This is a genomic window from Streptomyces sp. NPDC006208 (genome assembly GCF_040613775.1).
Classification (GTDB): Bacteria; Actinomycetota; Actinomycetes; order Streptomycetales; family Streptomycetaceae; genus Streptomyces.
Genome location: NZ_JBEXSW010000044.1, coordinates 1 through 53987 on the forward strand (window position 1 = coordinate 1; position 53987 = coordinate 53987).

A 53987-nucleotide genomic window follows, 5' to 3' on the forward strand; every position below is an offset into this window, starting at 1 on the left:
CAGTAGCCGGCAGGGGGCACCTCGGCGCGGTCGGCTCGGGCCCTGAAGCGTTCGGCCGTGTCGGGCGCCTACTCGCTCGCCGAAGGGAACGCATCGGCACGAACGTGGGGCATCGCACGGCTGGCGACGCGGTACCGGCCGTTGGGCAGATGCGCCGCCGTCACGCGTACCGTCAGCGGGCCGGCCCATACGTAGCCGCGATGCTCGCCGTGCCGCGCAAGCCTGTCCATGAGCGCCTGCCCCACCTGCCGTGTATGCCGGGCCAGTTCCATGTCTCTGCATCTCGTCCCTGGTGCGCAGGCCGCTGTGAACGAGGGGACGGGGACGGAGGCGGCGGCATCCGCCTGGTGGTCCGATGCCGTCGGCGAGGACCCGACACCGGAGTACCGGCCTGGCTGCTGGTTGCCTCGCCGCACAGCCAGACGACGTGGTCCGTCCTGGCCAACACCGGCGTGGCCCTGGCCGTGCTGGCCCTCTGCTTCATCGCCATGGACCGCTCGCCACGCCTACGGCGACTGGCCGCTCTCGTCACTGCGGTCGGCTCGATAGCCCTCACCGCGTACGTCGGCCACATCCTCGCCATCAAGGCGCTCGGCACCGACGACCTCCCCGGCTCCGCCGCCCTGCCGGTCTACGTGGGCTTCGCGCTCGCTGCCATGCTGCTGGCGCTCATCTGGACGAGATTCTTCCGGCGCGGGCCGCTGGAGTACCTGATGCACGTGGCAACGAGGCCGGCCCTTCTGATCAAGTGATCACCCACGGGTGCCGTAGGTCGTCATTGCACGCCGAACACGTCCGCCGAGCGCGGCAACCAGGCCAAGGGCGGCAGCAATGGGCCAACGTTGCGCGGCGGCGCGGCCATGATCATGGCAGGAGCTGGCGCACGAGTGCATCCGCGGCCCACTGTTGCCAGCACGTCGGTGACCAGCACCGGCCGGTGACGAGCAGGGTGTACGTCTCGGGACCGAGCACGGTCATCGTGATGTCGGCAGTTGAGGGGCCCGTCGTGGCCGTCGCGCAGCCCGGCCTCGCTCTTTACCACCAGCGCCCGGGCGAAGCGCAGCTGCACGGCGTGACGCTGGCACGACGCCGCACAACGAAAGGTGCCTCTGTTCACGGCGCATGAACGCTGCTTCCACACCTGTGGCTGTTCGAGCGGTTCAACTGCCACCTTCTCTGAGGGCGTTTCAGGCCTCAGAGGCGCCGGAGGGAGGCGCCGTGGGGCGCCAGCGCCTCAGGGAGCGAGGCCAGGGCGGGGAGCTGCTCGATGTGGTGGACGCCGGCGGGCGGGGTGCCGGTGAGCAACTCCCGGGTGACGTGCGCCGCGACGAGCCCGGTGACACGGCTTTGCTCACCTCCGGTGAGCGCAAACGCCGCGTGGTGATCGCCGCGCCAGGCGTCGGCTCGGACGGCGAATCCGTCGCCACCCATGTGGACCCGGCTGCAGATGCTGGTCAGAGCCCGTTGCACAGCCGGTCGACGGGCGGCCCGCAGCAGCCCGGCACGCCGCAGCCCGAAGAGCGCTGAGCTCAACACCCGCGAGTCCAGGCACAGACGGGTGGTCACCTGTCCCACTCCGAGTGTTCGGGGCAGCGTGTGCTGGTCGGAGAACGGGAACGCGTGGGCCGTACGCAGCCCGTATCCGGGCAGCATGGTCCGCTCCGGGCGGTCGACCGGCGGTTCGGCCAGGCCCTCGACCGTCCAGCGAACAGCGTCCAGACCGTGCCGCTCGCCACTGCCCAGCAGCACCGTGAGGTCGATCCGCTCCGCGCCCTGGACGGCTTCGTGCGCCCGGCGGGCGAGGAGGTTGGTCAGTCCCGGGGCGACACCGACACTGAGCACCGCTGTCGCTCGGGCACGGACCGCGAGGTCGTGCAGGGCGGCCACGCCCTCCAGCAGCCCCCGGGTGGCGCCGATGTCGACCAGATGGATGCCGCGTTCCAGGCAGGTACGCGCCACGCCACTGTCGGGTGGCTCGACGCACAGCACCACCACGGCCACGTCGCCCAGCCCTTCCAGCGTCTGCCGGAATCCGGTCGGATCGGTGACATCGATGCGTACGCCACCCTGCCGGGCCCTGGCCTCGCTGCGTCCCCCGACAACCACCCGGCCGGGAAACCACTCGCCGAGCACGGTCGTCACCGTCGCACCGACGGCTCCGTATCCGCCGACCACCAGGATCCGTTCGCTGTTGAGGCGCCCCGATTTCACTGGAGCCACCGCATTGAGTCGGTTCTCGCTCATGCCCGGCGGTCCCCAGGGCGGCTGGCGGTGACCAGCCACGCGACACTGCGCAGCCATACGGCGTCGTCCGCTTCGTGGGCACGCAATACGTCGGTCAGGGTGCGGGAAGCGAGCTCCTGCAGCTCCGTTCCCGCCTGGGCGAGCATGTGGCGTCCCGGACCCGAGTTCAGCATGAACGCTGCCGCGTCCTCTGCGTCCCGCCCCCAGTTCCCAGACACCTCCACGCGCACGGCTTCAGCACTCTCGAAGCCGGCGGCAGCCAGGATGCTGAGCGCGCGATCGCGGTCCGCGAGTGAGAACATTCCCGGCGCTCCCGGCTTGCCAAAGTCCCCGACCGGCAAGATGCCACGCAGCGCGTCAAACGCCTGGATCCACTCGTTTCCCTCAGGTTCCGACGCGCAGATGAACGCCGCGCGGCCACCGGGACGCAGTGCCCGTCCGATGTTGGTGAAAGCAGCGACGGGGTCGGCGAAGAACATGACGCCGTAGCGGCTGAGAGCCACGTCGAACTCGGCAGGTGTGAACGGGTAGACCTGAGCGTCCCCTTGACTGAAGGACACGTTGGCCAGCCCCTCGTGCCGCGCGCTCGCGCGAGCTTGTTCCAGCATGGGCTCCGACAGGTCCACGCCCAGGGCCCGGCCGTTGCGGGCGCGGTCGGCGGCCAGCCGGGTGGTCTGGCCGGCTCCGCAGCCGATGTCCACAACATGGTCCCGGTCACCGACCTCAGCCGCCTTGAGGAGCGGCTGGTTGAAGCCGTCGTTGATGACATCCCACCGGGTCTGGTTGCGCGCCCACTGGCTGCCTTCGTAGCCGTTCCATGCCTGCGCCTGACTCGTATTGACGACGTGATCCATGCGATGCCTCCAAGCCTGCCGCCGGACGAAACCGAGACGGCATTAGAATGGGCGTATGCCCAAATGGTATGGGCGAGCGCCCATACTTGCAATGAGTTCCCTGGAAGGAGTCCTGATGTCACCGCGTGGAGTGGCGATTCCCGATCTGCGGGACCGGCTGTTCGCGGCCGCGGAACGGGTGGTGGCGCGCGAAGGCGCCGCGGCCCTGACAAGCCGGGCGGTCACGGCCGAGGCGGGCTGCGCCAAGGGAGTCCTGCACACTCACTTCGCGGGCCTGGACGAGTTCATCTCAGAGCTCGTCCTGGACCGCTTCGCGCGCAGCGCCCGGCACGCCGAAGAGCTGAGCGGGCGAGTGGGCCACGGTCGCGTGGCGGACAATCTCGCCGAGGTCGCGCTCGCGCTGCTGGACTCCCTGGACCCGGCGGTCGTCGGCCTGGCCATGACCCGCCCCGGCGCTTCGCTCCACACCCGCCAAGCACTGGAGTCGGGTGCGCCGGGTTTCGCGGCCATGCAGCAGTCGATCACCGGCTACCTGGAGGCGGAGCGGCAACTCGGCCGTGTGGCGCAGGACATCGACGCCGTCACCACCGCGCTCGCGCTCGTGGGCGCGGTCCACCACCTGTTGATGACCCGCAGCCCCGACGCTCCACTGGACGCCCGGGATACGACCGAACGCCTTGTCGCCCTGCTGCTGGGGGACGGCTCGCAGCGCGTCCACACGTCGTAATGCCCCGACACGGATGTACCGGCTGACGGTGGTGTCTCGTACGTCAGGGAACTGGGTGCAGGCCGTGCAGAATGACGCGGACGAGCCGGTCGACTGCCGATCCGGTGGCCATCGCAGAGGCCGCATTGACGGCGTGCAGGCAGTAGGACGCGAGTTCGTCGGGCGGTACGTCGTCGCGCAGGTCGCCGGCCTCGGCGCCTTCAGTGATGAGAGCGGCAATGATGCGGGTCAGATGCTGCGCGGCGTGGCTGACGTGGTCGCCCTGGTGCAGCGTCGCCGCCAGCTCTCCTCCATGGCGCTGCCGGGCGACTCCCGCGTATGCGGTCAGCACTCCGGCAAGGCGCTGGACGGCCGGCCCCGGATGGTCGGCGGCTTGCATGAGTAGGTGCAGGTGGACGGCGATCTGCCGTTCGTGCCACGCCGTCAGGACGGCCTCGGCGTCCGGGAAGTATTTGTAGAGCGTGGCACGCCCGATGCCGGCTCGTTCGGCCAGCTGTGACATGGTCACCGCGCGCAGGCCGCCGCCCTCGATCAACTGGTCTGCTGCATCCAGGATGGCTTCCCGTACGGCGTGGCGGTGCGCGTCGATCGTCTCGGTCCACAGTTTCGGCACCCCTAAAGGATACGGACGCCCCGGACTGGATACACTCCGTCGCGTGCGAGACAATGTGTCTCGCAAATTCTGCGCCGCACCGCACACGGAGGACGCCATGTCCGACTCCCACACTGATCCACAGGTGCCTGACGACGAGCGCGCGCCTCGATGGGTGAAGATCTCGGCGGCTGTGGCCGTCGTCCTCGTCACGGCGTTCGTGATCCTGCATCTGGCTGGCGGCGGCATGGTGGGGCATACGCCGTGAGGCCGTTTCCCACGCGTTTGCGCAAGGCGGTGCTGACCGCTCACGTGACGTTCTCGCTCGGCTGGCTCGGCGCGGTGGCCGCCTTTCTTGCCCTGGCTATCGCCGGTCTGGCCAGCAGTAGCCCCGCGACGGTCCGGGGTGCCTATGTGTCCATGGAGTTGGTGGGCTGGACGGTGATCGTCCCGCTGGCTGTCGCCTCGCTGCTGACCGGTTTGGTGCAGTCGGTGGGGACTGTGTGGGGGCTGCTGCGTCACCACTGGGTGATCGCGAAGCTGTTGATCACGGCGTTGGCCACGTTGCTGCTGCTCGTGCACATGCAGCCGGTCGGGCACCTGGCGGATGCTGCCCGGGCTGCTCTGTCCGGCGGCGAGATGGAGGGCATACGGGTCCAGTTGGTCGCGGACGCTGTCGCGGCCACCGTGGCTTTGCTCACGGCCGCCGGGCTGTCGGTGTTCAAGCCGCGCGGGATGACCCGGTACGGCCGCCGTCGTCAGCGTGCGCAGAGCGTCCGCGAGCGCCAGGCCGCGTGAGCAGCTGGTGGGTGGCCCACAGACGCGTCGGCTCCCGGTCCAGCGGACCGGGAGCCGTAGGTTCTCGGCTTCTTATTTGAAGGAGCGCAGCCGGAGGCTGTTGGTGACCACGAAGACGGACGAGAACGCCATGGCGGCGCCGGCGATCATCGGGTTCAACATGCCGGCGGCGGCGAGCGGCAGGGCGGCCACGTTGTAGCCGAATGCCCAGAACAGGTTTCCCTTGATCGTGGTCAGGGTCCTGCGGGACAGGCGGATCGCGTCGGCGGCCACGCGGAGGTCACCGCGCACCAGGGTCAGGTCGCCGGCCTCGATGGCCGCGTCCGTGCCCGTGCCCATCGCCAGTCCGAGGTCGGCGGTGGCCAGCGCGGCGGCGTCATTGACGCCGTCGCCGACCATCGCGACGGTGCGCCCCTCGCCCTGCAGCCGCTTGACGACCTTGACCTTGTCCTCCGGGAGGACCTCAGCGATCACCACGTCGATACCGACCGCGCGGGCGACGGACTCGGCGACGGTCTGGTTGTCGCCCGTCAGGAGAACCGGGTTCAGCCCGAGGCGGCGCAGCTGCGCCACCGCTTCGGCACTGGTCTCCTTGACCGCGTCGGCCACCGTCAGCACACCACGCGCCTCGCCGTCCCAGGCCACGGCTACGGCGGTGCGTCCCTTGGCCTCCGCGGCGGCCTTCGCCTTGGCAAGCTCGCGGGGGAGCTCGATGGCCCATTCCTTCAGGAGCTTTTCCCGCCCGACGAGTACGGCATGGCCGTCGACGACGCCCTGGACGCCGAGGCCGGGGACGTTTTCGAAGCTCTCGGGAACCGGCAGCCGCCCGACCCGGGCGACGGCCCCCGCGGAGATCGCCCGGGCGACCGGGTGCTCGGAAGCGTGTTCCAGCGAGCCTGCCAGCGTGAGCAGTTCGGCCTCGTCCACTTCGGGCGCTGCGACGACGTCGTGCAGCTCCATGCGGCCGGTGGTGACGGTGCCGGTCTTGTCCAGGACGACGGTGTCGACGCGGCGGGTGGATTCGAGGACCTCCGGGCCCTTGATCAGGATGCCGAGCTGGGCGCCGCGTCCGGTTCCCACCATGAGGGCGGTCGGCGTCGCGAGGCCGAGCGCACAGGGGCAGGCGATGATCAGCACGGCGACGGCCGCCGTGAACGCGGCGGTGGCGTCACCTGTGACGAGGAGCCAGGTCAGCAGCGTGCCCAACGCGATGACGATCACCGCAGGGACGAACACTGCTGAGATACGGTCCGCGAGCCGCTGCACTTCGGCCTTGCCGTTCTGGGCGTCCTCGACGAGCTTGGCCATGCGGGCCAGCTGGGTGTCCGCACCGACCCTGGTCGCCTCGACGACCAGTCGCCCACCGGCGTTGACGGTTGCTCCGGTGACGGGGTCGCCCACAGTGACGTCCACGGGCACGGACTCACCCGTGAGCATGGACGCATCGACGGCCGAGGCTCCTACGACGACCGTTCCGTCAGTGGCGACCTTCTCGCCGGGGCGGACGACGAAGCGGTCACCGACGGCGAGCTCCGCGACCGGTATGCGCACTTCCTTGCCGCCGCGAAGCACCGAGACGTCCTTGGCGCCCAGCTCCATCAGCGCGCGCAGTGCCGCGCCCGCCTTGCGCTTGGACTTCGCCTCGAGATAGCGCCCGGCGAGGATGAAGGCGGTCACGCCGGCCGCGGCCTCCAGATAGATGGAGGACGAGCCGTCGGTGCGGGAGACGGTGAGATCGAATCCGTGGCGCATCCCCGTCATGCCGGCGTGGCCGAAGAACAGGGCCCAGACCGACCAGCCCAGGGCGGCCAGCGTCCCGATGGACACCAGAGTGTCCATGGTGGCCGCACCATGTCGGGCGTTCGTCCAGGCAGCCTTGTGGAACGGGTACGCGCCCCAGACGACGACGGGCGCGGCGAGCGTCAGCGACAGCCACTGCCAGTTGTCGAACTGCAGCGCCGGGATCATGGCCATCAGGACGACCGGCACGGACAGGGCCACGGAAACGAGCAGACGGTGCCGCAGCGCGTGCAACTCGGCGTCGGTCGCCGGAGGCGCGGCCGCCGCACCGGCAGCCTCCTCCTCACGCGCGGGCGGCGCAGGTTCCTCGGCCGTGTAACCGGTCGCTTCCACGGTGGCGATCAGGTCGTCGACCCGGACGCCGTCGCCGTAGGAGACCTTCGCCTTCTCCGTCGCGAAGTTCACCGTCGCCGTGACGCCGTCCATGCGGTTGAGCTTCTTCTCGATGCGCGCTGCGCACGAGGCGCAGGTCATGCCGCCTATGGAGAGCTCCACCTCGGTCGCGGACGTCGCCGCTTGTTCAGGGGCCGTGTTGGTCATGTGCGTCTCTCCTGGGGAAGTCCGGGCGTACGGCGTCCGTATCAGCGGAGCGGTACGTCCGGGGTGGACCGGGCGAAGTGCCCGTGAGAGGTGGTTCAGGCCCGGCCGACGAGCTCGTAGCCCGCCTCGTCTATGGCCGCCCGGACGGCATCGTCGTCGAGAGGAGTGGCGGAGTTGACCGTCACCTCCCCAGTGGCAGCGACGACCTTGACCGAGGTCACTCCGTCGAGGGCGGAGATCTCCTGGGAGACGGCGCCTTCGCAGTGACCGCAGGTCATACCGGACACCTTGTAGACGGTAACGAAGCCCGCGGTCTGGATGTCCACGGTGCCGCCCGAGCCGCGAGAGCTGGTGCCGCAGCAGGAAGCGGTGCGCGTCTGGGATGTCATGGCATCTTCCTCACTCATCGATCTGTGCGCTCAAGAGGCGACGGTCACGCCCGTCTCCTCGCATACCCATAACTTAATACCCCCCAGGGGTATTCCGGGCCCCTCTCCGTTTTCCATCGGCCCGGACCTCACCTGCCTCGTATCCAAAGAACCCTGCGACGTGGCACCAAGCCCGGGAGGAGCACTGCGGCGCCGTGAAACGTTCTGGGCCCAGACCGGCGCGCATCCAGTACGCAGGACGGGCGCCGCAGGGCGCCCGCCCTCGTTGCCCGGTCAGCCCTGGCCGAGCAGCTTCTTCATCTGAGTGATCTCCGCGGTCTGGGAGGCGATGATGTCGCGGGCCATCTCCTTGGCTGGCGCGTAGGCGCCATCAGCCTGCTCGGTCTTGGCCATGGCCACCGCACCTTCGTGGTGCTTGATCATCATCTGCATGAAGGCCGTGTCGAAGGCGGAGCCCGAGGCTTGGCGCAGCTTCTGCATCTCGTCGGCGCTCATCATCCCTTCCATGCCGTGCATGGAGTGGTCCATGGCGCCCTCGGCGGGCACTTCCTCGCCCCACGACGTCAGCCACCCGGACAGCGTCTCGATCTCCGGGTCCTGTGCTTTCTTGATGTCCGCGGCGAGCTTCTTCACCTCGGCCGACTGAGCACGGGAGGCGGCAAGGTCCGCCATCTCCACTGCCTGCCGGTGGTGCGGGATCATCCCCTTGGCGAACGCGACGTCGGCAGCGGCGTGCTGCCCCTGCGCCGCGGAGGTCGCGCCGGACGGAGAGGCGGTGGTGTGGCCTTCGTGACCGGCCGAGCTGTCGCTGTTGCCGCCACAGGCGGCCAGTACGAGCACGGCCGCACCGGCGGCGATCGTGGCGGCGCTACGGCGGATGAGGGAACGCTTCTTGTTCACGGTGGTGCAACTCCTTGCCGCGCAGCCCACGACAGGGCGCACGGATTTCACGGAAATGAGGGCATGTACAGGCACGGCGCCGCTCCCAGGAAGGTCTGGGGCAAGGGGTGCCGTGCGGGCCGCTCTAGATCCGCAGAAGTTGCAGTTCGGCCAGGTCAGGCGGCGCCCGGCTGGTCACGCCCGTCCTGTCGGTGCCGTTCAGCGCAGTGGCGGGCTGCACGACTTCGACCGCGACGGGCAACGCGGGCGGCGCGTAGGGAGAACCGATACCGGCCGCCGCGCAGGTCGAGTCCGTGTGGTCAAGGTGATTCGTCCCGCCGTCGGTGTGCGAGCATCCCGGGCTCGCTTCAGGTACCGCCGGTGAGTGATGGGTCACCATGTCGTGACCGGAGGCAGCCTGCGCCCCGGGCGCACCGCCGGGAACCAGCGCGTGCATGCCCAGCACACCAGCAAGCACCGCCATCACCAAGAGCGCGAATACGCGCCCGGCACGGCGGCTCGTCGGCTGCGCGGCAAAGGACACGAGGCCCATGGTACGGGGCCCATCATCGGGGCCCTTTGCCGTAGGCGGGTCGGCGAAGGAGAGCGACGAACTCGACACCTCAACGGGTAGATGCCTCGAACCGAGGACGACCGGACGACCGCTTGTTCCTGGAGGTCCAGTCGCCGCCCATCGCTGCAGCCGTCGCGGACTACCCGTGACGGCGATGGGGCAGTCCAGCCGGTCGGCGGGGCGGTTCCCGACACGCGCGGCCAGCTGCGGACGGCCGTCGAGGGCGGTAGCTGGGCCGACGCGGTCATCGCCCATGATCCGCTGGCCTGGATCACCGGCTCGGACGGGCTCGTCGAACCTGCGTCACCGGCGAGTACCCGCTCGTGACGTGGCTGCCCTTCATCATCGTCGCCCGGCGGTGGCCAAGCTCGACCTCACCCGACTTGGAGTCCTCACCAAGCGCAGCCTCTGCGCGGCCGCTCTGGCGATGGTCGGCTACGGAGTTCGTGGCTGACCACGCACCTAGGCAACGGAGATCGTCGAAGGTCGTACTCGGCCCGGCGGCTTTCAGCGGGTGAGGTCAGCCAGGCTGTTGAGTGCGGTGTCGATCTCGGCTGGAGTGTTGATGACGGCGGTGCCGATGCGGGTTTAGGTCGAGGTGGACAGCCGCACGCGGTGGGCGGCAGCGTGGTCGACGACCTGCTGATGGGTGTGGCCTGCCACGCTGAAGCAAGTGATGCCCGCTGACAGTTCCGGGTCGGCAGGAGTATGCACGGTGGCCCCACGCATGCCGCTCAGGCCTTGTTTCACCCGGGTCGACAGCTGTCCCGCACCCGGCTGTGCCACCGCCTGCGCACCCGCCCCGCGGGCAAGGGCAAGCGCCGCAGCAGGGGCGAGCGCGACTCCATCGCGCTGATCGACGGCACCCACCGGGCTCGTCGAGGCCGCGCGCTCGATGCTCGTCGCCCTTGCCGTGCGAAGTCCCTGAGAGGCCAACGCCGGGGGCGGGAGCACGCATGCATCCCGCCCCGGCGTGTGATCAGCCGACGTTCATGGTGATGGCTGCGGTGTGGAGCGTGCCGGCGGTCTGGAACTGCAGGAAGAGCCGCCAGTCACCAGCCTTGGGCAGTTCGGCGTGGAAGGTCAGGCTGGGCCCGCCCCGTCCGCCCGAGACTTGGGTCTCGGGGTGAAGGTGCGCCAGGGCCTGGTCGCCGGCGTGGAAGGCCGTCAGGTGGGCGTAGGTGTCGAGGTAGGGCTCCAGGTCGGTGACCGGCTTTCCGTCCTTGGTCACTGTGACGGTGAGCGGATGCGCCATGCTCTCCATGGGCCTACCTGTGACGGTGACGGTGTAGCCGTCGACGGTGGTGGAGGCGGACGCCTTGGGAAGGGCGGTGCTGGGTGCGGTGCCGGGGACGGTCGTGGTGGTGCTCAGGACGAAGTCCTCGCCCTTGTCCGGCCCGCTGTCCGGGGTGAAGGACGCGTACATGCGCCAGATCCCGGGCTGCAGCGCCGTCAGCGGTGCGGTCCAGGTGCCGTCGGAAGCCATGGTGGGGTGGATGTGCTGGAAGCCGGTGAGATCGCTGCGGATGGCGTAGAAGTGCAGCCGCTTCGTCTGCTCGACGCTGAACGCGGTCACCGGCTTGCCGTCAGGACCGGTGATCGTGAAGCGGTAGGCGGCCGCCTTGCCGACGGGGAGGACGGGTGAGGCGGTGCTGAACCGGTAGCCGTTCTTCTCGGCGGCCAGGCCGTCGTCGGACGCCGTGTGCTTCATGCCGGCCATGTCGTGGCCCTTCGCGCCCGTTGCCAACGGAGCGTGAGAGGCGTGGGCCTTGGCGCCGTGGTCCATGCCGGGCATGGCGTCGTCACCCGAGCCGCCGCAGGCAGCGAGGGTCAGGGCGAGCACGGCAGTCGTGGCAGCCGCCGCGAGGGCACGACGGCGCGAGGAAATGGGACGAGGGTGTGCAGACATAAGGATTCGGTCTCTTTCGGGAAACCGCGGCCGCGCAGCGGCGCGCGGAGCGAGCAGGACGGCGTGGCCCGGTCCCCCGATCGGGGGCGGGCACGGCTTGCTCACGTCCGCGCGATGCACACCTGAAGCAGCAGAGGACGGCCACCCGGCGGCGCCCGCCGACGAGCAGCCGACAGACCCGTCGTTCGACCGGTCAGCACCCACATCGCGGCCGTCCCGACCAGGGCGAGGACCGCGAGGGCGGGCATCAGGACCGGGCCGTGTGCGGGGGTGGACACACACACCGCGTGATAGGCCGGCGAGGGCATATCGGCGTGAACCGCCGGACCGGTGGAGCCTCCGGCAACCGGGAGTGCCGAGGTGCTCATGGCGTGATGGGGCGCCACCGCCATACTTGCCGGGGACGCGGCACCCGCAGCATCGCCGTGGCAGCCTTCAGCGGCTGCCGGGCTGCCGTGCATGAGGAACAGACCGGCGAGCAGCGCACACACCGCCAGCAGCCGGGCTGCCGCCGAGCTGCCGTTGCCGGTGCTGTTTGCTGCCATCGGCCCCTTCGTTCATGACGTCTGTTCCGCCTGCTGGGTCGCAGCTTCCCTCGAGAATACGGCGGGCGGCACGGACGCGACTTTCGCCTACGCCGTGTGCCGTTCAGCACTACGTGGTGATCAGTGGCCGTCTCCTGCCTCGACCGCGAACCGCTTGGTGAAGGTCCTGCTGCTGTCCCGCGACTCGTAGACGCCGGTCTGGGTGGCGGCCAGGATGTGCTGGTCGTCGACCGCAGTGAGTGCCTGTGTCTGGCCGCCCGGCACCGAGCCTGCCTTAGCCCATGTGGAGCCGCCATCGGTGCTGCGGCTGAGCCCGCCCGTGTCGTCGATTCCGTACAGCGCCGCGGGCGTTGCCCATGAGAGGAAGGCAATCATGGGCTGCTTTCCTGGCGCGAAGGTTCGTCCGCCGTCGCTGCTCTTGGCGATGCCGTCGGCGCTGGTGGCGAGCACGGTGTCCGGGTCGTCGGGGCTGACGGCGATGTTCAGGACCTGAAGGCTGGCAGGGCGTTCAGGAGGCGCCGGTACTCGTCCTCGTTGATGTCCCCGCGGGCGAGCCGGTCACCGAGAATCTGCTCAGGTGTGGCGCGGCAGGGGTGTGAGCATGCTCGTGGGGTCTGTTCAGGGATCGGAAGCAGGAAGCCCGCGGTGATGATCAGGGCCCAGAACAGGATCATGCCGAGCGACATCGCGAGCCAGCCCCATCCACTGAGGTCATGGCGGTACCAGAACATCATCGCCACTCACCTGCTTCATCGAGTGCGGTCTCGAGGCGGCTCCCGACGCCGGGTAGGAGTCTGTCTTTCCTTTCACTGTCTTGCTGCGGAGGGCAGTGGGTCGGGGCCGGACGGTTCCCGGCTGGTGGGCCGATCAGCCCCCACCTGGTGGGCGGCCGGACGCCTCCCGCGGGAGCCGGAGGCGTTTGAGGGCGAGTGCGTTGACGGCCACGATGATGCTGGAGCCGGACATGGTCAGGGCCGCGATCTCCGGGCGAAGCACGAGCCCTGTGGTGGGCTCGAAGACGCCGGCGGCGATGGGCAGGGCGATGGCGTTGTAGCCGATGGCCCAGCCGAGGTTCTGCCGCATCTTGCGCAGGGTGCCCCGGCCGATGCGCAGGGCAGTGGGCACGTCGAGGGGATCGGACCGCATGAGCACGACGTCGGCCGTCTCGATGGCGACGTCCGTCCCGGCACCGATGGCGATGCCGAGGTCGGCCTGGGCGAGAGCCGGCGCGTCGTTGACGCCGTCCCCGACCATGGCCACCTTCCTTCCTCCTTGCTGCAGTTCGGCGACCTTGGCTGCCTTGTCGCCGGGAAGTACCTCGGCGATGACGGTGTCGATGCCGAGTTGACCGGCGATCCGTTCGGCCGTGGCCTTGTTGTCGCCGGTGAGCATGACAATCTGAACGCCGAGGGCGTGCAGTTCGGACACGGCGGCGGCCGACGTCTCTCGGGGTGCGTCAGCGATGGCGATCAGCGCCGCCGCTCGTCCGTCGACACCAGCGATGATCGCGGTGCGACCCGTTGCAGCCAGTTCGTCACGCCGGGCGGTGAGAGGACCGAGATCAACGCGCTCGCGCGTTGCCAGACGGCGGTTGCCGACCGCGATGCGGTGTCCCCCGACGACGGCGGTGGCACCGTGACCGGGCACGTTCTCGAAGTGGCGCGCGTCGGCGGCAGCAACCCCTTGTGCCTGCGCGTACCGGACGACGGCTTCGGCCAAAGGGTGTTCGGACTCGCGCTCCACGGCCGCCACCATGCGCAGCACTGCGCGCTCGTCTGTTCCCGGCGCGGTGACCACCTCCGTCACCTCGGGCTCCCCCATGGTGAGCGTGCCGGTCTTGTCCATGACGACGGTGTGGATGCCGGCGGATGCCTCCAGGGCGGCCGCGTTCTTGAACAGGATGCCGCGGCGGGCACCCAGACCCGTACCCACCATGATCGCGGTAGGGGTGGCAAGGCCCAACGCGTCCGGGCAGGTGATGACGACGACGGTGATGGCGAACAGCATCGCGGCGCTGAACGGCCGGTCGGTGGCGAGCAGCCACACGGCCAGGGTCAGGACACCGCCGACGAGGGCGACGAGCACCAGCCAGAATGCGGCCCGGTCGGCCAGTCGCTGGCCCGGCGCCTTGGAGTTCTGGGCCTCCTGGACCAACTTGACGATCTGGGCGAGCGCGGTGTCGGAGCCGACCCGGGCGGCGCGGACCCGAAGTGTTCCGTTGGCGTTCAAGGTGGCGCCGACGACCGGTGATCCGGGGGACTTGTGCACTGGCAGGCTCTCCCCGGTCACCGTCGACTCGTCGACCTCGCTCTCGCCGTCCTCCACGACCCCGTCCGCGGCGATCTTCGTTCCGGGACGGACCAGCAGCAGATCGCCGACAGCGACGTCCGAGGTCGGCACCTCGACGGGCTCACCGCCACGCATGACCACCGCCCGCGGCGGAGCAAGATCGAGCAGGGTGCGGATCGCGTCGTTGGCACCGCCCCGGGCCCGCATCTCGAACCAGTGACCGAGCAGCACGAACGACGCCAGCACCGTGGCCGCCTCGTAGAAGACGTCGCCGCCGCCGCTCAACGTGATGACCAGGGAGTACAGCCATCCGGCGCCGACGGCGACCGCGACGAGCACCATCATGTCGAGCGTCCGAGCGCGCAGGGCCCGCACCGCTCCTTCGAAGAAGATCGTGCACGAATAGAAGATCACCGGGAGGCTCAGCAGCAGCGCCCACACGTCCTGCCGCAGACCGAAGGGCACCGGCGCCTCCAGCCCGAACACCTCCTCGCCGATCGGCGACCAGATCACGATCGGGATGGAGAAGATCGCGGCCACCAGGAAGCGGTTGCGCATGTCGGCGACCATGGCCGCCATCGACATGCCGCCGTGGCCGCCGTGGCCGCCGTGGCCGCCGTGGCCCATCATCTCGTCCGGCGACCGTAGGTCCCCCGAAGCCGCAGGTGCCTCAGGTGTCGGTTCGGGAAGCGCGTGAGCCTCGGGTTCTGTCTTCACCGCTGCGGCAGCGGACGGAACTCCCGGCGGATCGGGCTCGACCATGGGATCGCAGATATGGGACGGCACGACCTGCCCCGCGCAGTGATAGCCGCACTCAGTCACCCACCGCCGCAGCTCGGCCAGCGAGGTCTGCCGCGGGTCGAAGACGACCGTGGCCGCCTGCGCCACGGGGTTGACCTCGACATCCACCACGCCAGGCCGCCGACCGAGCACCGATTGGACCGCGCTCTGCTGCGACGCCCAGTTCAGACCGCGCACATCGAGCACGGCTGTGCTGCGCTCCTTGGGCTCCGCCGACTGGTTCTGCTGGTGGCCTGGGAGATCGGACATGGTCACAGCTCCTTACGGCCCCGGCACCGACGGCCGAGGCGCACGCCCAACCTGAGCACCGCGACAGTGGCTATCGCTCAGAACCAGTGTCGCGGTGCGCGTAGGAACACGCTGGTCAGCCGCAGGGTGTCTGGGCCGACGATCGCCGCAGGGATGCAGGGCAATATCTCGAACATCGAGCCCAGCTGCCTCGCCCGCCGTCGGACGGCAGCGCGGCGGCTTGTGCAGGTCTGGAGGGAGTCACTCAGAGTGACCGCTGAAACGGCTCCTCAGACCGGGATTGCTCACTTCCAACCGACAGCAGGGTTGCTCGCCCAGCCTGGATTTCTGTGTCTCCGCAGGACCCAGTGCGCATCAAGTCGCGGGTCCCAGAGCACCTGATCGCCCGGGCCCTCGCCGCCCGGACCGGTATCCGCACCCCCCGTATCAGGGCGCCATGTCGATTGGTTCGCCGCTCGTTGACGGCACCTGTCCCCGGGCGGGATTTCCGCCCCACCCTGCGTGAGAGGGAATTTCCTCGCCCTTCATCAGGAAGGAGTCGGCGGCAAGCTGCGCATGGTCGCCGATCATGGTGCCGTAGTGGACGAACGCGCCTACGCCGAGCGTCACGCCCTGGCCGAGCCCGGCGTGGTCGGACTTGAAGGCGCCGTCTTCCTGCGAGTGGGACTGGATGATGCTCGCGGCGTTGAGTGTGCAGTCGTCCCCGATGCTGACAAGGGTCCGCTCGATCAGCACGCAGCCGTCGTCGAAGACCCGGCGGCCGATCCTGGCGCCCAGCAGCCTCCAGACCAGGCTCTTGAACGGGGTGCCGTTGAAGAGCTGCATGTAGCGGTGTGAGGTCAGTTTCCAGAAGCGTTCATGTCGCCAGAAGGAGGGATCGTAGATCGAGCAGTACAGCGGCTTCAGTGGCCGGAATCCCGTGACGGCCCGTTCGATCAGTGTGAAGTAGCCGACGGTGAACGTGAGAGTGAGCAGGCTCGCCAGTGCAAGCGCCGGCATGCCATGCACGTGGTAGCGGTCGACGGCAGCCACGGCGATGAGGGCGAGTACGAAGAAGTGGAACCACCGCGCCACCAGGTGCAGGCTCGCGGTGACTGCGTTGTGCCTGTTCTTGGCAGCGAGGCGGCGTCGCAGCTCGTCACCGGTGGCCAGGTGGTCGAACCGCTGGTCACGCATCACTGTGCGCGGGATCTCGAAGCTGGGTGAGCCCAGCAGGCCAACGCCTTCGCGCACCGGCCCGTCGATGGGGACCAAGACCTTTGTCGCGAGCAGACAGTTGTCGCCCGTCCGTCCGCGTGAGGGGTAGGCGATGTTGTTGCCGAGGAAGTTGCGCGGCCCGATCGAGGTCCGGGAGAAGCGGAAGGAGGTGCTGGAGAAGTCGGCGTTGATGATCGACAGACCGTCGGCAACCATGGTTCCGCTGCCGACCGTGCTCAGGTAGGGGGTGTCGTGCTTGACCATCGTGCCGAAGTTCGAACCGGTCTGCTCGACCCGGCACAGGTCGTACCCCAGCCGGCGCAGGTAGTGGACGATCGCGGAGCTGTCCCCGAAGAGCGTGGTGAAGAACCTGATGTTGGTCACCCGCAAGATCGCCCGGTGGATGCCGTAGTGGAAGCCGTACAGCGGATAGATCCTGTCGGGCTTGATCACCGGACTGAGCAGCCGCGGCACCGTGCTCACCGCGAGCAGGCCCAGGAGCGTTCCCCCGAAGAAGGCCACCAGGGAAGCGATCAGCGTCTCGATGTAGAACGCGCGGCTCGTGAAGACGGGCGGGTCTGTGGACGGCAGTAGGTGCAGCTGCGGCATCGCGGTGAGTACGACGCCGACCCCGGCCATCGCCAGCGGCAGATACACCAGCAGTATGGCCATCAGCTGACCCAGGCCGTAGAAGGCTCTGCGCACAGAGCCGCATGCAGCGGGCTCGACGGCCCGGTAGTCGGTTTCCGCCCGCTGCGCCGGTGAGCCGTGCCAGGACTCACCGGCCGGCACGGCCTGCCCAGAATGCAGGGAGGAGGCGTGGCCCAGCTGGGCGTCGTCACCCATCGAGGTCTCGATGTCGAGGACGGTCTGCTCGCTGACGGTCACGCCCGCGCCCAAAGTGACCGGGCCGGTCTCGATCCAGCCGTCGTGCGCGCGGTAGCAGGACAGGAGCACGTCCTTGCGTATGAGCGTGCCGTCGCCGACGGTGAGCAGGTCGGCGCAGACGGGAACGGTACGGGAAAGGATGGTGACGCCTTTTCCGATGCATGCGCCGAGGGCCCTCAGGTACAGCACGTACAGCGGTGAACCGGTGAGCAGGCGGGCCGGGCTGCTACGGATCAGGGACTTGACGCACCAGAAGCGCAGGTAGGCGAGACCCCACAGGGGAATCCGCCGTTGGGCGAAACGGCCGATGAGTATCCACTTCGCGGCGATGGGAAGGGCGCACAGGCCGAAGAAGACGGCTGCACCGAACAGGACCGCCCGCAGGTAGAGGCCGGCTGTCCCGGAACCGGCCAGGATCCATTGGTAGCCGCGGATGGCGGCGACGGTGCCGAGGCAGGAGAAACCGAGAAAGGCCAGCAGCTGGGCCGCCCCGCACAGCACGTACTGCCATGTGCCGGACGGCGCTTCGGCCGACACGTCGGACGGCGCGTCGGTCTGCACCGGGAGGGGTGAGGTGGTCAGTGCATGCGTCTGCGAGGGGGCCGGGGACTGGACCGCGACTGGAGCCGAGGAGGAAGTGATGTCCGCGAGCGCGGCAGCCAAGCTCCGGATCGTGGAATGCTGGTAGATGTCCTTCATCGACACCGTGGGCAGGTCGTCCCGCTTGCGTACGCGGGCACAGAAATGCGCCATCACCAGGGAATCGGCACCCAGATCGGTGAAGAAATTGCTGTCGACCGACACCTGCTCGGTACGCATGACACCGGCCAGCACCTGGGCCAACAGCATCTCGGTACTGGCCGCTGCCGCCCGCATGCCCTCAGCCGTGGCTCCCTCAGCGCCATTGCCCATCACGACAGCTCCCCAGGGCGTTCCCGCCGGCACCGGCCCATGCGGCCCACGCGCGGCGACCCCGTCCCGGAACAGCAGCCGGGGCGGCGCGCATCCCGAGAGTCACAAGATCATGAACCCTGGTCTGGCCACGATCGTCAGTCAGCGTGCGATATCGGTACGGGGCTGCCGGCGCGGACGGCCTGCCGGAGCTGAGCCGTGTCCCCATGGTCACCACACTTCAGGAGCGACGCCGGCTTCGACCATCCGGCAGATGTCCGAACCACCCCCGCCGACCGGCGGGGGTGTCTCCGACCATCGATGCCGGTGCAGCAGAGGCGTAGGCCCGTCTTTGCACAGATCGCTGCCACTGGTCTGATGACGCTGGTCCCCACTCGTGGACACGGCGCGATGGTCAGCGGCGGCCAGGCATCAGCTCCCGGCGAGCTGTCAAATGACCAGAGCGGGCCCCCTGCGCTCCAACAGATTGTTGCCGACTCTTTCATTGAGAGTGATTCGGTCGAGCCGGACGTTCCAGTGGCCACCGCGCGGTGTGAAGGAGACCGCGGACAGGGGTGGCACATCGAGATGCCAGAAGGCTCTTGCCGGCGCGGACAGAGCAAGGACGAGCAAGGCCCGGACCACAGCTGGTTCTGTGATGGCCAAGGCGTGGCCCGTGTCGGGCGGCAAGCTGCCCAGCCAGTCGGCAGTTCGCCGGCAGAGCTGACGTACGGACTCGCCGCCGTGTGGCGCGGAATCCGGGTCGGTGAGCCAGGCGGTGAACCCGTGGGGGTCGGTGGCGGTGACTTCGCCGACCGTGCGGCCGCGCCACTCGCCGTAGTCGAAGTCGCGCAGCGCGGGCTCGAGTGTTGCTTCCATGCCGAGGGCGTCAGCCATCTGAGCGCAAGGAAAGGAAGGAGCCCGGATGGTCAGCGAGTACGGGCGGAGCGCTGTTCCGGCGGAACCTGCCACACGCAGGCCGCGCTCACTCAGGCGACCGTCGCCGAAGGCGGCACCCCCGGCCGTCGCACACAGCATTGTCAGGTGGACCTTCATAGGACTGTCCTCCCTTCCTGGCCGGCATGACGCCGGATGGTGGGGCTGCCGGCGCTTGGTCTCGGGACCGACGTGCGCTGCGTACATGCCCAGGATCGCCGGACCTCGGGCCAGGTCGAGACCGATCAGCCGTCCCGTCGGCGTGGCGAAGCAGGAGTCTCGCCCGGCCGCCGGTGCGGCCCCGGACAGCACAGCCGGTGATACGTCGCCCGTCACTACTCCAGGGTTGGGGAAGTTGCCGGTGGCCAACATCCGGCAGGTGTCCGGAAGGCCCCCGCCGACTGGCTGGCACAGCCTCGTGCGGCCGGCCGGATGCGGTCTCGGGCCCCGGCTGGACGTCCCTCGGCGCGGTACGAATCGGACAGTGGTCCGATGGCGAGGGAAGCATGCGTGATCCGGCGGGACGGTGGTCGTCGCCGAGGCCCCGATCCGGGGGCTTTCAGCACAGCTGGACACGGCGGACGACATGGACGTCGTTGCGGCGGTTCCCGGAGGCCAGGCGGTCCGGACGGCTCAGGAGACAGGTCTCGAGGTCGTGCTGCTGGATGTCCCGGTGCCGCCGGACGTCGACGGACTCACCGTCCCCCTCATCGCCGGGGAGGTGGGCAGCCGCGTCCAGGCCGCCCACCTCGTCGAACGGGCCGCCCCCGGCCCCGACGCGACGGTGCGCATGTCCCACGAGGGCGGCGCCATCCGTGTCACGGTCACCAGTACCGCACCGACACGGCTCGTTCTTCCTCGGCCCAGCGCGCACTACGGCCTGGTCGGCCTGCGTCAGCGCGCCGCGCTCCTCGGCGGCACTGTCCCCTCCGGGCCGACGGCCGACGGCGGGTACGAACTTCGCCTGGAGCTTCAGGACGCGGGCACGCCGCGACCGGCCGGGTACGAGCGTGAGCATTGACGGAATGCTCACGGCCGGTGGTCACTGGAGCCCGGGTCCCCCTTTGTGAGGCGCCGGCATGGGGCAGCCTGCTGCCTCGAACCTGTTCCCTCCACCAGCACTCCCCCAATCCCCCTCCGGAGGACTGGTCGTGGCTCCGGCACACCGAAGAGGAACCTGGCGAAAGCAACGTGCCGGCGAGCTGTCAAATGGCCAGGGCGGCTCCTGCGCTGCCGGGGACGGACGGACGGACGGCCGGACGGACGGACGGCCGGACGGCCGGACCGATCGAGCAGGTGGACGGCGGCTGCGCAGGCCATATGACAGCCCAGCCCTGCGGATGCCCGACACCGACTGCGGCCGTGCGGCAGGGGACTGGGTCAGCCGGTCGGCGGGGGTGGCTCCGGACATCTGCCGGATGGTTGAAGCGAGCAGCTTTCTCAATCCTGGAGTAGTGACAGGCGACGGATCACCGGCTGTGCTGTCCGGGACCGCACCGGCGGCCGGGACAGATTCCTGCTTCGCCACGTCGTCGACGGGACGGCTGATCGGTCTCGACCTGGCCCGAGGTCTGGCGATCCTGGGCATGTACGCAGCGCACGTCGGCCCCGAGCCGTCGGAGGGCGGGGCGCTGGGCTTGGTGATGGAGCTGGCGCGTGGCCGGTCCGCTGCCCTGTTCGCTCTGCTGGCGGGGTTCAGTCTGATTCTCCTCACCGGCTGGCCCCAGCCGCGGACCGGGCGCGCGGGTCGGCAGGCGGTGGGCAGAGTGCTGATCCGCTCCATCGTTCTGGTTGCCGTGGGATACGCCCTGGTCGCTCTTGACACCGATGTCGACGTGATTCTTGCCGCCTACGGGCTGCTCTTCGTCCTCGCGCTGCCGCTGTACCGGCTGCGGGCCGCCACCCTGGCCCTCATCGCCGCGGCGGCGACGCTCGTCCTGCCCCAGGTGCTGTATCTGATCCGGGTCGCGGTGGAGGACGGGAGCTGGGCGGATGCCGTCATCGACTACGATCCGCTGGCCTGGGTCACCGACACGGACGGTGTCGTCGAGCTCTTCATCACCGGCCCGTACCCGGTGGTGACCTGGCTGCCTTTCATCATCGCCGGAATGGCGTTGGCCAAGCTCGACCTCGGCCGACCCGGCGTGCTCAGCAAGCTCGCCATGTGCGGCGTGGCGCTGGCCGTACTCGGTTACGGAGGCTCGTGGCTGGCCCTGCGCCTCGTCCCGGGCGCGCAGGCCGACGTGAATGCGGCCACGGACACCTCGGCGGCGGCATCGGCCTGGTGGTCCGACGGCGTGGGCGAGGACCCGACCCCAGGCGTTCCCGCCTGGCTGCTGGTGGCCGCGCCGCACAGCCAGACGACCTGGTCCATCGTGGGCAACACCGGCGTCGCCCTGGCGGTCCTGGCCGCGTGTCTCTTCGCCACCAACCGGTCGGCGCGCCTGCGGTGGTTCGCCGCCCCCGTCACCGCGGTCGGCTCCATCGCCCTGACCGCGTATGTCGGCCACATCATCGCCATCAAGGCCCTGGGCGTCGAGGACCTGCCGGACTCCGCCACCCTGCCGGCGTTCCTCTGCTTCGCCGTCGCGGCCATGCTGCTGGCCCTCGTCTGGACCCGGTTCTTCCGGCGCGGACCACTGGAGTACCTGCTACGTGCCAGCACCGCACCCGCCCGACTGATCAAATGACCGGCGGAGACACCTGGTGGATCATGCCTTCCACCCCTGCCCGGACCGCGTAGTGGGTCTTCCCCTCCTCGGCGGCCTGTTCGGCTCGGACACGTTCGAGGATGGCGTCCTGTTGGTTCCGTCAGCTGTTCTGCAGCAGATCCAGGATCTTCTCCTCCGGGTCGTGGGCCAGGAGCCGGTCACGGAACCCTGTCAGCACAGTGAAGCCGAAGCCGCGGTCGGCCAGTTCGAGCCCCAGCAGGTCTGCGCTCCTGGTCAAGCTGTGATGGCGGTAGGTCCTTACGGCGCCGTACCGTATGCGACCGGCTGCCGGGGGTAGCCGGTCCGTATGACGGTTCACAAGATGAGTGTCCTGGTTCTCGACGCCGCCGAGCCCACCGAACTCGCCGAGTTCTACGCGGGGTTGCTCTCCGCCGAGGTGCGGGTCGGCAGCGACCCCGACTTCGTGGAAGTGCTCGGGCAGCAGGGCGTCCATCTGGCGATGCGACGCGACCACGGGTACGCCCCGCCCAGCTGGCCCCGGCCGGAGGACGCGCAGCAGGCACACCTGCGCATCCTGGTGGCGCGGGGCGACATGGACGAGGCGGAGCGGGAGGCGATCGGCCTCGGCGCGCGGCCGGCCTCGGCGAGGGACAACCACGGACCCCGCGACGAGCGCGTGTACACAGACCCGGCGGGCCATTCCTTCTCGCTGGCGGTCTCCCCCGACACGTCGGGAGAATTGCGGCTGTGACGGGCGTCATGGCCAGCGGTGCGACGGTTCGCTGTTCGGATCAGGGCAGGGTCAGGATGCGGGGGCCTTCTTCGGTGATGGCGACGGTGTGCTCGATGTGGGCTGCTCGGCTGCCGTCGATGGTGTGCAGGGTCCAGCCATCGGTGCCGGTGCGGTAGTTGTCGCGTCCGCCGGCCATGAGCATGGGCTCGATGGCGAGGGTCAGGCCGTGGCGGAGGGGGAAGCCGCGGTGGGGGCGCCCTCGGTTGGGGACGTGAGGGTCTTCGTGCATGCGGCGGCCGATGCCGTGGCCTCCGAAGTCTGCGGGCATGCCGCAGCGTGCTGATCGTGCGACGGCGCCGATGGCGTGGGAGATGTCGCCGATCCGGTTGCCGGGGTTGGCTGCGGCGATGCCGGCGTCGAGCGCGCGCTGGGTGGCGATGATCAGCTCCAGGTCGGCGGGCCGCGGGGTGCCGACGGTGAAGCTGATGGCAGCGTCGCCGGTCCAGCCATCGAGTTCCGCGCCGCAGTCGATGCTGACCAGGTCGCCGTCACGCAGTCGGTAGTCGGTGGGGATGCCGTGGACGATGGCGTCATTGACCGATGTGCAGATCACCGCCGGGAAGGGGGTGGGCGCGAAGGAGGGCCGGTAGCCGAGGAAGGGCGAGCGTGCTCCGGCCTTCGCCAGGACGGTGCGGGCTGCTTCGTCCAGCTCCTTCAGGGACACCCCGATGCCTGCGGCTTCCCGGACGGCGGCGAGGGCGTGGGCCACGACGCGCCCGGCTTCCCGCATCGCGTCCAGTGCCGTGTCGGTCTTGATCTCCACCATGTCCTGCGGCTCCCTGCCCCACGCACCGAAACCCAATTCTTATACCGGTATTAGTATCACGGCATGGTGAGAACTCCTTTGACTCCATGGGAACGGCAGCGCGGAGAGCGTTTCGGCGCGCTGCTGCGTCAGGCACGCGGCGATCGCAGCATGGTGGAAATCGCCGCAGCGGCGGGGGTGTCGGCGGAGACGCTGCGCAAGATCGAGACCGGTCGGGCGCCGACTCCGGCGTTCTTCACCGTGGCGGCCCTTGCCGCGGCGCTGGAGGTGTCCTTGGACGAATTGGCGACTGCGTGCGCGCAGGCCAGCGACTGCGGTGGCCAGGCACTTTCGGCGTGAACCTCGACGGGGGATCCGGTTTTCTCCCGAGGTGGGCGCTCATGGCGGACAGGCCGCGCCGGTCTCCGGCTCCGATATCAGAAGCTGACGTGCGCAGTCCGCGCAGCGGATGGCGATCCGCTCGTCGATGCGCAAGTCGAGGACGATGTGGAGCGGGTCGGCGCCGGGCCTCCCTCGGTCGGCGCCGAGCCGTTCGAGGGTGGCGGTGAGGTTACGAGGGCGAGCACGACTGTGCCGTCGCTGACCTGAGCCTGACGAGCCTCGGGACGTCAGCAGGTCGGCGGGACAGTAAGTTCGCTACTCAGGCTCAGAACTCGAAACGCAGAGCGGCGCTAAGCATGCCACCAGCCGCTGATTGGCTCTCGTCCCGGAACGGCACGCCAGGGAGACTGCGGATCTGATGCCGTACTTGAAGGAGTTGTGATGCAGGTAGCCGTGGTCACCTTCGACGGGTTCAACGAGCTCGACAGCTTCATCGCTTCCGCGCTGATCAACCGGTGCCGAAAGGACGGCTTGGAAGCCTTCATTACGACGCCGACGCCGGTGGTCACGTCGATGAACGGCGTCGAGGTGACCGGGCAGCGCCCGATGGAGTTCGTGACCGAGGCCGACGTCGTGCTGATCGGTAGCGGGGTGAAGGCGCGAGAGGTGGTCGCCGACGAGCGGCTGATCTCCAGGCTGCTGCTCGACCCTTCGCGACAGCTGATCGGTGCGCAGTGCTCCGGGTCCCTGGTGCTCGCCAGGCTCGGGCTGCTGGATGGCATGCCGGCTTGCACGGACATGAAGAGCCGACCCTTCGTCGAAGCCTGCGGCGTCACCGTGCTGAACGCACCGTTCCATGCCGAGGGGAACATCGCTACGGCAGGCGGTTGCCTGGCGTCCCAGTATCTCGCCACGTGGGTGATCACCCGAATGCTCGGGGAGGACGCCGCGCGCGACGTCATCGACTACGTGGCCCCGGTCGGCGAAAACCAGGAGACTGTCGAGCGCGCCATGCGTGCCGTACACGCGGGCGAGGTTGCACTGCCCTGACGCCCCGCGAGCACCGGCAACCCGCAGCCACCGACGGCCGGGCAAACAGCCCGCCGGACAGCACCCGGTCAGAGCGGTCTCAACCCCGCGCGCCTGCGCGCCCCCGATACGATTCCGCACTCCCTGCCCGCCGGCCGGGCGCTGGCGTTCACTTGAGGCTGCTGGCCAGAGCGTCGAAGAGGGGGTCTTGCGCTGTGAGCGCTGAGGAAGTGACTGGCAAGGACGTCGGCATGCCACGCAGGACCATGCTCCGCGCAGCTGCGGTCACGACCGCCACAGTGCTCTTGGGCGGCGGCCTCCTGGCGGGCAACGCGGCGGCGGCCCAGCACCTGTGGATGTCGTGCAAGCGTTGCGGCGGGCTGTGGTTCACGGGCAACGGAACCCGCGGCGCATGCCCCGCCGGCGACTGGCTCGACGGCGGCCATCATCCCGTCGGTCTCGACCATGTGCTGAAGACCGAGGAAGACGGTGGCGCCGGGCAGCGCGGATGGCGCTGGTGCTGTCGATGCCAGGGGCTGTACTTCGAGAGCTCCCGGGGAAACGGGTTCTGCCCTGCTTATCCCTTCTTCCACTTCCCTATCGATAGTGCCAGGCACGTGACCTCTGCCCACTACATCGTGGAGGACAGAGGGAACCTCGACCGCCCTGGATACGGAGGGTGGCGCTGGTGCTTCAAATGCGAGGGGCTGTACGACCTCGCGAGCTATCCGCACTACTCAGGCAACGTTTGCCCCCGGGACAAACAACCCCACGGCCGCACCGGCGGGGACTACGTGGTGCGCCGGTTCGGAGCCACGCGCTGACACCGTCGCCGGCCGGAAGGTTCCGGCAGCCTTCAAAGTCGCGGTGACGTTGTGGACGTCTCGGTCCTGCCCGCCTCGGTGCCCATCGCACGGCCTGTCGTGCTCGACCTGGAGCCGCCAAACTGACCTACTTCCTGGTCACCGAAGGGGTGGTCGGCGACATCAGCCACAAGGGCTGCACATCCTGCTCCGCGAGGAAGGCGCACCGCATAGGAAAAGGCGTCGTATCGCACCCGAAGCGACGCAGGAGCAGGGCTGGGAATGGGTGGCGGATGGCCGCGCCGAGGGCTTCATCCTGACCACCGGCTCGGAGACAAGCTCGAGAGCACTCCCAATAGGTGCAGGTCAGTGGGACTGAGCGCCGTTGTTGGCCTTGGCCAGATGCGCGCTAGGTGCCCGCCCGTGCCCCCGCCCCTGCCATCACCGCCGAGGACTCCGATATCCGGCCTCCGGCGCGTGTGGGTAACGCCAATGCGCGTGCTGCTCTCGACCGGGGCGTCCACCCCGCCGGCGGACACTCACCGGCAGGGAAGCGTTGGGGCGGTTCTACTCGTAAGGTCACACCTCCATCCATGAGGCGGCGAAGCAACTCCAGGCTGGGATGCGGTGGCATTCCGATCGGCAATGTTGTTGAGTGATCACGCCAAGTGATCTGCGCACTTGGAGGAGTTGACGTTGGTTGCTGTCGCCGCCGTTCGCGCAACCCCGGGCCGGCATGGTCCGAAAGAGACGGCCTAAAGTGGCGAAATGCCCCTGCCTGCCGACCGGCCCGCCCTGGACCTGCTCGATGCGCACCTGGAGGCGCTATGGGACGGAAAGGACATCCCGCTCCCGCAAGGGCCGGTCCGCCTTGCAGCGAAAGGAGGGGGCGAACTCGTCCACTGGGCCCTCGACCAGCTCCGGCGCATCCCCCGCGAGCCGAAGGACGCCTTTGCCCGTCAAATCGGCGATCTTCTGACGGAGTTCCGCTCCCGTCGCTGTCCCTGGAACGCGGTGGCGCTGCGGCTGCTCGACGACACGTACACCTTCGCGGCTACCGGCCCTCGGCGGTACGAGGACTGGGCGCACGACGTCCGCCGTGCTGCACCGGTCGGTCCCTGACCCCCGGGGCTGGGTCCGGCTGGACCGGGACCGCACCAACGCCGCCCGCCACACGGTGCCTGCGTACCCCTTCGATCCCCCGGACTCATCAGAGTTGCCCGGTCGTCTGTACCCCTTGGAGGCGGAGGCGGCGGTCGCCGCGCTCGCCATCATGGCCGAGGAATGGCAGTCGGAACCCGCCCCCGTCCGCTCCCGCCCGGACCGGGACGCCGTGCTGGCGGATGCCCGGACCCTGCTCGACCGGTACGGGCCCACCGCGAGCTACTGGACCAACGCGACGACCGCCGCCTCTGACCCGGCCCCGGACTTCCTCGCAGCGGGCCTCCAGGGGACTGAATCCCACGGCTTCCTCACCTCTGAGTGCCTCAACGGCCTCGACCTCCTCGAGGACCTGGGCCTGATCGCCGTGACCGACGACGAGGTGGGCGTCTTCTGGTCGTTCGGGGCGTACTGACGACATTCAAAGGAGGCACCGGCGACCGTCTGCCACCGCCCCGACGACCACGGGCCGGGCACGCCACCGTTGAGGCGGCCGTGCCTTCGCCGACCGCCTCGGGGTGCCGTTCCACTTCGCCTCCCGGGACGTCCCAGACGACAAGGTCCCGCGCCGGCGGACAGCCCAGGGTCTGTCCGGGAGGGCATGATCGGAAGGTGGATCGGGACCACGCTCCCAGGCGTGCTCCCCGCTGACGCGGGGGTGATCCGACGCTGGTGGCCGTGCACCGGCCGAAGGGCCCCACCGCCGGCCGCTCACATGGTGACGACTGGGTAGTCGCCGGGGTCGATGCCGTCTTCCTCCATAGCGCGCATGAACAAGGGCCCGCTGCCGAACACGAGGAGGAAGCCGCTGCCCGCGAACCATCCTCCTGTGGCGGTCAGGTGGGCGGTCGCGAAGGGGCCGGGGGTGTGGTGGAACAAGCCGATGATGAAGAGCGTCAGGCCGACCACGAGGGTGCCGGTGGCTGCCAGGTACCAGAGCGCGTTGCTGCCCGTGGGCTTCGGGGCCGGCTCCTCGCTGACCGGTGTTTCCCTGCTCTCGCCCGGACCGGGAGGGTGAGTTGCGTCCTCGGCAACACGGGGGTGGCCTGCTGCCTGTAGGGCGGTCTCGGAGGTACCGGCGGAGGTGGCTGCGGTGGCGTGCGCGATCTCGGTGAGCACGTGTTCGGGGCTGGTGTCGGGGTGCTGTTCCAGGACGTTCTCGACGGTCTGGAGGGCCTGGGCGAGTACTGCGTCCTCGTGGTCCCGGCGCTCCTGCTCCGTCTCGGCCGCTGCGAGGTCCACCCGCAGGCCGACCAGCTCCTCGCGCAGCTCTGCGACTTCCAGGCGAGCCTGGTCACGCTCCTGGCGTGCGGCCTTCATCTCTCCGGCCGACTCCTGGAGTTCCCGCAGCGTGGCCTCAAGTTTCGTTCCCTGCCGACGCATCTCCTCTCGCAGCCTGGCTTTCTCCTCCTGGTTCCGGCGCAGCTGCTCGTCCCGCGCACCCCGTGCCTGCAGCAGCTGCCCCTGCAGCTGTATGCGGTCGCTCTGGCGAGAATGCTGCTCGTCCTGGAGCCTGGCCGTGAGGCGGCTGAGGGCTTCCTGGTGTTGGCGCTCCTGATCGCGGATCTGGTCCTCGGCGGCGGTGAGGGCTTGGCCGGTGGACTCGTGTCGGACCATCAGCGCGTCGTACCCGGCTTGCAGTTGCCGGTGCTCGGCGGTGATGGCTTCCAAGCGGGTCTGCAGGTGCTGGTGGAGGAGGACGGTCTCCTCGTAGGCGTCGGCTTTCGCCAGGCGGCCGGCGAAGTGCGGGTGGGCCTCGCCGATCGCAGCGGTGTGGACGCGCAGTAACTGGGCCCGCACCTCGTCGGTCACCCCGCATACCTGGGCTATCCGTTCCACCTCGGTGCGGTCCGGCAGTCGTACCCCTGACAAGAACTTCGACAGGGTAGGAGGGCTGATGTTCAGCTGCGCGGCGATGTACTTGCTGGTCCGGCCGGTGGCGACGACGAGAGTCCTGAGTTGCTGCACGAGCGCAAGCTTCTGCGGCCTGCCCTGGAACGGCTTCGGTTTCAGCTCTCCCAGTCGCCTGTGGGCCGGCAGGGCCGGACCACCGCCGTCGGTTTCGCCGTCGGCAACGTTCGTCATGGTCAGCCCCTCAATTGACAGTTGTGGAAAGAAGATCGTTGCCCGTGGTGCACCTTCTGTCGTGCCGTCACTCTCGAATGACACGCCTCCGGGCAGATGCCCGGGCACAGCAACGGCGTGGCGTCCACGAAGCCTCTATGCATTCAGGAGCACCATCATGCCGAGCCGTCTGACCCGACGTGGCACGTTTCCCGTCGATCTGGTCGTTTTCCTGGCGATCCTCATTGCCGGCTGCGTTCTCGTCCTTGTCGGTCACGTGACCCCGCAGGCGCTGGCCGGCTACGCCACCGCTCTGGCCAGCCTCTACGCGGCCTGGCATCACCGTTCCGCGCCCCAGCGTGCACAACCGGACCCTCCCGAGACCGCGCGCGAAACTCCCGCGCCCAACCGATAGCAGGCCTTGGGAGTTGGCGCACGCCCCGGCTACGGGGGCGGTGCCCCGGCGCGGCTCAGACTCTCGTTCGGCGTGGTACCTACCTTCCGGGCTCTGGGCCGTAGGCGACGCGTGTATGTTCCCCGGGGCCTGTCGGCAGGTACTCGAGCCGGACGGGGCCGGAGTTGAAGACTTCGCTGTCCCAGCCGGCCATTGCCTCTCCGATCAGATAGCGGTACAACCACTCTGCGAAGTGCATGGGGCCTCGCATCCAGCACCCGGCAGTGCTCACGCTGCTGGAGCGGTTCGGCTCTTCCGCCCTGATCGCAAGGCCGGACACCGACGTAGGATCTGCGCATGGCAACAAGACTCGTGCAGATCAATATGAAGGCCCAGGACGACTCCGTGCTCGGTCGGTTCTGGGCGGAGGCACTCGGTTGGGGTGCCGACAGCGAGGGACCCGGTGTGACCAACCTCGAACCCGTGGGTTTCGCCTACCCCGACCCCGTGGCCGTCTGCATCGACATCGTCGCCCGCCCGGAAGCCAAAACCGTGAAGAACCGGGTGCACCTTGATCTGGCCACCACCTCGAACGCCCATCAGTCGGATTTGGTCGCGCGCTTGAAGGATCTCGGCGCGACGCTCGCCGACGTGGGGCAGGGCGACGTCCCCTGGACGGTCATGGCCGACCCGGAAGGCAACGAGTTCTGCGTCCTGGAGCCCCGCCCGATCTACAAGGACACCGGGCCGATCGCCGCGGTGGTGGTCGACTGCACCGACCCACGAGGGATGGCCCGGTTCTGGGGCCAGGCGATGGACTGGACGCTGCACGAGGTCACCGACGACCACGCGACCATGCGCTCCTCCATAGGCGTCGGCCCCTACCTGGAGTTCCTACGCACCCCCGACACCAAGAGCGTGTGGAACCGCGTCCACCTCGACGTCTGCCCCTACCCCGGTGACGACCTGGAAGCAGAAGATGCCCGACTGCGCGCCTTGGGCGCCACCGACCCTGGTATCGACCAGTCCGCAATCTCCTGGACGGTTTTGGCCGACCCGGAAGGCAACGAGTTCTGCCTCCTCACTCCTCGCTGACCTTGAGCAGCGGCTCCGGCCGGTTTCGGGTCAGCGGCGAAGACCGCGTGGCGTTGGCGCATGCTGCCAGAGACGGGGATGGCGCCCCCGGTGATCCAGCGCGCGTCGTCGGACGCCAGGAAGGCCACGAGCGTGCCGTAGTCGTCGGCGGTGCCCCTACGGCCCCGGCGCCTACGGCGGCCTACGCACCGGCTTTCGGCCACCATGGACATTCCGCCCCGCCCCTGGAACCGGCTGTCCATCGGGCGCCCTTGTGGCACCCGGTCGCAGGTCGAGTGCCCCATGGCGGGGGAGATCCATCGAGCAGGTGTGGGGTAACTCCCGATCAGGGCACGGCCGTTGTCAACGAGCCTCATCAAGATGAGCTCCCTCAGAGCGATGTCGCCCATAGTTGCCCCTTCATCGGCGAGTACCGGGAGACCGTCGCTCTGCTAGGAGTGCATCTGCCACCCCATTTCGTCAGGAGTTCTAAGAGGTTGTTGTCTCACGTGGCAAGTTCCGCGAGCTTCTTGTAGCAGGTCAGGGCGGCGGCCATGGCCAGGCCTCGGCTCTGCCAGTCGTTGCGGACCACGTACGGGATCTTGAGACCACGAGCAGCCCATGGCAGGCTCATGCCGCATGATCGATGAATTCGCGAAAGATAATCTGCACCGGAGACTGCGGCGGGACCGCAAGGCGCTGCTCTGGAAACTCGACGGCTTGTCCGAATACGACGCCCGCCGACCTTTGACAGCGACCGGGACCAACCTCCTCGGCCTGGTCAAACACGTGGCCACCGTCGAGGCCAGGTACTTCGGCGAGGTCTTCGACCGCCCTTCCCCGGAACCGCTGCCCCGGTGGCAGGACTCCGACGGCAGCGATCTATGGGCGGCCGAGGACGAGACCCGCGATCAGATCATCGGGTTCTACCGGCGCACGTGGGAACGCTCGGACGCGACGATCAACGAGCTTCCCCTCGACGCCCCCGGCCACGTGCCGTGGTGGCCGGAGCCCTATCCCAACACGAACCTGTTCGCCATCATGGTCCATGTCCTCGGCGAGTCCATCCGGCATGCCGGGCACGCCGATATCCTGCGCGAGGGCCTCGACGGCCGGACCGGGGTGCGCGCCGAAAACGAGAAGCAGATCGACGAGGAAGCCCGTGCAGCCCACTGCGCGAAGATCGAGCAGGCCGCCAGGTCGGCCGCACCAATCAAGGCTTAGAGGTTGTCTCACGTGACTTGATGTTCGTGCGGCATGATGCCGGTCGTGGGTGCTGATCTGTCGAAGCTTCTGGTTCCTGATGAACTCTCGGAGCTGACCGCCCGTTGCTGCCGTCGTTCGCTGCTCGTCCGCAAGGTGGTGGGACCGCTCCGTGTGACGAGCGGGCCGTGTTCACGGCAGTGGTGTAAGCGCTGACCAGCGGCTGTGCCTGGCGGCATCTGCCGCCGACGTTCGGCACGTCGCCCGCCACCGCGCATCGCCGCTTCACGGTATGGACCGAGGCCGGCCTGTGGCGTCGGCTGCACCGGGCGGTGCTGGACGAACTCGGGGCCCGGGGCGAGGTGGACCGGACCTCGGCGATCGTCGACGCGGCGTCCGTTCGCGCCAAAGGGGGGATCGCTGACCGGGCCGAACCCGGTCGATCGCGGCAAGAAGGGCAGCAAGCTGCACGTGCTGTCCGATGCCCAGGGCATCCCGCTCGCCGTCGCCGTGTCCGGCGCGAACATGCACGACAGCCTCGCCCTCAAACCGCTCATCCGCGGCATACCCGCCGTCCGGTCCCGCCGGGGACCACGGCGGCGCCGACCCGTCAAACTCCGCGCGGACAAGGCGTACTTCTCCGCCGAACACCTGGCCTGGCTGCGCGAGCGCGGGCTCGTCGCGCGCATCGCGCGGCCCGGCATCGAGTCCGGCGAACGCCTCGGTCGGCACCGCTGGAGGATCGAACGGTCGATCGCCTGACTCTTCGGCTAACGCCGCCTCACCGTCCGATACGAACGAAAGGGTTCGCACTTCCTCGCCTTCCTCGGCCTGGCCGCCGCCCTGACCTGCTACAAGAAGCTCGCGAAACTTGCCACGTGAGACACCCTCTAAAGCGTGTATCGAAAGATGAGGGGCCAACTCATCGGTAGCGTCGCTGCCGCGGCTGTCCTGCTCACGACGCTTCACCGTGCGGTCGCCGCTGCCAGGAACAGGCAGTCGGCATCGGCCCGCGCGCGCTGCTCAGCGATCCGGTTGTCCGTCTGCTCGCGCGTGACAGCGCCGCTGGAGCAGGCTCCTTCGGCCAATCCGGTGAGTACGGCCAACATCGCCGGCCCGGTGAACACACCCGTGTGCACCTCGACCGTCACGTCGCCGAAGCCGGCGTCCAGCAGCAGGCTGCGGTACCGGCGGGCAGCACGCGGCCGACGGTCAGGTCGGCGCGGGAGTGCACGATGTCAGGTGTAGCGGATGCCGCGCCGCCGCAGGTAGGCGCTCCGCTGGGTGGCTCCTTCTGCAGGTCCCCCTTTCCCGCGCCCCGGCTGCATGCTGATGAGCGCGCACGATCGTCGAGTCGATGTTGAGGCCGCAGGTGATCAGGTCCTTCGCGTCCGCCCGGGCCTTCAGCTGAGTGAAGATCCGGTGCCGGGTGCCGTCCCGTTGCCAGCGGCGGAACAGGTCGTACACCCGGCCCCACGGCCCGTACTGCTCAGGTATGCCCCGCCACGGGATGCCTGTGCGCACCCGGAACGGTATGCCACCGATCAGCTGCCGCCGGGTCATATCGGCGGCCGGCTCGGTCTCTTGCCTTGGGCAGCAACCGCTCCGGCACCGCCCACTGGATGTCGGTGAGATCTCCACGCGCCACGAGACGAGATCACCTCACGCTAGAGATCCACTTCCGATACACGCCCCAGCAGTGCGAGGTGTCCAGCGTGGTCGCTCTGATCGAACGGCTCGGATCCCGGGCCGGCACACGTGTCGATGCCGGACTTGGCCGTCGCCTTCGTGGGCGTGCGGCTCGGGATGGACGATGCGAGCAGCGATCCGCCATCGCGGCCACGTCCCGCGCGAGCAGATCGAAGCAGTCCGGGCACCACGGAGATCCCGAGTACGACAGGCTTGGCCTGCCGCCGGCGTCGTCAGCGTGGTGTTGCGATGTCGGCCTTGAAGGGGCTGCCGTGGCCGGGCACGATCAGGTCCGCGGTGGCCAGCACGCGGAGCCGGGAGGCACGTAGCACCTCGCGGTCCGGGGCTACGGGGTCGTCCGCCGGGCCGTCCGAGTGCCACCACAGGTCGCCGGCGAACGCCACGACTCCCGTGTCCGTGCCGGCGAGCAGGGTGATGTCCTCGGGGCTGTGTCCCGGGGTGCGGATCAGCCGCAGTGACGGGGTGAGCTCGTAGCCCTCCGCGTCCCGGTTCGTCCACTGGTCGCCCAGGTACTCCACTTTGTGGTCGTGGACCCGGGCCCGGCCGAACAGGCCCACGTTCATGGTGTTGTCCGGGTGGTGGTGACTGAGCACCACGTCGGTGATGTCGTCGGGGCCGAGCCCCAACTCCGCGAGCGGGCCGAGGATGTGGTCGCGGCTCGCCACCATGCCAGGGTCGAAGATCACATGCCGGTCGCCGTCGGTGACGTAGGAGACGGTGGCGGCGACTCCGGGTCCGGTGGAGCCGACGTAACCGGTGGTCAGGATCGTGTACACGGCGCTGCGGCCGAGCGGTGCGTCTGTCATGGCCCTCATCCTTCCGGGCAGGCGGGCGGCTCACGAGTGGCACTGCTGCCTCTGATCGCAGGATTCGTGCCAACCGTGCCACACTGCTCCTGTGCCGCCCTTCGTGACCGTTGCCGCGTACGTTCCCCCTGGTGTCGGCATGCTCGCCGTCGGCATCGTGGCTGAGGTGTTCGGCCCTCACGGGGAGGGGCTGCCCGGCTTCGACTTCGCGCTGTGCAGCGACCGGCCCGGGCCGGTCCCCACCGATCTCGGCGTACCGCTCGTGATCGCCCATGGCCTGGACCGGCTGGCTGCCGCTGATCTGGTGATCGCCTTGCCCTGGGCCGGCTTCCGCACGCCACCGGGTCCCGCTGTGCTGGACGCGCTGTCGGCCGCACACGAGAGCGGGTCCCTGGTCGCGGCCCACTGTGTCGGCGCGTTCGCGCTCGCCGCCGCCGGGTTGCTCGACGGCCGACGGGCCACCACGCACTGGCGGTTCGCCGACCTGCTGGCCGGCCGCCACCCGGACGTCGTTGTGGACCCCGAAGCCCTGTACATCGACGAAGGGCGGATCATCACCGGTGCGGGAGCCGCCGCGGGCTTCGACCTGTGCCTGCATCTGCTGCGGCGGGAGTACGGGGCCGCGATGGCCAACGCCGTCGCACGCGACATGGTGCTGCCCTCCCACCGGGACGGCGGGCAGGCCCAGTACCTGGCCTCCCCCGTCCCCGAGGACTGCCGGGACGAGCGCCTCGCCGAGGTGCTCGCCTGGGCCCGCGAGCACCTCCACGAACCCCTTCCCGTCGCGGAACTGGCCCGACGCGCCATGATGAGCAAACGGTCCTTCGCCCGCCGCTTCGCCGCCGCGACCGGCACCACCCCGCACGCCTGGCTCCGCAGCCTGCGACTGAGCAGCGCGGAGGAACTCCTGGAAACCACGGACCTGCCGATCGAGGAGATTGCCCACCGGGTCGGATACGGAAGCGCGGCCGTCCTGCGTGAACAGTTCGTGCGCCGCCGGGGCGTGCCACCCCGCTCCTACCGCCGCTCCTTCACCAATGCGCCGTAGCGACCGGTCGAGCCGGAGCCGTTCTCACCCGCAGGGGTCTGGGACAGCTGAACCCCGGGCTCTACGGGATGAGGTCGGCGATGACGTCCAGCGTGGTCTCCCACCACGGCGCGGCCCCGGTCCCGAAGGCCGCAGCCAGTGCGGTTCCGACGGCGACGTCCTGGGGCCGCACTGTGGCGCCATCGAGCCATTCGGCGCCGACCGTCCCGTCACCGGTCGAGTCGAGCCGTCCGAGCCGCCGGCCGTCCTTGAGAAACCGGCTGTCGGTGTACGAGGCGGGCACGAGCCGGTACGCGGTGCCGCCGGCCGCCGCGTCCACCCGGTAGGAGCGCCGGGAGATCCGCCCCTTGGCGGGGAGGATGCGCGCGGCCTCACCGTCGACGGTGAGCGTGAGCAGTGCGGGGTCCCGGGTCCCGATCGGAATGTGCGGGTCCACCTTCGCCCCGGCCGCACGGACCAGTCGTACGCGGGGGATGCCTGGCCCGGACACATCGAGCGTGCCGCCGTCGGTGTCGAGCTCCACGACCGGGGTGCCGGGGAGGTCCACGTCGTTCATGCCGTCCCGCCGTCCGTACCGTCAGTGATCATGCTCCAGGATTCCCGACTGTGCAATGAGACAACCGAGTTGCGCCCGGCTGCGGCGAAGGCGGTCGCCGGCCTGGCGATCCGAGCGCGGCAGGTCCTGATGTTCATCCCGAGCCGCTGAGCCCGTCGCGAACCCGGCACTCGGCAAGATGCTTGCAGCCGGCAGGGCCAATGCCGTTCCCGGCGGGGGTCGATCAGCGTGCAGTCTCGTCGGCCGGCTCACCCTTACCGGCGCCATCACCCCGGCCGACCCCCTTGTGCCCCGAACGCATCGCCTACCGTCCGACACCGGGTGACGGTGGGCGATGCGGGTCGTGGTGTCAGTCGCCTCCGCCGCCCCCGCACGACGAGCCGCCCCCGCAGCCGAATCCGCCGCCGTCACCGCTCAGCCACGAGCCGCCACGCCGCCGCCTCCGCGACGGCTTGCCGGCTCCGCCTATCGCCGCGATGAACACCACGATGATGCCGATCCCGACGAACTCCAGGAATTCCAACTTCTCCACCCCGTTCCTCTCCGTTTTGATCTGTGTGAGCGGCATCCCCCGCACGTTCGGCGCGCAAAGCCCGCTTGAGGAACTCCAGAGCTTCAGCTGCACGGTGTCATCGCCGCGACGGTCACGCTCTCCGCAGCGACGACTGGAGCGTTCGTCCCGCAGACCGTCCAGGACGACCTGCGAGCGGCGGCGTCGAGTGCCGGGGCGCACCACTGATGCCGTTCAGGGCGACCAGGTCGGTGACCTCGTCGCAGCTCTCGGGGAAGCCGGCGAGATCCGGACGGAGAAGGAAAACGTCAGCGCCGCCGCCGACGACCCCGACGTCCTGGTCGCGGAGGCGGGGGTCGGACCGATGCGCGACGGATCAGAACGTGGACACGGCCGGCGGCGACGTCCCGGCACAGATGGGACAGGGTCCCTACAGGGCGTCGTGTCCCGTCAGTTGCGGAATTCATCCGAACGACGCTGCAGCCCTCTGGCAGACGCGCGTAGACCTGAGGCACCATCACTCTGCTCCACCTGCACTCCCGTCCCGTCAGGAGTACGGCACCACACGCAGCACCGTCATCAGTCAGCACGGTCAGCACCGGTCAGCAGGAGGGAACACCTGACATGAAGGTCCGCTCAGTCCTCAGTGCGCTCGCGCTCGTCCTGGGCGCGCTGTTCGCCCCGGGATTCGGCGTCGTCACCGGCGCCACCGACGCGCACGCCGCCACCAAGATCAGCCATGCCACAGCGACATCGATGTTCAGAGCGTCCGGAATCACCTGGTCCTCGTCCGGCGGCTGCTCGGACAGGAACAATCCGACCTGTACGTCCTTCACGCAGCTGAACCTCGCCACCGCGAAGGGTGCCCAGACCCTGAAGAGTGCAAGCGGCTGCGCGCTCAACATCACCGGCGGTACCGAGACCGGGCACGCCGGCGGAACGTATTCGCACTGGAACGGCTACAAGCTCGACTACAGCAAGTACACCTGCGTCGGGAACTACATCAAGAACAACTTCACGTACATCGGCGTGCGGGGCGACGGCGCCCCGCAGTGGAAGTCCGGGTCCGGAAACATCTACGCGGACGAAGGAAATCACTGGGACGTGACCTACTACAACTGCGGCGGCTGCTGAGCCGTACGGAGACGCCACGAGAAACAGGTGCTCCGGGCCTGTCGGCCCGGGCACCCTCACCTCTTCGACCCGGGACCGGTCGAAGCCGCGGCTGCCGAGGTCCACGGCATCACCGAGTCGACCCCACCCCGATCCGAGCCATCACCGACGCCCACTGCCTCCAAAACCCACGCCCCGGCCGGCCCATGCGGCCGTACCGGTCCTTCCGCAAGCCCAACGCGATGGCCTGGCCGAGTAGTTCTGATGTGATCAGTGGTCATAGGCGGTCAGTGCGCAGGTGACTGCTGCGCCGGTCAGATTGTTGTGCCAGATGCCGACGACCATCGCGAGCACACGCCGGGCCACTCGGACGGCCACGGCCTCGCTCACCGATCCGGAGAGGCAACCTGAGCACGTCCGGTCCACGGCGAATCTGCTCGAGCTGCCCGTCTTCTGCCAGTACGGCATCGGCACCATCGGCGGGCCGGGCTCCGGGGCCTGGAGAGAACTCGCCGTGCACACCATGACGACGAACTGGGTGCTCGCGGCGGAATACGAGGGCTTCCCCCTGATGTACCACTGGAGGGTGCTGCCCGACTCGACGCCCTGCCCGAGGATCTGACCGACGTCGAACGGGTTGTTGCCTAGTGGGGCGGCGGATCGCAGGTGCGCGGCCGGATCGAGGCGATCCAGCAGACCTCGGCGAGCGTCGCGCTGTTCCTGGAGTACATTCCGCAGAACCTGCACCAGTGGCCGGGCACTCAGGTCGAAGCAGGCGACGAGGCCCCGACCGGGCCTGCGTCATGGTGCAGAAGAACCTGGAAGCTGAAACCTCGTTCATGAACGCGCGGGGGGGCTCCTGCACTTCGACGCGCACTTCGAGAACATCCTTGCTGACGGCCGGCGTCTCCACTTCGCGGACTACGGCCTCGCGATCTCCTCCCGCTTCGAGCTGTCACAGGACGAGGCCGACTTCTTCGACCGGCATCAGGCCTACGACCTCCGGGTCAATACACCTGGCGCGCCACGCGGTAGCGGAGGTAGACGACTCCCGAGCTGAAGGTGCGGGTGTCGACGAGTTCGAGATCCACCCGGCGCTCGCGCTGGGGAAAGAACGGAATGCCACCGCCAACCAGCACCGGGTAGACCCTGGCCCGGTACTCGTCGATCAGACCCAACGCGGCCGCCTCGGCGGCGAGAGTCGCGCCGCCGATCGCGATGTCGCCCTCCCCCGGCTCGGCTCGCAACCGCTCGATCTCCTCCGCCAGGCCTCCGGAGGCCAGGCGGGCATTGCCCTGCACCTCCGACAGCGTGGTGGAGAACACCACCTTTGGGAGCGGCTTCCAGATCGCGGCCCACTCGAGCATTGAGTCGTCGAGCGACGGATCCTGGTCGGCGGTCTCCCAGTACAGCATCGTCTCGTACAGGCGTCGTCCCAACAGGTGGACGCCGACCTCTCGTTCCTCGTCGGTGACGTAGCGAAAGACCTCCTCGTCGGGCGCCGTCCAGTCGAAGCCGCCGTCCGGCCCGACGATGTAGCCGTCAAGTGAGACGCCCATCGAATAGGTCACGCTGCGCATCAGAAGTCCTCCTCGGTAACGGGTTCGACCGTACGACCGCCGGACGCCGCAGGACTCATCGCGCCTCGCGGGATCCCCTGGGCGAAGGCGGTTCCTTCTGGGCCTGGCCGTCCCGGCGTGCCCCGGCGGCGTGCCGGTGAGTCCGGCCGATCGTGGAGTCGACGTTCACCGTCCACCCGATGCGACCGCGCGCGTCGGCTCGCGCCTGGAGCCTGGTGAGCAGCCCTGCCCACACTCTCAGGCGCCGGCCGGCGGCGGACCAGTCCGTAGACCGTCCGCCAGGGCCCATGGCAGGGCGGGAGGTCCCGCCACGGAGCCCCGGTCCGCACCCGCCACCGGATTCCGTCGATCAGCATCCGCTTCGTCCTGGACGGCGTGCCCGTCGTCGCTGCGGCCAACAGATGCGGCTCCAGCACGGCCCATTGATCATCTGGCAGACCTCCCCGCCCCACGCGAAGATCATTACGAGGGGGGCGATCTTTCAGAACACGGCCCAGTACCAATGCCGTTGCGTGAGGGGCTGGGCTGGTCTGGCGTGATGATGACGGCCCTGGCTGCGGTTGGCTTGGGGCCGGTTGCGGTGGTCGGTGCGTTTGAGCCGGTGATGGGACATCTTGCGTTTGACGACGCGGGGCTGGGTGCCGAGTCGACATACTGCTGGTTCGGCGAGGGTGCGTGGAGGATCCGGTGCCGGCGAACTGAACTCACTGACTCGCTCTACCCGACACGCGCATGATCGATGAACGCGGTCAACGCGTCCACCGTTGCGTCGGGCTGCTCGTCGGGAATGAAGTGCCCGGCTTCCGGGATGACGATGCCGGTCACGTTCTCCGCCCAGGGGCTGAGGGAGGCGGCCATGTCGGGGATCGAGCCGTGGGAGCTGGAGATTCCCAGGACCGGGATGGTCAGGTGCCCTCGTCCGGGAGCGAGAGCGTCACGGTTTTTGCGCGCTGATTCCGCGGCGTCTCGGAAGTAGGAAAGAGCCGCTCGGAGCCCTCCCTCGGCTGCGATGGAGGCGGCGTAGTAGTCGATTTCGGCGCTGTCGAAGGTGCTCGGGGACAGTGTCTTGACCCTCAAGAACCAGCCCACGTAGTCACGTTCGCGTCCGGTGATCAGCGTCTCGGGCAGTTCGGGCACCAGGTGGAATGCCAAGTGCCAGGTCTTCCAGGCCCGTTCGGGATCCGTTGGGATGGCGTCCGGGAGGGTGATTCCGGGAATGCCGGCGTCGAGCAGGGCGACGCCGTGCAGGCGGTCTTGGTACCTCAGGGCGAGCGAGAAGGCGACGCAGGCCCCGATGTCGTGGGCGGCGAGCCAGTACTTCGGCACGTCGAGCGCGGTCAGCGCGGCCTGGACGCGCGAAGCGAGGGTGTGGGTGTCGTAGCCCCCTTGGGGGCGGTCGGAGTGGCCCTGTCCCGGCAGATCGACGGCGATCACGTGGAAGCGCTCGGCAAGACGCGGCATCGCCTTGTGCCAAGCCCACCAGGTCTGCGGGAATCCGGCGAGCAACACGACGGTGGGGCCGCCCGACCGACCGCCTTCCACGGCGTGAAGCCGGATTCCTTCCGCGTCGACCCAGCGGTGGGTGAAGCCCGCGAGGTATCGCAGCGGCAGCCCGGGGACGTGGCTCTGGTCGGGAGAGCGGTTCGGCGCGGTGTCGGTCACGCCTCGAGCCTAACTCATCTTGGACTGTTCAGTTCAAGATAGGATGGACAAGGCCACGATGGACTGGTTCAAGAACGGGGTGCATGCGGGATGGCCGGGAAGAAGCAGTTCGACGTGGACATCGTGCTCGACGCGGCGATGGTCCAGTTCTGGCGGGCCGGGTACGCCGACACCTCGCTGGACGACCTCTCCAGGGCGACCGGATTGAACCGAAGTTCCATCTACTCCTCGTTCGGCGACAAGGACTCGCTCTACCTGCGCTGCCTGGACCGCTACGCCGTCCGGTATGGAAACAGGTATGAGCAGGCGCTTTCCTCCGGTGCGTCCGGGGAACCGCTGCGGGCGATACAGGCGTTTTTCGAGGTCACCCTCCAACGTATCGCCGACCCCGACGTGCCGAACGGATGTCTGGTCGCTCAGACCGCGATGGCGACACCAGTACTCAGCCCCGCTATCGCCACGCGTGCGATCGAAGCTGTGGGGCTTCAGCGTGCGCGGCTGCGGACCGCCTTGAACACCGCGGAGTTGGCCGAGGGCGACGCCGAGAACTACGCCACTCACATCACGGCGGTCAACCAGTCGCTGGCCGTGATGAGCAGGGCCCGGGCGAGCCAGAAGCAGCTCCGCACGATCGTCGACATCAGCATGAGCGCGCTCTCGCAGGCTTTGCCCAACCGGGGCTAGGGCCCTCCTGGCCTGCCGTTCGCAGTGCCAGGCCCGGGATCGGGTTCGATGGCGTCGTCGCCAGGCGGACCGGCCGAGGTGATGTGCGGCTGGGTGGACGGTGGTGATGAGTCCGGTGAACAGGTGCTGGATCTCGTTGCAGGTCAACGCCATCAGCTCACCGGGGGAGCAATTGTCAATAGTTGTGGATCGTTGATGGTCGGCGTGTCAGGGCAGGTGTGAACCAGGAGGCCACGTTCGAAGCGGACGCCAGCCCGGACGAGCGGGACCAGGTGTGAGCCGTTGACGGCTCTCCAGCGGGCCTGGGCGGACTCGACGAGCTTAAACACCATGGCCAGCCCTGGCGACGCGTGAGGCGGCGCCCTTGGTGACCTTCGTGCGCAGCCGGACGGTGGCGAAGGTCGACTCGATGGGGTTGGTCGTCCGAAGGTACATCCAGTGCTTGGCGGATAGTCGAAGAACTCCAGCAGCACGTCCTGGCAATCGGTGATCTTCGCGACGGCCTTGGGGAACTTTGCGCCGTAGAGCTTGGCGAACGTCTTGACGGCCTGCTGAGCGTCCTCGCGGTGCTCGGCGTTGCAGATGTCCTGGATCGCCTTCTTCTCCGCCGGCTTAGCCAACTTCGGCATGGCGTCGAGGACGTTGGCGGTTTGGTGAACCCAACACCTCTGCTCGCGGGTGTCGGGGAAGATCTCGCGCAGGGCCTTCCAGAACCCGAGGGCGCCGTCGCCAACCGCGTGGACCGGCGCGCGCATTCCCCGCCGCGCGCAGTCCCGCAGCAGCGCGGCCCAGGACTCGGAAGACGCCCGGTAGCCGTCCGTCATGGCCACCAGCTCCTTCGTGGCGTCCGCGCGCACTCCGATGACCACAAGGACGGCGGCCTTGGCCTGGTCCAGGCGTATGTGCAGGTGGATGCTGCAATGCAGGCCTACTCGACGACCATCACGGGATCACTCGGGAAGGTACGCCCTCCGCGTTCTGGCCAGAGCCGATCCACAGGTCTTGAGCATTGCTCCCCATCCGGGGCCGGGCGGTGGTGGTGTTCGTCTGCGGTGGTCGTGACCAGAAGGGCATGGGCGAGCATCGCGAGGGTGCCCCAGCGTGCCAGGACGTCCAGCGCCTGACCTGGTGTTCGTCCAGCTCGGCGGGGCCCTTGGTGGCCTGGAACGTCTCCTCGACGGTCCACCTGCGCCCGGCCACCCGCACCAGCGTGGCAAGCGCAACCGAGGCGGCCGTCAGCAACATCGGCCAGGGCCCAGTCGCAGAAGCGGTGCCCCTTGGCACCGGCACCGGCGGAGCAATGGCGTGATCCCGAAGTTGCGAAGTGCGCGGTCCGTTCGGGAGTCGGGTCGTCATTACTTGACCGTCACCGGTCTGTCAAGTCCCGAAATGCAGCGGCATGACAGCGCTGCTTATCCCGGGCTTAATTGAGGCATGGGTCACGCAGAGCAGATGGCCCGCCGGCATCGTCATAAACAATCCTGACGGCGCTCAACGGGACACACCGTCCCTCTGTCGAAAGGCCCGAGAATCAGCAGGGGCGCCCGACAGTTCTTTCATCGTCTTTTTCTCGCGAAGGAGAATTCCCATGGCTCGCATTTACCGCACCCGTCGCTTTGTAATGCTGACTGCTTCGACTGCTCTGGCCGCAGGAGGCGCGCTGCTGCCCGCCAACGCGTTCGCGGCCCCGGGGTCTGCGCACGCGGTGACTGCGAAGGCAGCCGCTCACGGCGACAAGTGGCGCGACAGCGACCACGGGCACCGTGGCGACCGTTGGCGTGACGGCGGGGTCCGGAAGGGAGGCGGCGGGGTGGGGAATGTTGTCGTCATCATCGGCAACAACAACACCGTGCCGATCAACAACGGCACCGTCAACACCGGCTGAAAGAGCGGACCGGTCCAGCGCCGGTAAGGACATGGCCCGGCCGGGTGGCAGCGTCAGGGGACGCGCCACCCGGCCGGGCTCGTGCATGTCCTGCGGGAAGCGCTGTAGGCGCATTTCTCGCGCTGCGCCTTCGACGTGATCGCGTCCGCCGGGGCGCCCGCACGGTCTCGAGGGGATCGAGGCTTCTCCCTGTTCCCACGCAGCGTGCGACGGAAGATGAACGCAGGCAGGCCGTCCTCCGGGGCGGCCGATGTGCTGGGTTCGGCCAGGGTGTTCGGCACACCCGGTACGCGTGTCGGTTCCGTCTGCCGGGTCCGTGCTCCGTCCACCGCACTTTCGGCGCTGCTGTCGATTCTTGGGGCCGGATGCCCGTTCGGCACCCCGGCCTGTACGTCGCTGGGTCCGGGGCCGCAGAAACAACTGGCACGAGTACTTCCGTGCGGCTCGCACCAGAGTGACCGGCCGGCGTGCCGAGGACGAATGACGGCGTGAAGGGTCATCGCTGTCCCTGCAACAGATCACCCGTGGCCTCGCCGACTCCCCGCCGAGGCGATGCAGGGCATCTTGGCCCCGCTGCCGGTCGAGCAGCGGGCGAAGCTGCCTTACTTGAAGAAGAGGGGCCTGGCAGTCCCTCACCCTCACGTGCCCCCGACGAGGATCTCAGTCCCAAGGCTGCTGTCTGCAAACGGCGGGCGGCATCGTGCTGACGGTGGTGTGGCCGAACGCAAGCTGTGTTCGCACGGTCGCCCGTTGTCCGCCCCCTGCCCGCGGCGTCCGATCGCGCCGGGCACGCCGGCCGCGTCAACATCCTCGGCAAAGTTGATGATGTGTCAGGGCAGCCCCATTTCCGAGAGGGCGACCTGAAGTCCACCACCACGGGCGGGCGTTGGGGCTCGGCGGACATGCCCCACCTTGGGTGGCATGCCACGCGGAAGCCGACAACTCGGGCATCGGCCGACCCGGCTCCCTGCGCGGGCCCTGGGTCGGTGCTTTCTTATCGGGCTTTTACCTGACACCCGCGGCATGGTCAAGCCCCGATTTTCCGGGACGTGACTCCAGTGCGCCGCTCAGGCCTACTGGAAGTGTCCTCACGGAAAAGGAAACGCGGCAGCAGGACGGGTCGGAATTCCTCACAGGAATCCCTCTCACCGAACCACCGGTTCATCCCGATGGAAACCGATTAGCCGCCCCTAATTCGTAGGAACATTCAAGAATCCCCTGAATCAAGGAGAAAGACCCATGACCCGTAATATTCACACCAACGACTATGGTCGCCCGAATCGCCGGCGTTTTCGCCTTGCGACGGTTCTCGCCTCGGCCGCCGTGATCGGTGGAGGCGTCATCTTTCCCGCTACCGCGATGGCGGCCCCGAAGCCCACTGCGCCGGTGGTGAGCCTCGCCGACCACCGAGCCGGCATCCAGACCGGTGAGGGTGGCCGTGGCGGAGACGGCTTCTTCGGCGGCACCGGTGGCCCGGGCGGAGACGGCATCTTCGGCGGCACCGGTGGCCGTGGCGGTGACGGCTTCTTCGGCGGCATCGGTGGCCCGGGCGGAGACGGCATCTTCGGCGGCATCGGCGGCCCGGGCGGAGACGGCTTCTTCGGCGGCATCGGCGGCCCGGGCGGAGACGGCTTCTTCGGCGGTAAGGGCGGCCCGGGCGGAGACGGCTTCTTCGGCGGTAAGGGCGGCCCGGGTGGAAACGGCTTCTTCTGACCGTCACCCGGCGACGGCCCGGACAGTCCACGTCCGGGCCGTCGCCGGCCCACCCGGCACGGGGGAGGTCTTCACGACCTCCCCCGTGCCCCCGCCGAATCGGCCAACGCGTAAGGCCGCCCGGCCGTCGCACACGGCGTCCTGGCACACAGCACCTACAGGCGAACATCCATGTCGTGGAACGGAGTCCCCATGTCCAGAAATCGTTGGCAGCGTCCAATCATCCTGGCGGCGGCCGCAGCGGCCCTCGCCGTCGGCACCGCATGCGCCGCACCGGCGCAGAGCAATGCAGGCAGAGACCAGCCCGCCAGTGCCGACAACCGCGTCGGCGAGAGTTCGGACGGCTGCCGTGGCGGTGACGGCGGCCGTGGCGGCCTGCTCGGTGAGCCGGGGGAGCCCGGTGAGCCCGGCAAGCCGGGGATCGGTGGCCGTGGCGGCGACGGCGGTCGCGGCGGTGACGCCTTCTTCGGTGGTACCGGCGGCCGGGGCGGTGACGGCGGCACGGGCGGCCTGCTCGGTGAGCCAGGGGAGCCCGGAAAGCCCGGCAAGTCCGGGATCGGTGGCCGTGGCGGCGACGGTGGCCGGGGCGGTGACGGCTTCCTCGGTGGTACCGGCGGCCGGGGCGGTGACGGCGGCACGGGCGGCTGTCTCCGGTTCAGCGATCTGCCGGACAAGCCGAAGGGAGAATTCTCGGTGGCGGACAAGGTGCGCATCGTGATGGTCATGCAGTACGGGGACGTGACGAGCGCCGAGGTCGCCAAGAAGTACCAGGTCTCGGAGGACGAGGCCGACGCCTGGAAGCGGCAGGTCCTCGACGGTGACTGGTTCAGGTTGATGGGGACGGAGCCCCCCTTCCTCCCGTGACTCACCACCGGGACCAAAGATCGAAACGCGGAAGACCTGGTCCCCCGGTCGGCAACGGTCTGTCCGGCTCGCTGGGCCTCGGTGGCGTGCTCCTTGTCCGGGCCGGTCAGGGCGCCGTCCTTGCCGTAGTGCAGCACGGTGTTCGCGCTGCTCCAGTTCCCCACGATCTGGAGCCCGCCAGGGATCTCACCGCGCAGGTCAACGCTGCCAGGTAGTCGCATGCGAAGATCGTGCGCACGGCCCGGCCGAGTTCTTCGAGCGCCTGGTAGGTGGGGTGCTTGGGACCGCTGCGGGTGAAGCGGCGCAGCATCTGTACGGCCTCCGCCAGGTCGCCAGGCGGAGCGCGATACGACGGCCGCGCGTGACGATACGCCGCGGCCGCCGACGGTCATGGCGAACGTGGGTCCGTGTGCGGCCTGTGGGTCGCTCCGCGGCAGCCACGGTTGCGCCTGGCACGCTTTCCCTGCCCGTCTTAACGGCAGCCACAACCGATCACGCACCGCTCAACGGCTGTGTGCCGGACGGCCGATGGGGGGCCGACCGCTCTACGGCATCGGTGACGTCTGCCCACGGCTGACCACCCTGAAGCTCAGAAGGCGTCCCGGGGTCCATGGGTGTGGAGGAACAAAAGAGGCCCGGTGCCCAGACGGCCGTCGGCCGCCATGGCGAGCAGGGCGGCCAACGCCTTCCCCGTGTACACCGGATCGAGCTCCATCAGCCCGCTTTCCGAGGCAAGGCGCTGCGCCCTGTCGCCCTCCGGTGTGGCGTGACCATAGCCCGGTCCCAGCCAGTCCCGCACCATCGTCACCTCGTCCGGCACGATCCGGATCCGAGGAAGGTCCGCGCCTCGCCCGCGCAGCAGCCCTGCCGTCCGGTCGGCCAGCGCGACCACGGCCTTGTCATCCAGCCGCAGCGTGTCGTTGACGACCACGCCCACGACACGGGTGCGCAGCCCGGCCAGCCGGAGGCCAAGAGCCAGCCCTGCGGCGGTACCCCCTGAGCCGACGGCGGTGACCACGTGCGAGGGCTCCGGCAGGGCTCCGTCCGCGACCTGTGCCGCAAGCTCCAGGGCCACCTCGACGTAGCCGAGCGTGCCGATCGGCGCGGAGCCGCCCGCCGGCAGGAAGTACGGCAGCCGCCGCCCCGCGGTATGGCGGAGGAAGAGCCACGGTGCGGCAGCGACGGTCCGGGCCTTCGTCCGGGTGAAGTGCAGGGTGGCGCCGGACCGCCGCAGCCGCTCCAAGTGCGCCCGAACGTGGTCGTTGACGGGCTGGTCGATCAGCGCGAGGACGGTGGACAGACCCTGCTCGCGAGCGTAAAGGGCGGTGGCCAGGCCCCAGTTCGTACCGAGACCGCCCACCGTCAGGATCGTGCGCTTCCCACGGCGCCGCACGTCGGGAAGGATCCACTCGAGCTTACGGATCTTGTTGCCGCCCCACCCGCCGGAGCCGAATCCGCTCTCGTCCTTGCACCACAGCTCTACCCCGTCCGCCATCCCGGTCAGCTCGCGTACGGGCGTCGGCCGGTCGCCGAGCGAGAGGTGCGGCAGCGAGGTGACCAGCGGGGGAAACATCCGGTGCAACAGCGGTCCGCTCATCCCTGGACTGCTCCTTCCTCTCGATGGTTTCACGTGGCGCGGGCCTGCCGCACCGGTGAACCGGTATCCCTGGCGTCGCCGACGGCGGCTACACATCCTGCACTGACGCGGAGGTGTAGTCGATCCAGTCCTGCCGCGCCTGCAAAGGCACTCCCGGCTCAATACGGAAGGCCACCGGCCTTCCTCTCGGCCCGGGTGACCCGCGCATGGGCGGGAAAGGCACCGGGACCCCCATCAGCTGAGCCGGCCCGAGAAAATCGTGGGCAGCGCGCCCACCACCCGTCCTATTGTGTACCGCTGCCGTCCGCGCCGGACGGCCCGATGGGAAGGGCGGCGGAGTGCCGGACGCGTACAACGTCATGCTGGACGCCGAGTTGAGCAAGTCGTTCGACGTGTGGTCCGGCTATCTGGACGCCCGAACGGGCGAGGACCCCCAGACTCGTGCCCGACTGCGCTCCATGTTGGAGTCGGCCCGCGCGGCCGTCGCCCAGGGCGATTCCGCCACCGCACGCGACTTGGTGGCGGAGATGTACGAGGACGCCCGGGAAGCCGGCCTTCCCTGGGCCCCCTCGCCGCCCCGACCCTGCGAGGCGGACCGGCAAGTGCGCGACTACGCCAAAGACGCACTGCCGCAGGTGCTCCCTCTGGGCCTGCGGGACCGTCTCGATCACATCGCTGTCTCCCTGCGCGTCACGGGCCGCCGCGTCCAGGCCGCCCCTGGCCTCGACGCGGCCACCCGCCAGGACATCCTCTACATCATCGCCCGCGCCGGGATGGCCCTCGACCTTGCCCACCTGACCGCGGCGCGACGCGAACTGGAACGCCTCGAGGCGATCGCGCGACGGTGCGGCGTGGAGGCCTGAGAGCCGCGTCGCGATGGCCCAGCCTGTCCGGTGGGCACCGTCGTGGTCGACGGGCGGCCACCACTCCGGCCGTTGGCCGACCACAGGACCAACCGGGCCTCGTACAACCCCGGCCATGGTTGATCAGTGGTTTCCATGCGTCAGCTTGCTGACGCCTATGGCCCATCGTGGGCGCGTTCGTGAATCATGCGGGCCGGCCACAACTGCTGGGGCTGGTAACGCCTACCGCAGCACCGTGGTACTCATCGCGTTGACCGATCACACTCGTGACCCGATCCCAGAGCGGTCACCCGTTGAGCGACTGCATGAGCTCGGGCGCATAGCGGTCACCGGAGGCGACACCGCGCGGCGCCACGGCCTCGATGGCCGCGATGTCCTCGGCGGTGAACGTCACGGACAGGGCCGCGGCGTTCTCCTCCAGGTAGCGGCGGCGCTTGGTGCCGGGGATCGGAACCGCACCCGTGCGCAGCACCCAGGCCAGTGCCAGCTGGGAGGGCGTGACGGACTTCTCCTCGGCCAGCCGCGCGACCTCGTCGACGACGGCGAGGTTGCGGGTGAAGTTCTCACCCTGGAAGCGCGGGTCGGTGCGACGGAAGTCGTCGGCGGCAAAGTCGCCGGGGCTGGTGATGGCGCCGGACAGGAAGCCGCGGCCGAGCGGCGAGTAGGCGACGAGACCGATGCCGAGTTCCGTCAGCGTGGCCTGCACACCGTCACTCTCGATGCCCCTCTCGAAGAGGGAGTACTCGGTCTGCACCGCGGTCAGCGGATGGATTGCGTGAGCACGCCGGATGGTGGCGGCAGCCGCTTCGCTGATCCCGAGGTAGCGGACCTTGCCGGCGGTGACGAGCTCCGCCATGGCCCCGACACTCTCCTCGATGGGCACGGCCGGGTCCACGCGGTGCAGGTAGTACAGGTCGATGTAGTCCGTGCCGAGGTTGCGCAAGGAGCGGTCCGCGGCCTGGTGGATGTATTCCCGCCGCCCGTTGTGGCCGACCATGGAGCCGTCGTCGGTGAACTCGATGCCCGTCTTGGTGGCGATCACGGCCTTCTCCCGGCGCCCGGCGAGCGCCTTGCCGATCAGCCGCTCGTTGACGAAGGGCCCGTACCCCTCGGCGGTGTCCAGCATCGTGATGCCGAGTTCCAGCGCGCGGTCGATCGTGGCCAGCGACTCGGCTTCGTCGGTCGCGCCGTAGAAGGCACTCATCCCCATGCAACCGAGACCCTCGGCCCCGACGACCAGACCCTGGGACCCCAGGGGGCGCAGCTCCATCATGTCGCTCTCCTCAGTAAGTAACTAACTCGTTAGTTCCAGCATGGATGAAGCCAGGTCCGGATGTCAATAACTGGATAGTTACCTGTAGGCTGCCCCTCATGGCACGGGACTCCAGCGCGACCAAGGCACGCCTCCTCGACGCAGCCTTCACCGAGTTCGCCGAGTACGGCATCGCCGGAGCCCGGGTCGACCGCATCGCCGAGGCCGCCGGGGCGAACAAGCGCCTCATCTACGTCTACTTCGGCAACAAGGAACAGCTCTTCGACCTGGTGCTGCAGCACGCCATGGAGCTGGGCGCGGAGTCGGTGCCCTTCGACGCCGCGGATCTCCCCGGCTACGCCGGAGCGATCTTCGATCATCTGACGGAGCGACCCGCCCTGATGCGGCTCGTCGCCTGGAAGCAGCTCGAGCGCCCGGGTTCCACGGCCGACGGCGCAGAGGCGTATCGGCGCAAGATCGCGAAAGTTGCCGAGGCTCAGCTCGGGGGGCGCATCGACCCGGGCTTGAACCCCTCCGACGTACTCACCCTCGTGCTCGCCCTGGCCCAGGCCTGGTTCGCGGCCCCCGGCGGGCCCGCCACCGACGCGGACGGCTCGGCCTGGAAGGAAGAGCGCAGACACGGGCACCGCGCCACCGTGGTGGAGGCCGTGTCACGCATCATCGCGCCGGACCCGGACAGGGTGTCCGCCTCCTGAGACACCCCGGCACCGCAGCGGCCCAGCAAGCCGGAACCGCTGGCGCCGAGCTGGTCGTCGAGGCGGTCCCACCGGCACCTGCGCGAACAGTGCCCTCAGGCGCCAAGCCCTGTCCTGCGGCAGTGTCTGCTGCGGAGAGTCCCGGACCACCGACGTGTCGCTCGGCACCGGCTCGACCAGCACCGCCTGCACGTCCGAGAACCTTGCCCGGCGCCATGTGTCGTCCAGGGCGACCTTGTGCGTGAGCGCGGCAACGGACTCGCCCGACGGCCTCCTCTCCGAGTATCCGGCCGGTTGCACGTACGGCGCGTCCTCGCCGGGCTCAGCTCGTCACTGCCTGGCGCACGGACGCCGCCGGCGGGCGTTCACGCAGTGCCCCGTAGGCCAGGAAGTACGCCGGCACCCGGTTCAGCCAGCGCGAGGTGGTGACCAGCTCGGCCAGGCGCTTGGCGCGCTTGGGGTCGCCGAAGGGAGGCCGGCCCAGCAGTAGTGGTTCGATGACGTGGGTGTGGGCGACGCGCTGGAGGCCCTGGGTTGCGACTGTGGTCGGCAGGCGGCGGCGTTGGACGCGGCGTACAGCCGCCGGCAGGCCGACCGCGTCGTCCCCCAGCGGTCCGACGAGGTGGCGGGCGGCAGCCACGGCGTCCTGGACGGCGAGGTTGATGCCGATACCGAAGACCGGAGACATGGCGTGCGCCGCGTCGCCGATGCACAGCAGTCCTGGCCGGTGCCAGCGCCGGAGCCGGTCGAGCCGTACATCGAGCAGCTTCACCTCGTCCCACGACGCGAGGGTGTGCATCCGGTCCGCGATCCACGGGACGGCGTCCCCGTACACGTCCCTGAACCGGTCGAGACCGGCCGCGCGGAGCTGGGCGTCACTGCCCTTGGGGATCAGCGCGGCGCACTGCCAGTAGTCCCCACGGTCGATCATGGCGCTGAGGAACCGGTCTCCGACGCCTCCCACGAGTCCGTGCGGATCGTCGTCGCGCCTCGGCAGCCGGAACCACCAGGCGTCCATCGGGCAGCGGAACCTCCGCAGCCCCAGGCCGGGCAGCGAGCGAACCAGCGATCCCCGGCCGTCACAGGCCACCGTGAGGGTGGCCCGCAGCTCGCCGGTGCGGCCGTCGGACGTCCGGTAGGACACCCCGGTGACACGTCCCCGTTCCATGAGGAAGGAGGTCGCCTCGGTGCTCGTGCGCAGGGAGAAGGCCGGCTCCCGCCGGGCCTCGTCGGCGAGGAGGTCGAGCAGGTCCCACTGCGGCACCAGCGCGATGTAGTTGTACCGGCCCCGCAGTGCGCCGATGTCTCCGACAGTCACCAGTGAGCGATCTGGGCCGAGAGGCAGCTGGATCGTCGTGACCCGGCGCTGCGGCAGCCGGGCGAACCGCTCACCGAGGCCGAGATCCTCCAGAAGCGCGAGCGTGCTCGGATGCACAGTGTCGCCGCGGAAGTCGCGCAGGAAGTCGCCGTGCTTCTCCAGGACTGTCACCTCCACCCCTGCCCGGGCCAGGAGCAGGGCGAGGACCATTCCGGCGGGGCCGCCGCCCACCACACAGCACGTGGTCCGCTCCCCCGCCACCATGGCGTCCTTCGCGTCCATCGCGCTCCTCCCTTCACTGGCGCCACGAATCAGTCATATTGGGGCATATACCCTCAAGTGACAGCAAAACCCAGCACATGGTCGCTACGTGCCTCGGGAGGCATGATGAGCCAGCAGCCGGTCCTTCTCCCCTACGCCGACGCAGGCTTCGTGGCCGATCCCTTCCCGCTCTACCGGCAGCTGCGCGAGGACGGCCCGGTCCGGCGCGCCGTCATCGCGGGCGGTCTGGACGCCTGGCTGGTCACACGCTACGAGGACGGGCTCGCCGCCCTGTCCGACCCGAGGCTGAGCAGCGACGTCCGGGACGCCTCGGACCCCCGACTCATGGAGCAACTGCCCGAGTTCGAGCGCGAGTCGATGATGAGCAACATGCTGCGCTCCGACCCGCCCGACCACACCCGGCTGCGCCGCCTGGTCTCGAAGGCGTTCACCGCGCGCAGGGTCGCCGAGCTGCGGCCCCGTATCCAGGGGATCACCGACCGGCTGCTCGACGCGGTCGTGCCGGCCGGCCGCGCCGAACTCGTCGCGGACTTCGCACTGCCCCTCCCGGTCACCGTGATCAGCGAGCTGCTCGGCGTGCCGGTGGACGACCGGTACGACTTCCAGCGGTGGACCGACGACATGCTCATGCGCGGGGAGAAGATGCCGGACCCGGCCGTTGTGAACGAGGCATGGCAGCGGATGCGTGCGTACGTGACGAAGCTCCTGGATGCCAAGCGCGCCCGGCCCGGAGACGATCTCCTCAGCGCGCTGATCAGCGCCCGCGACGAGAAGCAGCGGCTGAACGAGGACGAGCTGATCGCCATGACCTTCCTGCTGCTCGTGGCCGGGTACATCACGACGGTCAACCTGATCGGCGGCGGCATCGCCGCGCTTCTCGCTCACCCCGACCAACTGGAGCTGCTGCGGGACGATCCCGAGCTGCTGCCGGGCGCGGTCGAGGAGTTCCTCCGCTACGACGGCCCGGTCAGCCCGGGCATCGCCCGTTTCGCGCGGGAGGACGTCAAGATCGCGGGCGTGACCGTCCCGCGTGGCGCGACCGTGCTGATCGCGTCCGCCATCGCCGACCGCGATCCGGCACGGTTCCCCGACCCCGACCGGCTGGACGTCACCCGGCGTGACAACGGCCACCTGGCGTTCGGGCACGGCATCCACTACTGCCTGGGCGCGCCACTCGCCCGGCTGGAGGGGCAGATCGCCATCGGGACGGTGCTGCGCCGCCTTCCCGACCTGGCCCTGGCCGTGCCGCCGAACGAGCTGAGGTGGCGGCCCGGCGGACTGCGCGGCCCGCTGCAGCTCCCCGTCACGTTCACCTCCGGCGCCTCGGCAGGCTGACCACCGCCCGGCAAAAGGACCAGGACGGTGGCCGGTGTGGCCGGTGATGCCGTGTACGGCCCTGCGGTACAGGTTGTTGGGCCCAGGCGGTGTTGGGATCGACGCCGTGGAGGATCAGCAGCGGCGGCGAGGAGGGATGGAAGGACTCGCCGTCGAGGCCATAGACGCCGATTGTCACCATTCTGAGCACAGGTCATCACCCATCCGCCTGCTACTCGTGCCGGTTCAACCGGCACGAGTAGCAGGGGCGGCGAGGTCGCATCACGCGACGGCGGTCCCCTCAAGCTCGACCATCTGGCCGGGGATCGCCAGCCGCGTCACGCCGAGCATCGTGGTGGTCGGCGCCACCCCGGCGGCACCCAACCGCGCCGCCAGCACGCCGTAGTGCTGGAAAAGCAGATCGACCTCGGTCGTGTAGACGTTGAGCCGGACGAGGTCCGCGAGAGACATGCCGGCCTCGCCGAGCACCGCCTCCAGGTTGTCGATGCTCAGCGTCAACTGTGCCGCAATGTCACCGTCATGCTGGGGCTTGCCGTCGCCGCTCATCGCGGTCTGCCCCGAGATGTACAGGGTCCGTGTGTGCCCGGAGACGACCTCACCCTGATTGAATCCCATCTCCTGCGACCACGTCACCGGGTTGACCGCCGTTCGTTCCACTGCCACATCAGCTCCATTCGATTCATCGGGGGTACGTACGTCCATCGGCTCGGTAGCCGCCGGCTTTGACGTCGCGTCAACGAGCCTCCCAACAAATCACGACACCCTCAGTCATGTATTCCGTTAAAGTTCTCGAATGCGCGCCGACCGGTTGGTCTCACTGGTGCTACTGCTGCGCCAGCGCGGTCGGCTGACTGCGGACACGCTGGCCCGCGAGCTGGAGGTATCCACCCGCACCGTGCTGCGCGACATCGAGGCGCTGTCCACGGCCGGCGTCCCTGTCTACGCCGAACGCGGCAGGCACGGCGGTTTCGCGTTGTCGCCCGGTTTCCGGACCGAGCTCACCGGTCTGAACCACGACGAGGCCCTTGCCTTGCTGACCGCCGGATCGGGGCGCGGCGAGCAGGTATTCGGCCTCGGCTCGGCGCTCGCTTCGGCCATGCGGAAGGTGGT

58 protein-coding genes and 7 pseudogenes (1 of these 65 running past the window's edge) are annotated in these 53987 nt (G+C 69.0%); 28 read left to right on the forward strand and 37 right to left on the reverse strand.

Going from position 1 to position 53987, the window contains the following annotated elements; translation table 11 throughout:
* Window positions 1–68 precede the first annotated feature (68 nt).
* Window positions 69–248 (reverse strand): annotated as a pseudogene (locus tag ABZ208_RS29850) (DUF2662 domain-containing protein); the annotation flags it as partial.
* A gap of 99 nt (window positions 249–347) precedes the next feature.
* On the opposite strand from ABZ208_RS29850, the gene ABZ208_RS29855 reads away from it, so the two are divergent.
* Window positions 348–752: a DUF418 domain-containing protein gene (locus ABZ208_RS29855; protein WP_356912552.1), complete on the forward strand. Its 405-nt coding sequence runs from the start codon at window positions 348–350 to the stop codon at window positions 750–752.
* A gap of 23 nt (window positions 753–775) precedes the next feature.
* Here the strand turns inward: ABZ208_RS29855 and ABZ208_RS29860 are convergent, their stop codons facing one another.
* From ABZ208_RS29860 to ABZ208_RS29870, 3 genes are all read right to left on the reverse strand, one after another.
* Complete coding sequence (locus ABZ208_RS29860) at window positions 776–1069, reverse strand: hypothetical protein (protein ID WP_356912553.1); 294 nt, start codon at window positions 1067–1069, stop codon at window positions 776–778.
* Window positions 1070–1194: 125 nt separating this feature from the next.
* Window positions 1195–2244, reverse strand: a complete 1050-nt coding sequence (locus ABZ208_RS29865) for a saccharopine dehydrogenase NADP-binding domain-containing protein (protein WP_356912555.1) — start codon at window positions 2242–2244, stop codon at window positions 1195–1197.
* The gene (locus ABZ208_RS29870; RefSeq protein ID WP_356912556.1) at window positions 2241–3098 is read right to left on the reverse strand and encodes a class I SAM-dependent methyltransferase; all 858 of its coding nucleotides are present in this window, start codon (window positions 3096–3098) and stop codon (window positions 2241–2243) included. The genes ABZ208_RS29865 and ABZ208_RS29870 overlap by 4 nt, the downstream gene beginning before the upstream one ends.
* 115 nt (window positions 3099–3213) lie before the next feature.
* On the opposite strand from ABZ208_RS29870, the gene ABZ208_RS29875 reads away from it, so the two are divergent.
* Window positions 3214–3825 carry a TetR family transcriptional regulator gene (locus tag ABZ208_RS29875; RefSeq protein WP_356912557.1) on the forward strand — a complete coding sequence of 204 codons (612 nt, stop codon included), beginning with the start codon at window positions 3214–3216 and terminating at the stop codon, window positions 3823–3825.
* 43 nt (window positions 3826–3868) lie between these two features.
* Here the strand turns inward: ABZ208_RS29875 and ABZ208_RS29880 are convergent, their stop codons facing one another.
* A complete protein-coding gene (locus ABZ208_RS29880) occupies window positions 3869–4438 on the reverse strand; it encodes a helix-turn-helix domain-containing protein (protein ID WP_356912559.1) in 570 nt (189 codons plus the stop codon).
* Between the two features lie 97 nt (window positions 4439–4535).
* On the opposite strand from ABZ208_RS29880, the gene ABZ208_RS29885 reads away from it, so the two are divergent.
* Together ABZ208_RS29885 and ABZ208_RS29890 are read left to right on the forward strand one after the other, a co-directional pair.
* Complete coding sequence (locus ABZ208_RS29885) at window positions 4536–4685, forward strand: hypothetical protein (protein WP_356912561.1); 150 nt, start codon at window positions 4536–4538, stop codon at window positions 4683–4685.
* On the forward strand, window positions 4682–5215 hold the full coding sequence (locus ABZ208_RS29890; RefSeq protein WP_356912562.1) for a hypothetical protein: 534 nt from the start codon (window positions 4682–4684) through the stop codon (window positions 5213–5215). Before ABZ208_RS29885 ends, ABZ208_RS29890 begins: the two co-directional genes overlap by 4 nt.
* 72 nt (window positions 5216–5287) lie before the next feature.
* On the opposite strand, the gene ABZ208_RS29895 is transcribed toward ABZ208_RS29890, so the two are convergent.
* From ABZ208_RS29895 to ABZ208_RS29910, 4 genes are all read right to left on the reverse strand, one after another.
* Window positions 5288–7555 carry a heavy metal translocating P-type ATPase gene (locus ABZ208_RS29895; protein ID WP_356912563.1) on the reverse strand — a complete coding sequence of 756 codons (2268 nt, stop codon included), beginning with the start codon at window positions 7553–7555 and terminating at the stop codon, window positions 5288–5290.
* A gap of 95 nt (window positions 7556–7650) precedes the next feature.
* On the reverse strand, window positions 7651–7944 hold the full coding sequence (locus ABZ208_RS29900) for a heavy-metal-associated domain-containing protein (RefSeq protein WP_356912565.1): 294 nt from the start codon (window positions 7942–7944) through the stop codon (window positions 7651–7653).
* Window positions 7945–8217: 273 nt separating this feature from the next.
* Complete coding sequence (locus tag ABZ208_RS29905) at window positions 8218–8844, reverse strand: DUF305 domain-containing protein (protein ID WP_356912566.1); 627 nt, start codon at window positions 8842–8844, stop codon at window positions 8218–8220.
* A 124-nt stretch (window positions 8845–8968) separates the two neighbouring features.
* A complete protein-coding gene (locus ABZ208_RS29910) occupies window positions 8969–9376 on the reverse strand; it encodes a DUF6153 family protein (protein ID WP_356912567.1) in 408 nt (135 codons plus the stop codon).
* A 349-nt stretch (window positions 9377–9725) separates the two neighbouring features.
* Here ABZ208_RS29910 and ABZ208_RS29915 point away from each other — a divergent pair, with 349 nt between their 5' ends.
* The gene (locus tag ABZ208_RS29915) at window positions 9726–9851 is read left to right on the forward strand and encodes a hypothetical protein (protein WP_356912569.1); all 126 of its coding nucleotides are present in this window, start codon (window positions 9726–9728) and stop codon (window positions 9849–9851) included.
* Window positions 9852–9985: 134 nt separating this feature from the next.
* On the opposite strand, the gene ABZ208_RS29920 is transcribed toward ABZ208_RS29915, so the two are convergent.
* From ABZ208_RS29920 to ABZ208_RS29955, 8 genes are all read right to left on the reverse strand, one after another.
* Window positions 9986–10267: a hypothetical protein gene (locus ABZ208_RS29920; protein WP_356912570.1), complete on the reverse strand. Its 282-nt coding sequence runs from the start codon at window positions 10265–10267 to the stop codon at window positions 9986–9988.
* Window positions 10268–10376: 109 nt separating this feature from the next.
* Entirely contained in the window at window positions 10377–11306 is a 930-nt protein-coding gene (locus ABZ208_RS29925; protein ID WP_356912571.1) for a hypothetical protein, read from the reverse strand.
* A gap of 101 nt (window positions 11307–11407) precedes the next feature.
* On the reverse strand, window positions 11408–11851 hold the full coding sequence (locus ABZ208_RS29930; RefSeq protein WP_356912573.1) for a hypothetical protein: 444 nt from the start codon (window positions 11849–11851) through the stop codon (window positions 11408–11410).
* Window positions 11852–11971: 120 nt separating this feature from the next.
* Window positions 11972–12301, reverse strand: coding sequence for a hypothetical protein (locus ABZ208_RS29935; RefSeq protein WP_356912574.1), 330 nt, complete (start codon window positions 12299–12301; stop codon window positions 11972–11974).
* Window positions 12302–12333: 32 nt separating this feature from the next.
* The gene (locus ABZ208_RS29940) at window positions 12334–12585 is read right to left on the reverse strand and encodes an SHOCT domain-containing protein (RefSeq protein WP_356912575.1); all 252 of its coding nucleotides are present in this window, start codon (window positions 12583–12585) and stop codon (window positions 12334–12336) included.
* A 133-nt stretch (window positions 12586–12718) separates the two neighbouring features.
* Window positions 12719–15190 (reverse strand): heavy metal translocating P-type ATPase, encoded by a 2472-nt coding sequence (locus tag ABZ208_RS29945; protein ID WP_356912576.1) that lies wholly within the window; start codon window positions 15188–15190, stop codon window positions 12719–12721.
* 426 nt (window positions 15191–15616) lie between these two features.
* Window positions 15617–18187, reverse strand: coding sequence for a Pls/PosA family non-ribosomal peptide synthetase (locus ABZ208_RS29950; RefSeq protein ID WP_356912577.1), 2571 nt, complete (start codon window positions 18185–18187; stop codon window positions 15617–15619).
* Between the two features lie 429 nt (window positions 18188–18616).
* Window positions 18617–19690: a histidine phosphatase family protein gene (locus ABZ208_RS29955; protein WP_356912578.1), complete on the reverse strand. Its 1074-nt coding sequence runs from the start codon at window positions 19688–19690 to the stop codon at window positions 18617–18619.
* Between ABZ208_RS29955 and ABZ208_RS29960 the strand changes: the two genes are divergently transcribed.
* Window positions 19689–20123 carry a hypothetical protein gene (locus tag ABZ208_RS29960; protein ID WP_356912580.1) on the forward strand — a complete coding sequence of 145 codons (435 nt, stop codon included), beginning with the start codon at window positions 19689–19691 and terminating at the stop codon, window positions 20121–20123. The two genes, ABZ208_RS29955 and ABZ208_RS29960, sit on opposite strands and share 2 nt — an antisense overlap.
* A 433-nt stretch (window positions 20124–20556) precedes the next feature.
* A complete protein-coding gene (locus ABZ208_RS29965) occupies window positions 20557–21792 on the forward strand; it encodes a DUF418 domain-containing protein (protein WP_356912581.1) in 1236 nt (411 codons plus the stop codon).
* Between the two features lie 121 nt (window positions 21793–21913).
* On the opposite strand, the gene ABZ208_RS29970 is transcribed toward ABZ208_RS29965, so the two are convergent.
* Window positions 21914–22051: a hypothetical protein gene (locus tag ABZ208_RS29970; protein ID WP_356912582.1), complete on the reverse strand. Its 138-nt coding sequence runs from the start codon at window positions 22049–22051 to the stop codon at window positions 21914–21916.
* Window positions 22052–22120: 69 nt separating this feature from the next.
* Between ABZ208_RS29970 and ABZ208_RS29975 the strand changes: the two genes are divergently transcribed.
* Window positions 22121–22525, forward strand: coding sequence for a VOC family protein (locus tag ABZ208_RS29975; protein ID WP_356912583.1), 405 nt, complete (start codon window positions 22121–22123; stop codon window positions 22523–22525).
* A 40-nt stretch (window positions 22526–22565) separates the two neighbouring features.
* Here the strand turns inward: ABZ208_RS29975 and map are convergent, their stop codons facing one another.
* Entirely contained in the window at window positions 22566–23333 is a 768-nt protein-coding gene (map, locus tag ABZ208_RS29980) for a type I methionyl aminopeptidase (RefSeq protein ID WP_356912584.1), read from the reverse strand.
* Window positions 23334–23396: 63 nt separating this feature from the next.
* Between map and ABZ208_RS29985 the strand changes: the two genes are divergently transcribed.
* The 5 genes from ABZ208_RS29985 to ABZ208_RS30005 all read left to right on the forward strand — a co-directional run bounded on the left by ABZ208_RS29985 (window position 23397) and on the right by ABZ208_RS30005 (window position 27062).
* Window positions 23397–23672: a helix-turn-helix transcriptional regulator gene (locus ABZ208_RS29985; protein WP_356912585.1), complete on the forward strand. Its 276-nt coding sequence runs from the start codon at window positions 23397–23399 to the stop codon at window positions 23670–23672.
* A gap of 423 nt (window positions 23673–24095) precedes the next feature.
* Window positions 24096–24704, forward strand: coding sequence for a DJ-1/PfpI family protein (locus tag ABZ208_RS29990; RefSeq protein ID WP_356912587.1), 609 nt, complete (start codon window positions 24096–24098; stop codon window positions 24702–24704).
* Between the two features lie 194 nt (window positions 24705–24898).
* Window positions 24899–25507 carry a hypothetical protein gene (locus ABZ208_RS29995; RefSeq protein ID WP_356912588.1) on the forward strand — a complete coding sequence of 203 codons (609 nt, stop codon included), beginning with the start codon at window positions 24899–24901 and terminating at the stop codon, window positions 25505–25507.
* Window positions 25508–26254: 747 nt separating this feature from the next.
* Window positions 26255–26608, forward strand: a complete 354-nt coding sequence (locus ABZ208_RS30000) for a hypothetical protein (RefSeq protein WP_356912589.1) — start codon at window positions 26255–26257, stop codon at window positions 26606–26608.
* Window positions 26609–26702: 94 nt separating this feature from the next.
* Complete coding sequence (locus ABZ208_RS30005; protein WP_356912590.1) at window positions 26703–27062, forward strand: hypothetical protein; 360 nt, start codon at window positions 26703–26705, stop codon at window positions 27060–27062.
* Window positions 27063–27358: 296 nt separating this feature from the next.
* Here the strand turns inward: ABZ208_RS30005 and ABZ208_RS30010 are convergent, their stop codons facing one another.
* Window positions 27359–28732 carry a helix-turn-helix domain-containing protein gene (locus tag ABZ208_RS30010; protein ID WP_356912591.1) on the reverse strand — a complete coding sequence of 458 codons (1374 nt, stop codon included), beginning with the start codon at window positions 28730–28732 and terminating at the stop codon, window positions 27359–27361.
* A gap of 157 nt (window positions 28733–28889) precedes the next feature.
* Here ABZ208_RS30010 and ABZ208_RS30015 point away from each other — a divergent pair, with 157 nt between their 5' ends.
* Together ABZ208_RS30015 and ABZ208_RS30020 are read left to right on the forward strand one after the other, a co-directional pair.
* Window positions 28890–29126 carry a hypothetical protein gene (locus ABZ208_RS30015; RefSeq protein WP_356912592.1) on the forward strand — a complete coding sequence of 79 codons (237 nt, stop codon included), beginning with the start codon at window positions 28890–28892 and terminating at the stop codon, window positions 29124–29126.
* A 336-nt stretch (window positions 29127–29462) separates the two neighbouring features.
* Entirely contained in the window at window positions 29463–30200 is a 738-nt protein-coding gene (locus ABZ208_RS30020) for a VOC family protein (RefSeq protein WP_356912594.1), read from the forward strand.
* 484 nt (window positions 30201–30684) lie between these two features.
* Here the strand turns inward: ABZ208_RS30020 and ABZ208_RS30025 are convergent, their stop codons facing one another.
* On the reverse strand, window positions 30685–30813 hold the full coding sequence (locus tag ABZ208_RS30025) for a hypothetical protein (protein WP_356912595.1): 129 nt from the start codon (window positions 30811–30813) through the stop codon (window positions 30685–30687).
* A gap of 5 nt (window positions 30814–30818) precedes the next feature.
* Here ABZ208_RS30025 and ABZ208_RS30030 point away from each other — a divergent pair, with 5 nt between their 5' ends.
* Together ABZ208_RS30030 and ABZ208_RS30035 are read left to right on the forward strand one after the other, a co-directional pair.
* Window positions 30819–31403, forward strand: a complete 585-nt coding sequence (locus tag ABZ208_RS30030; protein ID WP_356912596.1) for a DinB family protein — start codon at window positions 30819–30821, stop codon at window positions 31401–31403.
* Between the two features lie 36 nt (window positions 31404–31439).
* Window positions 31440–32264, forward strand: a pseudogene (locus ABZ208_RS30035) (IS5 family transposase).
* Window positions 32265–32347: 83 nt separating this feature from the next.
* On the opposite strand, the gene ABZ208_RS30040 reads toward ABZ208_RS30035, so the two are convergent.
* The 3 genes from ABZ208_RS30040 to ABZ208_RS30050 form a co-directional block, all read right to left on the reverse strand.
* Window positions 32348–32533 carry a hypothetical protein gene (locus tag ABZ208_RS30040; protein ID WP_356912598.1) on the reverse strand — a complete coding sequence of 62 codons (186 nt, stop codon included), beginning with the start codon at window positions 32531–32533 and terminating at the stop codon, window positions 32348–32350.
* Window positions 32534–32594: 61 nt separating this feature from the next.
* Window positions 32595–32945, reverse strand: coding sequence for a transposase (locus ABZ208_RS30045; RefSeq protein WP_356912599.1), 351 nt, complete (start codon window positions 32943–32945; stop codon window positions 32595–32597).
* A gap of 359 nt (window positions 32946–33304) precedes the next feature.
* The gene (locus ABZ208_RS30050; protein WP_356912600.1) at window positions 33305–33898 is read right to left on the reverse strand and encodes an MBL fold metallo-hydrolase; all 594 of its coding nucleotides are present in this window, start codon (window positions 33896–33898) and stop codon (window positions 33305–33307) included.
* A 139-nt stretch (window positions 33899–34037) separates the two neighbouring features.
* Between ABZ208_RS30050 and ABZ208_RS30055 the strand changes: the two genes are divergently transcribed.
* Window positions 34038–34946 carry a helix-turn-helix domain-containing protein gene (locus tag ABZ208_RS30055; RefSeq protein WP_356912635.1) on the forward strand — a complete coding sequence of 303 codons (909 nt, stop codon included), beginning with the start codon at window positions 34038–34040 and terminating at the stop codon, window positions 34944–34946.
* Between the two features lie 61 nt (window positions 34947–35007).
* Here ABZ208_RS30055 and ABZ208_RS30060 read toward each other — a convergent pair whose 3' ends face one another.
* From ABZ208_RS30060 to ABZ208_RS30070, 3 genes and pseudogenes are all read right to left on the reverse strand, one after another.
* Window positions 35008–35502: a hypothetical protein gene (locus tag ABZ208_RS30060; RefSeq protein ID WP_356912601.1), complete on the reverse strand. Its 495-nt coding sequence runs from the start codon at window positions 35500–35502 to the stop codon at window positions 35008–35010.
* Between the two features lie 21 nt (window positions 35503–35523).
* A pseudogene (locus tag ABZ208_RS30065) lies at window positions 35524–35654 on the reverse strand (helix-turn-helix transcriptional regulator); the annotation flags it as partial.
* A gap of 197 nt (window positions 35655–35851) precedes the next feature.
* Window positions 35852–36034: a hypothetical protein gene (locus ABZ208_RS30070; RefSeq protein WP_356912602.1), complete on the reverse strand. Its 183-nt coding sequence runs from the start codon at window positions 36032–36034 to the stop codon at window positions 35852–35854.
* A gap of 603 nt (window positions 36035–36637) precedes the next feature.
* Between ABZ208_RS30070 and ABZ208_RS30075 the strand changes: the two genes are divergently transcribed.
* Window positions 36638–37147 (forward strand): hypothetical protein, encoded by a 510-nt coding sequence (locus tag ABZ208_RS30075; protein ID WP_356912603.1) that lies wholly within the window; start codon window positions 36638–36640, stop codon window positions 37145–37147.
* 364 nt (window positions 37148–37511) lie between these two features.
* A pseudogene (locus ABZ208_RS30080) lies at window positions 37512–38126 on the forward strand (protein kinase family protein); the annotation flags it as partial.
* Window positions 38127–38133: 7 nt separating this feature from the next.
* Here ABZ208_RS30080 and ABZ208_RS30085 read toward each other — a convergent pair.
* The 3 genes and pseudogenes from ABZ208_RS30085 to ABZ208_RS30095 all read right to left on the reverse strand — a co-directional run bounded on the left by ABZ208_RS30085 (window position 38134) and on the right by ABZ208_RS30095 (window position 40368).
* Window positions 38134–38706, reverse strand: coding sequence for a dihydrofolate reductase family protein (locus tag ABZ208_RS30085; RefSeq protein WP_356912605.1), 573 nt, complete (start codon window positions 38704–38706; stop codon window positions 38134–38136).
* A gap of 106 nt (window positions 38707–38812) precedes the next feature.
* A pseudogene (locus ABZ208_RS30090) lies at window positions 38813–39359 on the reverse strand (transposase); the annotation flags it as partial.
* A gap of 64 nt (window positions 39360–39423) precedes the next feature.
* Window positions 39424–40368, reverse strand: a complete 945-nt coding sequence (locus ABZ208_RS30095; protein ID WP_356912606.1) for an alpha/beta hydrolase — start codon at window positions 40366–40368, stop codon at window positions 39424–39426.
* Window positions 40369–40458: 90 nt separating this feature from the next.
* Here ABZ208_RS30095 and ABZ208_RS30100 point away from each other — a divergent pair, with 90 nt between their 5' ends.
* Window positions 40459–41052, forward strand: coding sequence for a TetR/AcrR family transcriptional regulator (locus ABZ208_RS30100; protein WP_356912607.1), 594 nt, complete (start codon window positions 40459–40461; stop codon window positions 41050–41052).
* A gap of 152 nt (window positions 41053–41204) precedes the next feature.
* Here the strand turns inward: ABZ208_RS30100 and ABZ208_RS30105 are convergent.
* Window positions 41205–41966: pseudogene (locus tag ABZ208_RS30105) on the reverse strand (IS256 family transposase); the annotation flags it as partial.
* A 104-nt stretch (window positions 41967–42070) separates the two neighbouring features.
* Window positions 42071–42349, reverse strand: a pseudogene (locus ABZ208_RS30110) (IS701 family transposase); the annotation flags it as partial.
* Between the two features lie 291 nt (window positions 42350–42640).
* Between ABZ208_RS30110 and ABZ208_RS30115 the strand changes: the two are divergent.
* From ABZ208_RS30115 to ABZ208_RS30125, 3 genes are all read left to right on the forward strand, one after another.
* The gene (locus ABZ208_RS30115) at window positions 42641–42937 is read left to right on the forward strand and encodes a hypothetical protein (RefSeq protein WP_356912608.1); all 297 of its coding nucleotides are present in this window, start codon (window positions 42641–42643) and stop codon (window positions 42935–42937) included.
* A 1239-nt stretch (window positions 42938–44176) separates the two neighbouring features.
* The gene (locus ABZ208_RS30120) at window positions 44177–44650 is read left to right on the forward strand and encodes a hypothetical protein (protein WP_356912609.1); all 474 of its coding nucleotides are present in this window, start codon (window positions 44177–44179) and stop codon (window positions 44648–44650) included.
* Between the two features lie 192 nt (window positions 44651–44842).
* The gene (locus ABZ208_RS30125) at window positions 44843–45514 is read left to right on the forward strand and encodes a DUF1153 domain-containing protein (protein ID WP_356912610.1); all 672 of its coding nucleotides are present in this window, start codon (window positions 44843–44845) and stop codon (window positions 45512–45514) included.
* Window positions 45515–45620: 106 nt separating this feature from the next.
* On the opposite strand, the gene ABZ208_RS30130 is transcribed toward ABZ208_RS30125, so the two are convergent.
* Window positions 45621–45824, reverse strand: a complete 204-nt coding sequence (locus tag ABZ208_RS30130; protein ID WP_356912611.1) for a Tn3 family transposase — start codon at window positions 45822–45824, stop codon at window positions 45621–45623.
* Window positions 45825–46103: 279 nt separating this feature from the next.
* On the reverse strand, window positions 46104–47111 hold the full coding sequence (locus ABZ208_RS30135) for a pyridoxal-phosphate dependent enzyme (RefSeq protein ID WP_356912612.1): 1008 nt from the start codon (window positions 47109–47111) through the stop codon (window positions 46104–46106).
* A 338-nt stretch (window positions 47112–47449) separates the two neighbouring features.
* On the opposite strand from ABZ208_RS30135, the gene ABZ208_RS30140 reads away from it, so the two are divergent.
* Window positions 47450–47974 carry a hypothetical protein gene (locus ABZ208_RS30140; RefSeq protein WP_356912613.1) on the forward strand — a complete coding sequence of 175 codons (525 nt, stop codon included), beginning with the start codon at window positions 47450–47452 and terminating at the stop codon, window positions 47972–47974.
* Between the two features lie 286 nt (window positions 47975–48260).
* Here the strand turns inward: ABZ208_RS30140 and ABZ208_RS30145 are convergent, their stop codons facing one another.
* Window positions 48261–49244 carry an aldo/keto reductase gene (locus ABZ208_RS30145; protein ID WP_356912636.1) on the reverse strand — a complete coding sequence of 328 codons (984 nt, stop codon included), beginning with the start codon at window positions 49242–49244 and terminating at the stop codon, window positions 48261–48263.
* 101 nt (window positions 49245–49345) lie between these two features.
* On the opposite strand from ABZ208_RS30145, the gene ABZ208_RS30150 reads away from it, so the two are divergent.
* A complete protein-coding gene (locus ABZ208_RS30150) occupies window positions 49346–49942 on the forward strand; it encodes a TetR family transcriptional regulator (RefSeq protein WP_356912614.1) in 597 nt (198 codons plus the stop codon).
* Window positions 49943–50264: 322 nt separating this feature from the next.
* Here ABZ208_RS30150 and ABZ208_RS30155 read toward each other — a convergent pair whose 3' ends face one another.
* Window positions 50265–51542 carry an FAD-dependent oxidoreductase gene (locus ABZ208_RS30155; protein WP_356912615.1) on the reverse strand — a complete coding sequence of 426 codons (1278 nt, stop codon included), beginning with the start codon at window positions 51540–51542 and terminating at the stop codon, window positions 50265–50267.
* 105 nt (window positions 51543–51647) lie between these two features.
* Between ABZ208_RS30155 and ABZ208_RS30160 the strand changes: the two genes are divergently transcribed.
* Entirely contained in the window at window positions 51648–52877 is a 1230-nt protein-coding gene (locus ABZ208_RS30160; RefSeq protein WP_356912616.1) for a cytochrome P450, read from the forward strand.
* A 261-nt stretch (window positions 52878–53138) separates the two neighbouring features.
* Here ABZ208_RS30160 and ABZ208_RS30165 read toward each other — a convergent pair whose 3' ends face one another.
* On the reverse strand, window positions 53139–53534 hold the full coding sequence (locus ABZ208_RS30165) for a RidA family protein (RefSeq protein ID WP_356912637.1): 396 nt from the start codon (window positions 53532–53534) through the stop codon (window positions 53139–53141).
* Window positions 53535–53670: 136 nt separating this feature from the next.
* On the opposite strand from ABZ208_RS30165, the gene ABZ208_RS30170 reads away from it, so the two are divergent.
* Window positions 53671–53987, forward strand: partial view of a WYL domain-containing protein gene (locus ABZ208_RS30170; protein ID WP_356912617.1) — the start only. It continues 658 nt past the right edge of the window; 317 of the gene's 975 nt are visible here — the first part of the coding sequence; its start codon is at window positions 53671–53673; its stop codon lies off the right edge, out of view.

What these genes read in the sequence shown, in the direction of transcription:
- ABZ208_RS30150 (WP_356912614.1), top strand. Translation starts at nt 49,346, where the DNA reads ATGGCACGGGACTCCAGCGCGACCAAGGCACGCCTCCTCGACGCAGCC.
- ABZ208_RS29955 (WP_356912578.1), bottom strand. Translation starts at nt 19,690, where the DNA reads ATGTCGTCCGCCGTGTCCAGCTGTGCTGAAAGCCCCCGGATCGGGGCC.
- ABZ208_RS29910 (WP_356912567.1), bottom strand. Translation starts at nt 9,376, where the DNA reads ATGGGCCTCGTGTCCTTTGCCGCGCAGCCGACGAGCCGCCGTGCCGGG.
- ABZ208_RS29990 (WP_356912587.1), top strand. Translation starts at nt 24,096, where the DNA reads ATGCAGGTAGCCGTGGTCACCTTCGACGGGTTCAACGAGCTCGACAGC.
- ABZ208_RS29870 (WP_356912556.1), bottom strand. Translation starts at nt 3,098, where the DNA reads ATGGATCACGTCGTCAATACGAGTCAGGCGCAGGCATGGAACGGCTAC.
- ABZ208_RS29950 (WP_356912577.1), bottom strand. Translation starts at nt 18,187, where the DNA reads ATGGGCAATGGCGCTGAGGGAGCCACGGCTGAGGGCATGCGGGCGGCA.
- ABZ208_RS29900 (WP_356912565.1), bottom strand. Translation starts at nt 7,944, where the DNA reads ATGACATCCCAGACGCGCACCGCTTCCTGCTGCGGCACCAGCTCTCGC.
- ABZ208_RS29930 (WP_356912573.1), bottom strand. Translation starts at nt 11,851, where the DNA reads ATGGCAGCAAACAGCACCGGCAACGGCAGCTCGGCGGCAGCCCGGCTG.
- ABZ208_RS29945 (WP_356912576.1), bottom strand. Translation starts at nt 15,190, where the DNA reads ATGTCCGATCTCCCAGGCCACCAGCAGAACCAGTCGGCGGAGCCCAAG.
- ABZ208_RS30155 (WP_356912615.1), bottom strand. Translation starts at nt 51,542, where the DNA reads ATGGACGCGAAGGACGCCATGGTGGCGGGGGAGCGGACCACGTGCTGT.
- ABZ208_RS30100 (WP_356912607.1), top strand. Translation starts at nt 40,459, where the DNA reads ATGGCCGGGAAGAAGCAGTTCGACGTGGACATCGTGCTCGACGCGGCG.
- ABZ208_RS30060 (WP_356912601.1), bottom strand. Translation starts at nt 35,502, where the DNA reads ATGAACGACGTGGACCTCCCCGGCACCCCGGTCGTGGAGCTCGACACC.
- ABZ208_RS30130 (WP_356912611.1), bottom strand. Translation starts at nt 45,824, where the DNA reads ATGCTGCGCCGCTTCACCCGCAGCGGTCCCAAGCACCCCACCTACCAG.
- map (WP_356912584.1), bottom strand. Translation starts at nt 23,333, where the DNA reads ATGGTGGAGATCAAGACCGACACGGCACTGGACGCGATGCGGGAAGCC.
- ABZ208_RS29975 (WP_356912583.1), top strand. Translation starts at nt 22,121, where the DNA reads ATGACGGTTCACAAGATGAGTGTCCTGGTTCTCGACGCCGCCGAGCCC.
- ABZ208_RS30000 (WP_356912589.1), top strand. Translation starts at nt 26,255, where the DNA reads ATGCCCCTGCCTGCCGACCGGCCCGCCCTGGACCTGCTCGATGCGCAC.
- ABZ208_RS30145 (WP_356912636.1), bottom strand. Translation starts at nt 49,244, where the DNA reads ATGGAGCTGCGCCCCCTGGGGTCCCAGGGTCTGGTCGTCGGGGCCGAG.
- ABZ208_RS29865 (WP_356912555.1), bottom strand. Translation starts at nt 2,244, where the DNA reads ATGAGCGAGAACCGACTCAATGCGGTGGCTCCAGTGAAATCGGGGCGC.
- ABZ208_RS30115 (WP_356912608.1), top strand. Translation starts at nt 42,641, where the DNA reads ATGGCTCGCATTTACCGCACCCGTCGCTTTGTAATGCTGACTGCTTCG.
- ABZ208_RS29940 (WP_356912575.1), bottom strand. Translation starts at nt 12,585, where the DNA reads ATGATGTTCTGGTACCGCCATGACCTCAGTGGATGGGGCTGGCTCGCG.
- ABZ208_RS29925 (WP_356912571.1), bottom strand. Translation starts at nt 11,306, where the DNA reads ATGTCTGCACACCCTCGTCCCATTTCCTCGCGCCGTCGTGCCCTCGCG.
- ABZ208_RS30160 (WP_356912616.1), top strand. Translation starts at nt 51,648, where the DNA reads ATGAGCCAGCAGCCGGTCCTTCTCCCCTACGCCGACGCAGGCTTCGTG.
- ABZ208_RS29985 (WP_356912585.1), top strand. Translation starts at nt 23,397, where the DNA reads ATGGTGAGAACTCCTTTGACTCCATGGGAACGGCAGCGCGGAGAGCGT.
- ABZ208_RS30010 (WP_356912591.1), bottom strand. Translation starts at nt 28,732, where the DNA reads ATGACGAACGTTGCCGACGGCGAAACCGACGGCGGTGGTCCGGCCCTG.
- ABZ208_RS29875 (WP_356912557.1), top strand. Translation starts at nt 3,214, where the DNA reads ATGTCACCGCGTGGAGTGGCGATTCCCGATCTGCGGGACCGGCTGTTC.
- ABZ208_RS30025 (WP_356912595.1), bottom strand. Translation starts at nt 30,813, where the DNA reads ATGAGCCTGCCATGGGCTGCTCGTGGTCTCAAGATCCCGTACGTGGTC.
- ABZ208_RS30050 (WP_356912600.1), bottom strand. Translation starts at nt 33,898, where the DNA reads ATGACAGACGCACCGCTCGGCCGCAGCGCCGTGTACACGATCCTGACC.
- ABZ208_RS30015 (WP_356912592.1), top strand. Translation starts at nt 28,890, where the DNA reads ATGCCGAGCCGTCTGACCCGACGTGGCACGTTTCCCGTCGATCTGGTC.
- ABZ208_RS30055 (WP_356912635.1), top strand. Translation starts at nt 34,038, where the DNA reads ATGCTCGCCGTCGGCATCGTGGCTGAGGTGTTCGGCCCTCACGGGGAG.
- ABZ208_RS30125 (WP_356912610.1), top strand. Translation starts at nt 44,843, where the DNA reads ATGTCCAGAAATCGTTGGCAGCGTCCAATCATCCTGGCGGCGGCCGCA.
- ABZ208_RS30020 (WP_356912594.1), top strand. Translation starts at nt 29,463, where the DNA reads ATGGCAACAAGACTCGTGCAGATCAATATGAAGGCCCAGGACGACTCC.
- ABZ208_RS30045 (WP_356912599.1), bottom strand. Translation starts at nt 32,945, where the DNA reads ATGACCCGGCGGCAGCTGATCGGTGGCATACCGTTCCGGGTGCGCACA.
- ABZ208_RS30030 (WP_356912596.1), top strand. Translation starts at nt 30,819, where the DNA reads ATGATCGATGAATTCGCGAAAGATAATCTGCACCGGAGACTGCGGCGG.
- ABZ208_RS30120 (WP_356912609.1), top strand. Translation starts at nt 44,177, where the DNA reads ATGACCCGTAATATTCACACCAACGACTATGGTCGCCCGAATCGCCGG.
- ABZ208_RS30135 (WP_356912612.1), bottom strand. Translation starts at nt 47,111, where the DNA reads ATGAGCGGACCGCTGTTGCACCGGATGTTTCCCCCGCTGGTCACCTCG.
- ABZ208_RS30085 (WP_356912605.1), bottom strand. Translation starts at nt 38,706, where the DNA reads ATGCGCAGCGTGACCTATTCGATGGGCGTCTCACTTGACGGCTACATC.
- ABZ208_RS29885 (WP_356912561.1), top strand. Translation starts at nt 4,536, where the DNA reads ATGTCCGACTCCCACACTGATCCACAGGTGCCTGACGACGAGCGCGCG.
- ABZ208_RS29960 (WP_356912580.1), top strand. Translation starts at nt 19,689, where the DNA reads ATGGACGTCGTTGCGGCGGTTCCCGGAGGCCAGGCGGTCCGGACGGCT.
- ABZ208_RS29895 (WP_356912563.1), bottom strand. Translation starts at nt 7,555, where the DNA reads ATGACCAACACGGCCCCTGAACAAGCGGCGACGTCCGCGACCGAGGTG.
- ABZ208_RS30075 (WP_356912603.1), top strand. Translation starts at nt 36,638, where the DNA reads ATGAAGGTCCGCTCAGTCCTCAGTGCGCTCGCGCTCGTCCTGGGCGCG.